The following is a 56,723-nucleotide window of genomic DNA, read 5'->3' as shown; positions in this document are numbered from 1 at the left end:
CAGGTCGGCGGAACGCACATCGCCCGAGAACGAGAAGCCGTTGGCCGCCACCGCGCCGATGGCCGCGGCGCTCGTGCCGCTGGTGGCGCCGTTGACCGCCGGGCCGTTCGGCGCCGTAGCCGACGCCGTGATCGCGCGCAGCGGGTACAGCGCGAGCGGGCCCGAGACGGTGGAGTGGCCGTGGTCGGACACCACCACGATGTTGGTGTCGTCCATGTGGTTGGCGTGCAGCGCCACGATCAGCTCGCCGAGGCGCTCGTCCTGCGAGCGCAGGCCGGCGATGGCGTTGGCGCTGCCCGGGCCGTAGCCGTGTTCGACGTTGTCGGGCGTGCGGAACCAGATCAGCGACAGCATCGGCTTCTTCACCGGCAGGATGTACTGCAGGAAGGCGGCCAGCATGTTGCGGTTCGCCGCGTTCTCCGGCGCGCCCTGCGTCTTGTCGGCGGAGTCGCGGGCGCTGACCGTCAGCTGCCCGGCCGGGTCGTAGGCCGTGGTGTTGAAGGTGATGTAGCCCGCGCGCGCCGTCGGGTCGCCGTTGTTGGCGGACAGCGTCACGGCATCGGCGCCGGAGTAGGTCTTGGTGGTGTTCACCGGCAGCGGAATGCCGGCGGCCTGCAGTTCGCCCACCAGGCTGCGCGGCATCACGGTGTTCTCGTCCAGGAAGTAGCCGCCGCGGCCCAGGTCCTGGATGTAGGCGGCGCCGGACTTGCCGATGGTGGCGGTGCTCAGGCCCGCGGCCTGCGCGGTGGCGAACAGCGTCTTCACCAGCAGCAACTGGCCGCCGTAGTAGTCGTTCAAGGTGCTGAGGACCTGGTAGTCCTCGGTGAACACCGGGTCCGCGTAACCCTGCGCCGCGCCGCTGGCGCCCTGGCCCGCCGGGATGGTGTTGCCGCTGCCCTGCGGCGGCGTCCAGAAGGTGTTGCCGTAGAAGCCGCTCGTCTTCGGGAAGGAACCCGTCGCGAACGCCGAGCCGTTCATCATCGTGAACGTCGGGTAGGTGGAATGGTTGTCCGTGAAGTTGACGCCCGTCTGCCGCAGCGCGTACAGGTTGGGCGTGTCGGTCGGGTTCACGGAATCGGGCCGCAGTCCGTCCCACACCATGATGATGGTGCGGGTGGGCTGCACGGTGGCCGCCGGCGCGAGGGTGTAGTCCCTCCCGCCGCAGGCGGCCAGAGCCAAGAGAGTCAATGCTCCCGCGGCCAGCTGGAAATGGCGCTTCATCTACCCTTCTCCTGTTGTCACTGCGTTGTGCGCGCAGGCTAGCCGCGGCATGTGACAGGCTCGTTACGGCCACGGACGCGAAAACGCCCCAGGCGCGGGGCGCGCTGGGGCGTGCGGGAAGAAGGACGGAAGACGCTCAGGCCTGGGTCGTCGCTGGCCGCAGGTCGGCGGTCAGGTAACCCACGGCGGCGCTGAACTTGCCGTTGTACGTGTTGTTGATGATCACGTTCAGCTTGTCCTTCAGCGCGGCATCCAGCGCCGGGAAGCGGTTCCACTCGTCGCCCGGGTGCTGGAAGTTGCTCATGACGTAGGTCCAGCCGTTGACTTCGTCGACCGCATGCAGGCCGGTCGACTCGGCGCCCGCCGGGCACGACAGCACGCGCGCCAACTTCTTCGTGTCGATGTTGTAGGCCCACAGGAAGTTGTTCAGGTGGTTGCCGCTGTCCTCGCCGATGAACAGCGTGCGCAGCTTCTCCGAGAACTTCAGGTTGTCCGGGCTCGCGATCTTCTCCGGGTTGGCGGTGTTGCCCAGCGCGTCGCCGGCGGCGAGGTCCTCGCCCGCGATCAGCAGGCTGGATTCGGCCGGCACCCATTCGCTGGCTATCGCCTTGCCGCCGTTGTCCACCTGGCCGGCCGCCAGCTTCTGCGCGACCACGGCGCCGGCCACCAGCTTCTTGAACTTGACGTTGTTGGCGGCGACGTAGCCCGAGCCGCCTTCGACCATCGAGTCCTGGATGTTCGCGTAGGCCGAGTAGGCGACCTTGTCCTTGCTGTTCAGCGTGGTGCCTTCGTTCTTGGTGAAGGCCATGCTGGCGCCCTTCAGCGCGGCGTAGCGGTGCGTCTCCAGGAAGGCGGCGGCCTTCTCCTGGCCGGCCTTCACGCGCACCCAGGCGGTCTTCTTGTTCAGGACGATCTTGGTGTAGCTCGCGTCGGCCGGGTCGGTCAGCGTCGAATCCATGATGTCGGCCGCCTTGATGCCGCCGTCCACCAGCGCCTGGATCTCGGCGCTGGTCGCGTGGCCCAGGTTGATCCACTGGATCTTGCCGGTGGTGGTCTCGGTCAGCTGCGTCGTGTACTTGGCCACGTACAGCGTGCCGGCCGACAGGTCGCCGGCCTTGTCGGCCACGAACATGAACAGGCCGCCGTTGGTGTAGTCGTCGCCGCCGATCACGGTGCGCTGGTCGGGCATGACTTGCACCAGCTCGCGCGAGTAGCGGCCCAGGCAGTAGTGCTTCCTGATCGAAGCGGTGCCGTCGGTCTTGACCGTCACTTCCGGCAGGTGGCCGTAGTTGTACGGGTTGGCCGTGGTCTCGTCGCCGAAGGTGTTCTTGCTGTAGGCCTTCAGCGTGGCCAGCGACTGGCCGCCGAGGCCCTGGTCGAACGCGTCCGGCTCGTACTCTTCGCTGGACAGGTGCGTGCCCCAGGGCGACAGGCTGGCACCGCAGGTGATCCACAGGCCCTTCACGCCCGAGGTGTCGACGTTGTGGTACTTCACCAGCGTGAGCTTGCCGGTGGCGGGATCCTGGTCCAGCGTCAGCACGGCGATCGGCGAGGGCAGCGTGCCGTAGGTGCTGGCGCCGGCCTGGTTGGCCGTGTTGTATTCGAACTGCACCACGGCGAACACCGCGTTGCCCTTGACGCCGGCGACCTTGGCGCCAGCCACGGTCAGCAGCGAGGTGCCGTCCGGCGAATCGGAGAAGTACTGGCGCTCGCGGCCGGCCACCGAGGTGTCGATGATCGGCTGGTTGTTGATGTTGTAGTAGCCGCCGGCGATGACGGTGCCGCCGTTGCCGTCCGGCACCTGCTCGCCGGTGAGGAAGAAGGGCTGGTAGGCGAGGTCGAAGGTCTGGCTGCTGTTGTCGCTGAAATTGACCTTCAGCTTGGAGCCCACGGTGGTGGTGGCCAGCGCGGTGGGCTGGGCGGCGGTGGGCGCCGCCATGCCGACGAACTCGGCGGAGGTGAACTCGCGCGCCTGCGCGGCGGGCGGGGTGGCGACGGCATCGTCACCGCCGCCGCAGGCGGCCAGCGGCACGACCGCGCCGAGCGTGGTGGCGATGGGGAGGAGGGGCGCGCCGGAGAAGGCCTTGAGGACGGCGCGGCGCGAAAGCGGGCTGGCTTGGGTCATGATCTGCTTGCCTGTTCTTGGTTGGTGTCTGCAGCGCGGCAGTCTGAGTCAGGTGCAAGTCAGCTCTGTGACAGAGCCTCCTTTTTTTCTGACGTTTTGTTGCAGCGGACTCTGCAGCGCTCGAGCGGCACCTAAGCTACGCAGGCATGCCCTGGCGGGCGAGGAGCAAAGCTTGGCGAAACGATCCGGCGGTCGGGCACTGCGCGGCCTGGTTGCGGTGCTGGTGGTGGTGGCGCTGGCAGCCTTCGCGCTGGCGTGGAAGCCGGCCATCGACCCCATCCAGCCGCCGGCGCGCGGCACCTTCGATCCCGCGCTCATCAAGGCCGGCGCGCGCGTCGCGACCTTGGGCAATTGCATCAGCTGCCACACGGGCGCGGACGGCCCGCCCTTCGCCGGCAGCCGCGCCGTGCCCACGCCCTTCGGCACCATCTTCTCGACCAACATCTCGCCCGACGCGGAGACCGGCATCGGCCAGTGGAGCGAAGCCGCCTTCCTGCGGGCGCTGCGCGAAGGCGTGGCGCGCGACGGCCACCTGCTCTACCCGGCCTTCCCCTACGACCACTTCACGCGCATGCGCGACGGCGACATCCATTCGCTTTATGCGTACCTGATGACGCGCGAGCCGGTGCGCAGGAACGCGCCGGCCAACCAGCTGGTGTTCCCGCTGCAGTTCCGCCCGCTCATCGCCGGCTGGAACCTGCTGTTCCTGGAGGTCGGGCCGCAGAAGGACCTGCCGACGCAAAGCCCGGAGTGGAACCGCGGCGCCTACGTGGTGGACGCTCTCGCGCACTGCTCCGCCTGCCATTCGCCACGCAATCGCCTCGGTGCCGAGGACCTCGCGCGCCGCTTCGACGGCGGCGAAGCCGAAGGCTGGCATGCGGCCGCCCTGAACCAGCGCTCGCCCTCGCCGGTGGTGTGGACGGCAGAAACGCTCGCGGCCTACCTGCGCACGGGCCTCGCCCCCGAACACGGAATGGCCGCAGGCCCGATGCAGGACGTGGTGCGCAGCGTCGCGCAGGCCGACCCTGCCGATGCACAGGCCATCGCCACCTACATCGCCGCCGGCATGCAGCCCGTGGACCCCGAACGCCGGGCGCGCGAACAGGCGGTGCGGCAGAAGGCGCAGGCGCCGCTCGCGCTGGACGACAGCCCGGGCGCGCGCCTCTACGCCGACAACTGCGCGAGCTGCCACGACGCCGGCCGCGGCCTGTCGTCCAACGCCGCTCTGCGGCTGCCCCTGGCGGTGGCGCTGTACCTGCCCGATGCGCGCAACCTGCTGCGCATCATGCGGCAGGGCATCCAGCCCACGCCCGGCAAGCCGGGCCGCTGGATGCCGCCGTTCGAAGGCAACTTGAGCGAAGATGAACTCTCCACGCTGGCCCGCTGGCTGCGGCAGAACGTGGCCGGCCAGCCGGCGTGGGCGGACCTGCCTCAATCCATCGCGGCCACGCGGCCGCCGAAGCCATGACGATCCAGATCCAGGTGAACGGCCGCGCCCAGGCGGTCGATGCGGAGCCGGCGACGCCGCTGCTGTACGTGCTGCGCGACGACCTGCAAATGAACGGCGCGAAATTCGGCTGCGGCCTTGGGCAGTGCGGCGCCTGCACCGTGATGGTGGGCGGCGAAGCAGTGCTGTCCTGCATCACGCCGCTGTCCGCCGTCGGCACGCGGCCGGTGAAGACCATCGAAGGCCTGGGCACCGTGGACAAGCCCGGCGCCTTGCAGCGCGCCTTCCTGCAGGAGCAGGCGGCGCAATGCGGCTACTGCATCGCCGGCATGGTGATGCGCGCGCAGGCGCTGCTGGAGAAGAACCCGGCGCCCAGCGATGAACAGATCCGCGAGCACATGGCCATCAACCTGTGCCGCTGCGGCACGCACATGCGCATCCTGCGGGCGGTGCGGCGCGCGGCCGACGGCCTGCAGGCGAACGGCGGCAAGGGAGGCACGCTATGAGCCTGCAGGGCCGCCCCAAGGGCGAACACCGGAGTGCGGAGCGCGCAGGTTCTCCATCCCCGACCCTCACGCGGCGCCAGGTGCTGGCCGGCGGTGGCGCGCTGGTGGTCGCTTTCGGCCTGCGGCCCGCGGGCTGGGCCGCGGAGGCGGAACCGCCGAAGCTTCCGGGCAGCCTGGCCAAGCTGCCCTTCCTCGATGGCTGGATCCGCATCGCCGCCGACGGCAAGGTCACCATCTTCAGCGGCAAGGCCGAACTGGGCCAGGGCATCAAGACGGCGCTGGTGCAAGTGGCGGCGGAAGAACTCGTCGTCGAGCCGGCGCGCATCACGATCGTCACCGCCGACACTGCGCAGACGGCAGACGAGGGTTACACCGCCGGCAGCCACTCGATGCAGGACAGCGGCACGGCCATCCGCAACGCCGCGGCGCAGGTGCGCGCCATCGTCCTGGGCCTCGCCGCGCAACGCCTCGGCACGCCGGCGGAGCAGTTGGAAATCCGCGACGGCACCGTCATCGCCGCCGACGGCCGCAAGGTCGGCTACGGTGAGCTGGTGTCCGGCCAGGAGCTGCACGTGCAGGCGCAGCCGCAAAGCCCGCTGCGGTCCCCGGCGAAGTTCAACGTGATGGGCCACAACCTGCCGCGGCTGGACATCCCGGCCAAGGTGACCGGCGGCGTGGCCTATGTGCAGGACCTGCGCCTGCCCGGCATGGTGCACGCGCGCGTGCTGCGGCCGCCCAGCCCCGGAGCGCAGCTGAAGGCGCTGGACACGGCCGCGATCGAGAAGCGGCCGGGCGTGCTGAAGGTGGTGCGCGACGGCCGCTTCGTCGCCGTGATCGCGCAGAAGGAATGGCAGGCCGTGACGGCCTGGAAGGCGCTGGCCGCGGCCGCGCAATGGGACGAGAGCGAGACGCTGCCACCACAGGCCACGCTGTACCGCGACCTGCTCGCGGCGAACAAGCAGGACATCGTGATCGCGCAGCAGGGCACGCCCTTCGCCGACGGCGGCAAGCAGGTCGTCTCCGGCTACGTGCGGCCGTTCCAGCTGCACGGGTCCATCGGGCCTTCCTGCGCGGTGGCGCAGGTGAACGACGGCATGACGACGGTGTGGACGCATTCGCAGGGCGTGTTCCCGCTGCGCAAGGCGCTCGCGGAGCTGCTGGCGCAGCCGCCGGAGAAGATCCGCTGCATCCACGTGGAAGGTTCGGGCTGCTACGGCCACAACGCGGCCGACGACGTCGCCGGCGACGCCGCGCTGCTGGCGCAGCAAGTGCCCGGCAAGCCGGTGCGCGTGCAGTGGATGCGCGAAGACGAGCACATGTGGGAACCGTACGGGCCCGCGATGGTGACGGGCGCGCGCGCCGCGCTGGATGCCAGCGGCGCCATCAGCTCCTGGGAATACGAGGTCTGGAGCCAGACGCACAACGCGCGGCCGGGCGCCGCCGGCGACCTGCTGGCGGGCCAGCACATCGAGAAGGCTTTCCCGCCGTCGCCGCCGAAGCCGGGCCAGCAGCCCGAAGGCGCCGGCGACCGCAACGCGATCCCGCTGTATCGCATCCCCAACCTGAAGGTGACGCACCACTTCCTGCCGCAGTACGGGCCGATCCGCACATCGGCGCTGCGCGGGCTGGGCGCGTACATGAACGTCTTCTCCACCGAGAGCTTCATGGACGAACTGGCGCGCGCTGCCGGCACCGACCCGGTCGCCTTCCGCCTCAAGCACCTGGACGACCCGCGGGCGCAGGACGTCGTCAAGCTCGCCGCGCAGCAGTTCGGCTGGGACCGCTTTCAACGCACCGCGGGCCGCGGCCGCGGCTTCGCCTTCGCGCGCTACAAGAACCTGGCCGCCTATGCGGCCATTGCCTGCGAAGTGGAGCTGCGGCGCGACACCGGCGAGCTGCGCATCCTGCGCGTGGTGGCCGCCGTCGACAGCGGCGAGGTCACCAGCCCGGACGGCATCCGGAACCAGATGGAAGGCGGCATCGTGCAGTCCTGCAGCTGGACGCTGGGCGAGGAAGTGCAGTTCGACCGCACGCGCATCCTGTCGCGCGACTGGGGCGGCTACCCGATCCTGCGCTTCCCGCGCGTGCCGCAGTCGGTGCAGGTCCACATCATCCCGCGCCCGGGCACGCCTTTCCTGGGGACCGGCGAGGCGGCGCAAGGGCCGATGGGGGCGGCGCTGGGGAATGCGCTCGCGGATGCGGGCGGGGTGCGGGTCAGGCAGCTGCCGCTGTCGAATGAGCGGATTCGCACGGCGCTGGTGGCCTGAGCCTCAGCGCGGCCACAACACCCACAGAGCCAGCGGCTGCTTCAAGCGGCCCGCGACCTCCCCCGCCTGGTCGCCCCAGCCGACGAAGTAGTCCGCCCGCAGCGGGCCCACGATCGCCGTGCCCGTGTCCTGCGCGAACACCAGCCGGTTCAGGTTCAGCAGCGGCCCCGGCGAGGACAGCCACAGCGGCGTGCCATAAGGCAGGCTGTCCTTCTCGATCGCGACGGAGCGCCCCGGCGTCAGCGCCACGCCCTGCGCGCCGCGCGGACCGAAGGCCGCATCGAACTCCGACAGCGGTTCCTCGCGGAAGAAGGTCACGCGCGGATTGCTCCACAGCAGCTCGTTCAAGCGCTGCGGATTGGCGCGGGCCCAGGCCTTGATGCCGGGCCAGGAGGCGTCGCGCGTCGCGCCCTGCTGGAGCAGCCAGCCGCCGACGCTGCGATAAGGCTGCTCGTTGCTGCCGGCGAAGGCGAGACGCACATTGCTGACGCGGCCATCGGCCTCGGTGATGCGCAGCCGCCCCGAGCCCTGGATCTGCAGCGCCAGCGCGTCCAGCGGGTCGGCGACGTAGGCGATCTCGCGCCCGCGCAGTGCCGCGCGCGCCTGCGGCGCGGTGTCGATGTCCTGCCGCGAATACCAGGGCCGGCGCGTCGCGAGGTCCGCGGGCGGGCGGTACAGCGGCACCTGCTGCGCCGCGGTCGGCATGCGGCTCGCATCCAGCTGCGGCTCGTAGTAACCAGTAAGCAGCGACTCGTTGCCGGCCAGCGGCTCGACGCGGTACGGCTGCAGCCGCTGCATCATCCAGGCGCGCTGTTCCTCGGGCGTGCCGATGGAAAGCTGGCGCACTTCGGGGCACAACCTGGCGAGCGCCGGCACCGGCCGCTCGCAGCCGCGAATCCAGGCGTTCCACGCTTCGTTGAGAGCGTCGTCGGTGAAGCCGGGCAGCTCGGCCCAGCGCACCGGCTGCCAGCGCGTGCGGCCCTGGATGCGCGCGGGCGGCAGCGGCGCGCCGTCTTCGGGCGTCGCCAGCGGCGGCGCGCCGCGCGGCGCGGACGGCGCAGTGGGAATAGGGGGTTCAGGCGGCAGCGGCACGCTGCCGCAGGCCGCCAGCATTCCTACAATGGCGGACAACCACAGGATTCGGAACATGCTGTTGATTCTGCTCGAAGCCTTCACCGCCATGGCGCTGCTGATCGGCATCGTCTGGTGGACGATGTTCTCGGGGCGCAAGGGCGGCGAGCCGCCGCGGGACGAGGATCCGGAACAGAAGGCGGACTTCCGAACGCAAAGGGCGCAAAAGGAAGCGAAGGGCGCAAAAAATCCGATGAAGATTTGACTTCCACCTTCTCCCGGCTGTCCTTTTGCGCCCTTTGCGCAACCTTTGCGCCCTTTGCGTTCGGAAGTCCAGCTATCCGCCTTCAAAGCGTCCGCAGGAGGTTCGCCAGTTCCACCGCGGACTTCACTTCCATCTTGTCGAACACCCGCGCGCGGTGCACTTCCACCGTGCGCACGCTGATCGCCAGCTGGTCGGCGATCAGCTTGTTCGGCAGGCCCTTGGCCACCAGTTCCATCACGTCGCGTTCGCGCTCGGTGAGATCGGCCAGGCGCGTCTGCAGCTCGCCCTTGGCGCGCTGCGCCGCCAGCACTTCGCCCGACTTGCGCAGCGCCTCCTCGATGCGGTCCACCAGCGCGTTGTCCGAGAACGGCTTTTCGCAGAAGTCGAAGGCGCCGCGCTTGACCATGTCCACCGCCGTCGGCACGTCGGCATGGCCGGTGAGGAAGATGACCGGCATCGCCTGCACCAGGTTGCGCTCGGCCAGGCGCTCGAACAGCGCCAGCCCGCTCATGCCCGGCATGCGCACGTCCAGCAGCAGGCAGCAGGCCTGCGAGGGACGGAAACCGGTGGCCAGCATGGCATCGAACTCCTCCGCGCTCGCATAGGCGGCCGACAGCAGGCGGCGCGAGCGCAGCAGCCAGGCGAGCGCCTCGCGCACGCCGGCGTCGTCGTCGACGATGAATACGGTGGCATCGGCAGCGGGTTGCATCAGGTTCGGGCAGGGAAGGCCGGCTGCGCCGGCAGGGTGAAGCGGAAGATCGTACCTTGCGGCAGGTTCGGCTCGAACACGAGGTAGCCACCGTGCTGTTCGACCACCGTACGGCAGAGGCTGAGGCCCAGCCCCATGCCCTCGGCCTTGGTGGTGAAGAAGGGCGTGAACAGCTGCGTCTTCACTTCCTCCGGGATGCCCGGGCCGACGTCGGCCACCGAGAACTCCAGCCAGCGCTTGCCGATTTCGGAGGTGCCGGCGATGCGCGCCTGCAACAGCAGCGAAGGCTGGGCCACGCGCGCTTCGTCCATCGCCTGCATCGCGTTGCGCGCCAGGTTCAGCAGCACCTGCTCCACCATCGTGCGGTCGCACAGCACGCGCGGCAGGTCCTCGGGCACGCGGCTTTCCACCCGCACGCCCAGCTTGCGCGCCTGCAGGTTCACCAGCGGCAGGATGGCGTCGACCAGCAAGGCCGGCGCCACCGGTTCGCGGGCCTGGTCGCGCCGCCGCACGAAGTCGTGCACGCTCTTGATGACGCGGCCGGCGCGCTCGGCCTGCTGCGCGATGCGCTTCAGCGCCAGCTGCAGGTCGTCCGAATGCGCGGGCGATTCCGCCAACAGGTTGATGGAGCCGGTGGCGTAGCTGGAGATCGCGGCCAGCGGCTGGTTCAGCTCGTGGCTCAGCAAGGAAGCCATTTCGCCGACGGTGGCCAGGCGGGCCGTCGCCTGCAGCCTTTCCTGGCTGGCGCGCGACAGCTCCTCGACGCGGCGCTGCTCGCTGATGTCCAGCACCGCGCTCATCCAGCCGGTCTGCAGACCATGCGCGTTGATCAACGGCGCTTCGATGATCAGCACAGGGATGCGGGTGCCGTCCTTGCGCATGAAGACCGACTCGAAGCCTTCGCGCGGCGGCCGGTTGCCGCCGGTCAGGCGCACCTGCTGGCGCCGGCGGTATTCCTCGGCACGCTCCGGCGGCCAGTAGGGCGCGGGCGCCTCCAGTCCCAGCAATTCGTCCTGCGAGAAGCCCACCATCTGGCAGAAGGCCGGGTTCACGTAGGTCGTGCGGCCCTCCAGGTCGCGCGCGCGCAGGCCGGTGACCAGCGAGTCTTCCATCGCCTTGCGGAAGGCCAGCGCGTCGGCCAGGTCCTGCTCCACGCGCAGGCGGCGGCGCGTGTCGTGTCCCAGCATGAACAACACGGTCACCAGCGCGATCGACATCACCGTGACCAGCGCCGTCAGCACGTTGGGGAACACGTCCGGGTTGGCGCGCCAGCTGTCCATGCGCAACACCATCGTGCTGCCCGGCAGGTCCAGCAGCTGCTGCGCGGTGAAAACGCGGCTGCCGCGCCGCGCGAGGCCGTGCATCGCCAGGCGCGTGCCGTCGGCCTCGGTGAAGGAGATCTCCTGGCTGCGTCCCAGCTGCGGGCCGATGCGGCTGGCCAGCAGCTCGCCGAGCGAATAGGTCGCCACCAGGTAGCCGGTGACGCGGCCGCCGCTCACCTCCGGCAGGCACAGCTCCAGCAGCTCCAGGCCGGTGCCGTCGGCCTGCGGCACGAAGTGGCTGCGCGCGTAGGCGGGGCTGCTGATGTGGCGGGCGGTGGTGCAGGCCTGCTGCACTTCGGGCAGCGAGTTGTCGCGCTCGAAGCGCGCGAACACCGGAGGCCGGTAAGGCGTGTCGGCCGCGCTGAGCACGGCGAGCTGCGGGCTGCGCCATTCGATGCGCACCCATTCGCGGTTGTCGCGCAGCAGCTTGTTCGCCTCCTGCTGCCACTCCTCGCGGTTGAACTGGCCGGCCTGCAGGGCCTGCAGCGTCTGGACGTTGCGCGTCAGCGCCGAGCGGATGTCGCTCAGCGCATCGGCGACGTCGCGCTCCACCGCGCTCTGCGCCTGGCTCGCCTCGTAACGCGAGGCCAGGTACACCAGCGTGACCAGCAGGCCCACGACCAGCACGCCCAGCAGCGCCCACAGCGACCAGCGCCGCCAGCTGGTGAGCCGGCGGCGGCCGAAGGGCGTGGCGGGGACGAAATGGCTGGTCACCAGGCGCTCACAGGACGCGGTGCTCCAGGGCAGGCAACTGCTGCCGCACCTGCGCGATGCGCGCGACGTCGATGTCCGCCAACACCACGCCGGCGCCTTCGGCCTCGCGCTGCGCCAGCACGGCGCCCCAGGGATCGACGATCATCGAGTGGCCCCAGGTGCGGCGGCCGTTCTCGTGCTTGCCGCCTTGCGCCGGCGCACAGACGTAGGCCAGGTTCTCCACGGCGCGCGCGCGCAGCAGCAGCTCCCAGTGGGCCTGGCCGGTGGTGAAGGTGAAGGCGCTCGGCACCAGCAGCAGGTCCGCGCCCAGCGTCCGGTACAGCTCGGGGAAGCGCAGGTCGTAGCAGACCGTCAGGCCGATGTTCCAGGCATGGCCGTCGCGCGAGGGCAGCGTGAAGGACCGCGGCGTCTGGCCGGCCTCGATGACGCGGGACTCGTCATACTGCTCGCGCCCGTTGTCGAACTTGAACAGGTGGATCTTGTCGTAGCGCGCCACGCATTCGCCCTGCGGCGAGAAGGCCAGGCTGGTGTTGCGCACGTGGCTGCTGTCGCCCGCGGCGAGCGGCAAAGTGCCGCCGACGATCCACAGCCCCAGCTCGCGCGCCGTGCGGGCCAGGAAGCCCTGCACCTCGCCCTCGCCGAAGGCTTCGCGCACGGCGAGCTTGTCGGTGTCGCGGTGGCCCATGAGGCAGAAGTATTCCGGCAGCACGGCGAGCTCGGCGCCTTGTGCGGCAGCGTCGGCCAGGAGCTGGCGCGCGGTGTCGAGATTGGCGGCCAGATTGGCGCTGGAGACGGTTTGCAGGGCGGCGATTTTCATGGCAGATCCTTCCATGCCAGTGTGGCACGACGGCCAATCACCGCGCCGTGGGTGACGTATTGGCGTCGGCCTGGGCTGGCGATGCGGGCTGGCGGCCGACGCGCGTGACGCGCGGGTCGGTCCAGGTGCCGTCAATGTGAAACTCCTGGGTCGCGGCCCGCATCAGCGGCTGCCGCAGGAACATCTGCGCCAGGAAGGTGCCGAGCCCGATCGCCGGGTTGATGACGCCGGCGACCAGCGATGCGGTGCCGGCATTGATCTCGGGGATCACCAGCACCTTCAGGTCCTGCGTCTCGCGCGCGATGTCGGCTTTGCCTTCCATCAGCACGGCGGCGTTCACGCCCTTCATCTGCAGGTTGTTGGTCGCCGCGATGCCCTGGTCGATGGTCAGGTCGCCGCGCACGAAGTCGAACTGGAAGCCGGCGCTGAACACGTCGCGGAAATCCAGCGTCAGCCGGCGCGGCAGGGTCTGCAGGCTCAGCACACCCAGCAGCTTGGCCAGCCCCGGGTCGGCCTTGAGGAACTGGCCGTTCTCGACGTTGATGTTGAAGCCGCCGGTGAGCGTGGGAATCTCCAGCGCCAGCGGCGAGCCGGCCCAGGAGACGTTGCCGTCCATCGTGCCGCGGCCGCCGCGGATGACGCCGGGCATGCCGAAGCGGTTCAGCAATTCGCCGGCATCGGCGATGTCCAGCTTGAACTTCATCACCGTGCGTCGCGGGTCGGCAGGACGCATGGCTGCCCAGGCGCCCGAGGCGGTGAACTGCGCGTCGGGCGTGTTGAGCGCCAGCTTGTTGAGACGCCAATCGCGCGGGCCGCGATTGGCGGCGTCGATTTCGAGCCGGCCCAGCTTGCGGCCCTTCAACTCGAACTCATCGACCACCACGTCCAGCGCCGGGATGCTGCTGTCCGGTTGCTTGTCCAGCAGGGACTCGACCTGGCTGGCCTGCGAGGCGGCGATGTTCAGGCGCGCCAGCCGCGCCATGACGCGGCCGCCGTTCTGGCCCGGACGCCATTCGACATAGCCATTGAGTTCGTCGGCGGTGACGTTGCCGCGCCAGGCGCTGCCGTCGCGCGACGCGCCTGCCACCAGGTTGTGCAGCGTGCGCCCTTGCACCACCAGTTGGCGCGCGCGCAGGGCCGCCACCGTGGGCAGGTAACCGCTGGAGCTGGAGGACGCGCCGTCGGTGGCCGCGACCGCGTTGGGCGTCGTGGTCTCGGCGCCGAACACGCGCGTCAGCGCCCGTTGCCACGCGCCCACGTCGAAATTCCCGAGCTGCACATTGGCCGTGACGCCCTGGTCCGGCAGCACCACGGTCTCGCCCGGCCCCAGCCCCAGCGCGATGGCGCCGCGCAGCACCTGCGGGTCGCCCGGGCCCAGTTCGCGCAGGTAGCTCACGCCGCCCAGGCGGCCCAGTTCCAAGGTCAGCAACTCCTGCAGCTTCTGGCCTGGCGGCGCGGCCAGCGACTCGCGCGTCAGCGCGGTCTCGTACTTCAGCGGCAACACCGCTTCGGCGGTCTTGCCCAGGGGTGCCGGCAGGTCCAGCGCCATGCCTTGCAGGTTGCTGGTGACCAGCACCTCGGGCTGGCCGCGGCGGAAGCCCAGCGTGAGCTGGTAGCCGGCCGACCCTTGCATGCCCTGCGCGAGCCGCGCGACGAAGCCCAGCTCGCGCGCCTGGCGCAGGCCTTCGGCGGTGGCCGTGCCCTGCGCGCGCAACTGCACCACCATGGCTTCGCCGTTGTTGCCGTTGCGGCTGCCGCCCTCCAGCTTCAGGTCGCCGCCCAGGGCACGGGCCGTCGCGCCCACCACCTGGAAGCCCTTGTCCGAGAACAGCACGGTGCCGCGCGTGCGCGCCAGCGCGGGGCTGTCCGGCGACAGCTGGATGTCGTTGCCGGCCAGCGTGACCGTGCCCTGCACCTGGCTGCGCGCGATCTGGTCCACCGGCAGGTCCAGGTGCAGGCCGACGACGGCGTCGCCATTGCCGGTGCTGTGCGCCAGCGCCTGGTTGACGAAACCGTTGATGGGCGAGTTGTTGACGACGCCCAGCGCCTCGGACAGCGGGCCGCGGATGTCGCCGTGCACGTCCACCCGGGTCTGGCGGAAGTCGGGAATCTGCGCGTTCGCCTTGAACGCGAGCCGCTGCGTGCCGGCCAGCCGCCCGCTCGCGCCCTTGACCGCCATGCCGTCGCCCTGGAACACCAGCTCGCCGGCCAGCTGCGTCAGCGCCGGCCAGGCCACCGGCCCTTGCTGCAGGCGGCGCGGCACATAGGCGAACTGCACGTCCTTCACCTGCGCCGAGATCAGGAACTCGCCGTCGCGGTTGTCCGGCCAGGGGAACTTGCGCAGGTCGCCCTTCACCTTGAACTTGGTGCTGGTGGCCAGGCCGCTGGCCACGCTGTCCTGCACGTAGTCGCGCGCTTCCTTCGGCACGCCCAGCGGCAGGTAACGCCAGACCCGCGCACCGTCGGCGCGGCCCAGGTTGCCCTGCAGGTCCAGCGTGCCGGGAAAGCGCGGCTGCCCCTTCGCCGTGTCACCGGTGCGCCAGCTGGCCTGGGCCTCGCCTTCCGCATCGGCGTTGGCGAACTTCAGGTTGTTGACGCTCAGGTTGATGCTGGGGCCATTCACCTGCCACTGCAGCTCGCCGGCCAGCCGGTCCACCGGGATCACGGCCTGCTCGAACACGCCGGGGAAATCGAGTGCGCCCCGGGCGATGTTGAGCTTGGCGTGGCCACCGGCCTGCGTCAGCTCGAAGTCCATGCTGGCGCCGCGCACGCCGGGGATGCCGGTGTGGCCGGCGTGGTCCGCCTGCGCCGCCACTTCCAGGCGGCTCGCGCGGCCACGCACTTCATACGACTGCAGCGCGCCGACCGGGCCCTGCCAGCGCGCCTGCAGCGTGTCCACCAAGCCCTGCGGCTTGTAGGCCTGCAGCGCCGCGTGCGTCGGCGTGCCGAGCGGCAGGCGGCTGGCCACCTGGCTCAGCGCGCCGAGATCGAGCCGGTCGGCCTTCAGTTCGCCGCGCTCCGCCTGCTGGCCCTGGGCCGGGGTCCAGTTCAGCGCGAAGTTGCCGCCCGGCCAGCGCAGGCCGTCCTGCGTGACGAACTCCAGGTCGTGCGTCTCCAGCTGGAAACCCTGGGCCAGGCGCTTGCCGCCGACGCGGCCCGAGACCGATTGCAAGGCGAGCGGTTCGAGGTCGGGCGCGAGCCGCGCGTTCACGTCCGCCAGCACCACGTCCGCCGTGCCGCCCACCAGTTGCCCGCGGACCACGTCGGCCCAGGCCCGCACCCGGCCATGGCCTTGCGTGATGTCGACGCCGAGGTCCGCGTGGTGGCGCAGCTGCGACAGATCGACGGCGGAGAAATCCGCATGCATCTCGCCGCTCCACTGCTGCCACTGGCCAGGATGCGCCGACAGCAGCGGCTGGCGGAACTGCGCGGCCAGCGTGAAGCGCGAGCCCCAGCCGGCAGGCGGCGTCGCGTCCAGGCGGATCGCGTGGCCGCGGCCCTGGTTGCGCACGACGAAATCCACTTCCTGCAGCGCCAGGGTCGGAGCGCGCCGCATTTCATCGGTCCAGGAAATCGTCCCGCCCTGGATCACGAATTCGCCCTGGCGGAAGAACCAGTCGGCGGCGCGGCCGGCGTTGTCGCTGCTGCGCGCGAAATCCAGGCCGCCGACGAAGAAATGGCCGTCCGCGGTGCGCCGAATGTCCAAGCGCGGCGCGTGGATATAGAGCTGTTCGAAACCCAGGTTCCACACCGACCGGGGCGACAGCGCGCCCACCACCAGCGGCAGGCGCAAGGCCTCGCGCCCCTTGGGATCCAGCAGCACGACGTCCTGCAATTCGAAGGAGGGAATGAGGCCTTCGCTGCGGGCGCTCATGCCCCCGATGCGAACGGGTACCCCCAGGACCTGGCTGGCCCGCAATTCCAGCGCGGGGCGGAATTCGCCGATTCGCGGCACAATCCACGCGTGGAGCGCGCCCCATGCCGCTGCCAGCAGGAGCGAAGCGGCCAGCAGCAGCCAAAGCGACCACTTCACGGCCGCGGCAAACAGCTTGAGCGACCGTGAAGGACGAGTCGGTGTGGCGTTCATCGAATAAGGGACTTGCAGGATTATGAGCCTCGGCGCTGCGCTGGGATCAGGCCACGAAGGCGAAGTTTCATCGGCCGCGGGCGCGCAGGCGCAGCCGCCGCTTTCCTCCTATTCGCGTTTCGCCCAGCGGCTGCGGCGCCGCTACGCGGGCGAACTGGCGCTGCTGCCGCCGGGGCCGCCCACGCGGTCCACCATGGCGCAGGCCTACGAAGCGTTACGCGGTTCACGCGGATTTGACGTGCCCTCGTCGCTGCGCGTGTTGCGCCAGTTGGTCATGGAGCGGCTGATCGTGCTCGATTGCGACCAGCGCTCGCCGCTGGCCACCATCACCTGCGCGGTGACGGAGCTCGCCGAGTTCGCGCTCGACACGGCCTGCATCCAAGCCTTCGCCGACCTCGACCTGGTGCATGGCGCGCCGCGCACGGCCGACGGCCGGCGCTCGCAGCTGTGGGTGGTGGGCATGGGCAAGCTGGGCGCGCGCGAGCTGAACGTGTCCAGCGACATCGACCTGGTCTACGTCTACGAAGAGGACGGCGAGACCGAAGGCAGCACCGACGGCCGCGGGCGCATCAGCAACCACGAGTATTTCGCCAAGGCGGTGAAGGCCATCTACGGCCTGATCGGCGACGTGACCGAGCATGGCTTCGTGTTCCGCGTCGACCTCGCGCTGCGTCCCAACGGCAACTCCGGCCCATCGGCCGTGTCGCTGGGCGCGCTGGAGGATTACTTCCAGGTGCAGGGCCGCGAGTGGGAGCGCTTCGCCTGGATGAAGAGCCGCGTGGTGGCGCCGCGCTCCGCCATCGAGGACGGCTCCGCGCAGGGCATGCGCCAGGTGATCCTGCCCTTCGTGTTCCGCCGCTACCTCGATTACGCGGTGTTCGACGCGCTGCGGGTGCTGCACCGCCAGATCCGGGAACACGCGTCCAAGCGCGCCGCCGGCCGGCCCGAGCGCGCCAATGACGTCAAGCTGTCGCGCGGCGGCATCCGCGAGATCGAGTTCACCGTGCAATTGCTGCAGGTGGTGCGCGGCGGCCAGTTCCCGGAGCTGCGCACGCGGCCCACGCTGCAGGCGCTGCAGCGGCTGTCGGTGGCGGGCCTGATGTCCGAAGCCACCGCGCAGGCGCTGGCCGCGGCCTATACCTTCCTGCGCCGCGTCGAACACCGCATCCAGTACCTGGACGACCAGCAGACGCACGTGCTGCCCAATGGCTGCCGCGACGACGACGATGGCGACCTCGCCTGGATCGCGCACACCATGGGCTATGCCGAGCCCTGCCCCTTCCTGCACGAACTGGATGGCCACCGCGAACTGGTGGCCGAGGAGTTCGACAAGCTGCTGGGTGGCAGCACCGAGTGCAAGTCCTGCAGCGGGCCGCGCAACGGCAACGGCCGCCAGCCGCCGCCGGACCTCGACCAGCTGCTGGAGCAATTGCCGGCGCAGCTGCGCTACCGCGTCGAACACTGGCGCCAGCATCCGCGCGTAGTGGCCCTGCGAGACGACGCGCGCGCCCGCCTCACGCGCCTGCTCGCGCGCACCGCGCAATGGCTGGAAGAGCGGCGTGTCACCGACGACGCCGCGCTGCGCATGGCCGACTGGATCGAGCCGCTGCTGCGGCGCGAAAGCTATCTCGCCCTGCTGGTGGAGCGGCCCGCGGTGCACGAGCGCCTGCTGCGCGTGCTGGGCGCGGCGCGCTGGCCGGCGCGCTACCTGATGCAGCACCCGGGCGTCATCGACGAACTGGCCAGCGACGGCCTGCTCACCGACCGCTTCAGCGCCGCCGATTTCGAGCGCGAGCTGGAACACCGCTTCCGCTCGGTCCAGATCACCGGCGAGGACGACGACGAGACCTTGCTGAACCTGCTGCGCCGCGCGCACCATGCGGAGTTGTTCCGCACGTTGGCGCGCGACGTCGAGGGCGTGCTGACGGTGGAACAGGTGGCCGACGAACTGAGCGCGCTGGCCGACGCCACGCTGCGGGTCACGGCGAAATGGTGCTGGCAGCGGCTGAAGCAGCGGCACCGCGACGAGCCGCTGTTCGCGATCATCGGCTACGGCAAACTGGGCGGCAAGGAACTGGGCTACGGCAGCGACCTGGACATCGTGTTCGTCTACGAGGACGAGGACGAGCGCGCGCCCGATGCGTATGCGGCGTTCGTCCGCAAGCTGATCAACTGGCTGTCGACCAAGACCGCCGAAGGCGACCTGTTCGAGATCGACACCGCGCTGCGCCCCAATGGCAGTTCGGGCCTGCTGATCACCACCTTCCACGCCTTCGAGAACTACCAGCAGGGCCGCGGCAGCAACACCGCCTGGACCTGGGAACACCAGGCCATGACGCGCGCGCGTTTCGTGCTGGGGCTGGAGACCTTGCGTCCGCGTTTCGAAGGCGTGCGCGAAGCCGTGATCACCGCGCCGCGCGACGTGAAGGCGCTGCACGACGAGATCACCGCCATGCGCGACAAGGTGCGCAGCGCGCACCCGGTGAAGGCCGGCCGCTTCGACCTGAAGCACAGCCCGGGGGGCATGGTGGACGCCGAGTTCGCCGTGCAGTTCCTGGTGCTGTCGCAGTCCGGCCCGCATCCCGAGCTGCGTCCCAATGTCGGCAACATCGCGCTGCTGCAGCGCGCCGAACAGGTCGGGCTGCTGCCGGCCGGCGTCGGCCAGGCGGCGGCGTCCGCCTACCGCGAGCTGCGCCGCTGCCAGCACCACGCGCGCCTGAACGAAGAATCGACCCAGGTGGCGGAGGAACTGCTGCAGCCGGAGCGCAAGGCGATCCAGGCCCTCTGGCAGCACGTCTTCGGCTGACGGCCTTGGCCGGTAGGGTGCGCAGCAAGCTGCGCACCCTACATGCCGTTACGCGTCCGCGGCCGTGCCGCAAACCGATGGTAGGCTGACGGGTTCGCCAGGGGAAGAAACCCATGAAGTTATCGCGCCTTGCGGCGCTGCTGGCCGGCGTGCTCTGGCTGGCCGGCTGCAGCGTCACCCGTCCGCCCGCCGAAGTCGCCGCGCCCACGCCGCCCCAGTGGTACGCACCGCTGCCGCATGGCGGCAAGATGGCGGACCTGCGCCAGTGGTGGCTGCAGTTCAGTGATTCGCTGCTGGTCGAGCTGATCGATGCCGCGGAAGCGGCGAGTCCCACCGTCGCCAGCGCCGGCGCTCGCATCGCGGAAGCCCGCGCCAACCGCACCCGCGCCAACGCGAGCCTGCTGCCCACGCTGGACGACACCCTCTCGGTCTCGCGCGGCAACACCACGCCGCCGCTCCCCACGTCCACCGTGCTGCAGAACAGCCTGCAGGCCAGTTGGGAGATCGACCTGTTCGGCGGCAACCGCGCCACGCTCGACGCCTCCTCGGCGCGGCTGGCCGGCAGCGAAGCCGGCTGGCACGATGCCCGCGTGTCGGTCGCGGCCGAGACGGCCACCAGCTACCTGGACCTGCGCACCTGCGAGCGCTTGATGGTGGTCACGCGCAACGACGCCAGTTCGCGCGCCGAGACGGCGCGCCTCACGCAGCTGAGCGCCGACGCCGGCTTCACCGCGCCCGCCGTCGCCGCGCAGGCGCGCGCCAGCGCCAGCGAAGGCTCCGCGCGCAACACGCAGCAGATCGCGCGCTGCGACGTCGATGTGAAGGCGCTGGTCGCGCTCACCGGCATCGAGGAGCCGCGCCTGCGCGCGCGCCTGCAGGAAGCCTGGCGCGAGCCGGCGCAGTTCGCGTTGCCCGCGGTGCCGTCGGTGCCGGCCGCGCTGCTGGAGCAGCGGCCGGACGTCTACCAGGCGGAGACCGCGGTCGCGGCCGCCAGCGCCGACGTCGGCAGTGCGCGCGCCGCGCAGTACCCGCGCCTGTCGCTCAGCGGCCAGCTCAATGCCGGTTTCATCCGCGCCGGCGGCGACACCGCCAGCGCCAGGACCTGGTCGATCGGGCCGCTGGCGCTGTCCCTGCCGCTCTTCGACGCCGGCCGCCGCGCCGCCGGCGTCGACGAGGCGCAGGGCCGCTACCAGGAAGCCGTCGCGCTCTACACCGCGAAGGTGCGGCAGGCCGTGCGCGAAGTGGAGGAGGCGCTGGTCAACCTGCAAAGCGCCGCCGCCCGCAACGACGACCAGCGCAACGCGGTGGCCGGCTACCAGGCCTCCTTCATTGCCACCGAATCGCGCTATCGCAGCGGCCTCGCCAGCCTGATCGAACTGGAAGACCAGCGCCGCACGCTGCTCGCGTCGCAGATCTCGCTGGTGGGCCTGGAACAGGAAAGGCTCGCCGCCTGGATCGCGCTGTACCGCGCGCTGGGCGGCGGCTGGCAGCGCGAGCAAGGCGTCGCCAGCCAGCCCTGAACAAGAAACGCGAACAAGAAGAGGATACGCATGACGCTCCCGACCGCCCGGCGCCTGCGCTGGACCCATGCCGCCGCCCTGGCCCTGCTCGTGGCCGCCTGCGGCGACAAGAAGCCCGCCGAAGCGCCCAAGGCCGCCGTCTCCGCCCGGCCGGCCCTCACCGTCTCCGTCACCAAGCCGGAGCAGACCCTGCTGCCGGTGACGCTGTCGGCGAACGGCAACCTCGCCGCCTGGCAGGAAGCCAGCATCGGCTCGGACACCAACGGCCTGCGCATCGCCGAGGTGCTGGTCAACGTCGGCGACCGCGTCAAGCGCGGCCAGGTGCTGGCGCGCTTTGCCACCGACACGGTGCGCGCCGACCTGGCCCAGGCCGAAGCCTCGCTGGCCGAGGCCGAGGCGAACGCCGCCAACGCCGCCAACGACGCGGCCCGCGCGCGCACCCTGCAGGAAACCGGCGCGATGGCCGCATCGCAGATCAACCAGTACCTGACCGCGGAGAAGACCGCGCAAGCGCGCGTCGCCGCCGCCCGCGCGGCGCTGCAGACCCAGCGCGTGCACCTGGCGCAGACTTCGGTGGAAGCGCCCGATGACGGCGTGATTTCCGCGCGCACCGCCACCGTCGGCGCGGTGGTGAACGGCGGCACCGAGCTGTTCCGCCTGATCCGCAAGGGCCGCCTCGAATGGCGCGCGGAGGTGACCTCCAGCGAGCTGGCCAGGATCACGCCCGGCACCACGGCGATCGTCACGGCCGCCAGCGGCGCGCGGCTGGAAGGCCGCGTGCGCACCATCGGCCCGACGGTCGACCCGCAGAACCGCATCGCGCTGGTCTACGTGGACGTCAGCCCGCTGCCCGGCGGCGCGGCCGGCAGCGCGCGCGCCGGCATGTTCGCGCGCGGCGATTTCGACCTGGGCGCCGTGCCGACGCTGACCGTGCCGCAGGCGGCGGTGGTGGTCCGCGAAGGCTTCAGCTACGTATTCCGCGTGAATCCGGACAACCGCGTCACGCAGGTGAAGATCCAGGTCGGCCGCATCGCCGCCGACCGGCTGCAAGTCGTCTCCGGCCTCGCGGCGGGCACGCCCATCGTCGCCAGCGGCGGCGGCTTCCTGAACGAAGGCGACCTGGTGCGCGTGGCGAACGCGCCCGCACCTGCGCCCGCGCCGGCCGCTTCGGCGCCGCAGGCCCAGCGCTGAGGACCGCCGCATGCTGAACGTCTCGGCCTCGTCGATCCGCAACCCCATCCCGGCGGTGATGCTGTTCGTCATGCTCACCTTCGGGGGCCTGCTCGCCTTCAAGTGGACGAAGGTGCAGAACTTCCCGGACATCGACCTGCCCACCGTCAACGTGACGGCCTCGCTGCCCGGCGCCTCGCCCTCGCAGCTGGAGACCGACGTCGCCCGCAAGCTGGAGAACTCCATCGCCACGGTGCAGGGGCTCAAGCACATCTACACCACCGTGCAGGACGGCGTGGTCACCGTCATGGCCGAATTCCGGCTGGAAAAGCCGGTGCAGGAAGCGGTGGACGACGTGCGCTCCGCGGTGTCGCGCGTGCGCGCCGACATGCCGGCGGACCTGCGCGACCCGATCGTGAGCAAGCTGGACCTGGCCGGGCAGCCGGTGCTGGCCTTCACCATTGCCTCGCCCAGCATGGACGCCGAGGCGCTGTCCTGGTTCGTCGACAACGAGCTCTCGCGCAAGCTGCTGGCGGTGCCCGGCGTCGGCGCGGTCAACCGAGTCGGCGGCGTCGATCGCGAGGTGCGCGTGGCCGTGGATCCGCTGAAGCTGCAGGGGCTGGGCGTGACGGCGGCCGACATCTCGCGCCAGCTGCGCGAGATGCAGGTGGAAAGCGCGGGCGGCAAGACCGACCTGGGCAACGGCGAGCAGCCGGTGCGCACGCTGGCCACCGTGAAGAGCGCGGCCGAAATCGGCGAGATCCGGGTGCCGGTGAGCGGCGGCCGCAGCGTGAAGCTGAGCGACGTGGCGACGGTCACCGACACCTACACCGACCCGCCGCGCTCGGCGGCGCTGCTCGATGGCAAGCCGGTGGTGGGCTTCGAAGTGGCGCGCAGCCGCGGCGAAAGCGAAGTGACCGTCGGCGAGCTGGTGCGCAAGGCGCTGGACGAACTGAAGGCGCAGCGGCCCGACATCCATCTCACCGAGGCCTTCGACTTCGTGACGCCGGTGCAGGAGGAGTACGACGGCTCCCTGCACCTGCTGTTCGAAGGCGCGGCGCTGGCGGTGCTGGTGGTGTGGCTGTTCCTGCGCGACTTCCGCGCCACCTTCGTCTCCGCCGTGGCCTTGCCGATGTCGGTGATCCCCACCTTCATCGGCATGTACCTGCTGGGCTTTTCCATCAACGTGGTGACCCTGCTGGCGCTGTCGCTGGTGATCGGCATCCTGGTGGACGACGCCATCGTGGAGGTGGAGAACATCGTGCGCCACCTGCGCATGGGCAAGACGCCTTACGAAGCGGCGATGGAGGCGGCCGACGAGATCGGGCTGGCGGTGATCGCCACCACCTTCACGCTGATCGCGGTGTTCCTGCCCACCGCCTTCATGAGCGGCGTGGCCGGCAAGTTCTTCAAGCAGTTCGGCTGGACCGCGGCGCTGGCCGTGTTCGCTTCGCTGGTCGTCGCGCGGATGCTGACGCCGATGATGGCGGCTTACCTGATGAAGGCCGACGTCAAGGAGCATGAGGAACCCGCCTGGCTGCGCCACTACATGCGCTGGGTGCGCTGGAGCATGACCAACCGCTGGAAGACGCTGGGGCTGGCGACGCTGTTCTTCATCGCCTCGGTGGCCTTGATCCCGCTGCTGCCTACCGGCTTCATCCCGCCCGACGACAACTCGCAGACGCAGGTCTACCTGGAACTGCCGCCCGGCTCGACGCTGGAACAGACCAAGGCCGCGGCGGAACAGGCCCGCCAGGCCGTGATGAAGGTGAAGCACGTGGCGAGTGTCTACACCGCCATCGGCGGCGGTTCGGCCGGCGGCGACGCCTTCGCCAACACCGGCGCGGCGGAGTCGCGCAAGGCCACGCTCACCATCCTGCTGGACCCACGCAAGGACCGCCCGCGCAAGCAGGGCATCGAGAACGACATCCGGGCGGCGCTGGAACCCATCCCCGGCGTGCGCAGCAAGGTGGGCCTGGGCGGCTCCGGCGAGAAGTACATCCTGGTGCTGACCGGCGAAGACCCGCAGGCGCTGGCCACCGCGGCGCTCGCCGTGGAGAAGGACCTGCGCACCATTCCCGGCCTCGGCCAGATCGCCTCCACCGCCAGCTTGATCCGGCCCGAGATCGCCGTGCGGCCGGACTTCGCCAAGGCCGCCGACCTCGGCGTCACCAGCCAGTCGATCGCCGACACCTTGCGCATCGCGACGGCCGGCGACTACGACGTCGCCCTGCCCAAGCTGAACCTCGCGCAGCGGCAGGTGCCCATCGTCGTCAAGCTGCAGGAGTCCGCCCGCAAGGACCTGGGCGTGCTGGAGCGCCTGACGGTGCCGGGCGCGCACGGGCCGGTGCTGCTGGGCGAGGTGGCTTCGCTGGAGCTGACGGGCGGGCCGGCGGTGATCAACCGCTACGACCGCTCGCGCAACATCAACTTCGAGATCGAGCTCTCCGGCCAGCCGCTGGGCGACGTCAAGGCCAAGGTGCAGGAGCTGCCCTCGATCAAGCACCTTCCGCCGGGCGTGCGGGTGGTGGAGATCGGCGACGCCGAGGTGATGGGCGAGCTGTTCGCGAGCTTCGGCCTGGCCATGCTCACGGGCGTGCTGTGCATCTACATCGTGCTGGTGCTGCTGTTCAAGGACTTCCTGCACCCGGTCACGATCCTCAGCGCGCTGCCGCTGGCGCTGGGCGGCGCCTTCGTCGGCCTGCTGATCGCGCACAAGAGCTTCTCGATGCCATCGCTGATCGGCCTGATCATGCTGATGGGGATCGCGACCAAGAACTCGATCCTGCTGGTGGAGTACGCCATCGTGGCGCGGCGCGACCAGGGCATGAGCCGCTTCGACGCGCTGCTGGACGCCTGCCACAAGCGGGCCCGGCCGATCATCATGACCACGATCGCGATGGGCGCCGGCATGCTGCCGATCGCCATCGGGCTGGGCGCGGCCGACCCGAGCTTCCGCTCGCCGATGGCGATCGCGGTGATCGGCGGCCTGTTCACCTCGACCATCCTCAGCCTGCTGGTGGTGCCGGTGGTGTTCGAGCTGATCGACGATGTCGAGCACTGGCTGCGGCGGACCGTGAAAAAATTGCGGCACAGGGGACACCGTCCGCGCAGCGCAGAGGCCCGCTGATCCGCCCAAGCTAGTGCTGGCTCAGCAGGCTCGGGTATACCCCCAGGCATGCGAGCCCCCCTGCGTCCCGTGCTGCTGCGCCTGGCCGCCTACCAGCTGGCCTTCTCCGGCATCGGCCTGGCCGGCTGGATCCACCGCTCCTTCGGCGACACCAGCCTCGACCAGATCCTCTGGCACCTGCAGTACACCGAAGGCGCGGCCGTCCACATGGGCAGCCTGTTCCTGTTCGAGTTCATCTTCGACGTGCTCGTCTTTCCGCTGGCCTATGCGCTGATCGCGGCGCTGGTGCACACCGCGGCCGTGCAGTACTTCACCGGCTGGAAACAGCGCGCCGTGCGCTTCGCGCCGTCGCTGGCGGGCGCCACCGCGCTGGTGCTGCTGTTGGCGCAGTTCTCCGTGTTCGAATACGTGCGCGCACAGTTCGAACCCGACCACTTCGCCCTGTCCTATGTGAACCCGCGGGCCGTGTCGCTGAAACAGGAGCAACCCCGCAACCTGATCCTGGTCTATGTGGAAAGCCTGGAGCAGACCTACGGCAACAAGACGCTCTTCGGCAGCGACCTGCTGGCGTCCAGCGAGCGCGTGGGCGGTTACAGCTTCCCTTCCTATGAGCCGGCCGCGGGCGCCGGCTGGACCATCGCCGCGATGGTTGCCACCCAGTGCGGCGTGCCGCTGAAGGTCTACACGGAAGCGGACGTGCGCCGCTCGCGCGCCGGCAAGTCCTTCCTGCCGGGAGCGACCTGCCTGGGAGACGTGCTGCAGGCCCGCGGCTACCGCAACGTCTTCATGGGCGGCGCCCCGCTGTCCTTCGCCGGCAAGGGCGCCTTCCTGCAGGACCACGGCTACACCGAGACCTGGGGCCGCGAGGAATGGGAAAAGGCCGGCGCCGGTCCGAAGGACTTCAACGAATGGGGCTTGTGGGACAACGTGCTGTACGCGCGGGCGCGCAAGCGGGTGGAAGAACTGCATGCGGCCGGCAAGCCGTTCAACCTGACCCTGCTGACGATGGAGACGCACAACCCGATCGGCTTCACCTCCCCCTATTGCCGCAAGCGCGGCGCGCGCGATTTCGCGGGCGTCGTGGCCTGTGCCGATGACCAGCTCTCGGCTTTCGTGAAGGACCTGGAGGCCAGAGGCTACCTGCGGGACACCGCCGTCGTCGTGCTCGGCGACCACCTCGCCATGCCGAACCCGGTGTACGAGAAGCTGGCCAAGGTGCAGGACGAGCGGCGCATCTTCAACCTGTTCGTGGCCGACAAGCTGCCCCCGCCCAACCGGCAGGAGATCCTGCCTTTCGACCTGTTCCCCACGCTGGTGGAACTGGCGGGACTGGACGTGCAGGGGGATCGGCTGGGCCTGGGCTATTCCGCCTTTGGCGAGGCCGAAGCGACACCGCCGCCGGACCGGGCACAGCTCTGGTCGATGGCCGGGCTGCGCGGCTCGCCGGCCTACGACAGCCTGTGGGAGCAGGAGGAGCCGGCGGCCCCGGCAGCCTCAGCGGCCAGCGCGGATGCGCCCGACTAAGGCGGTCGTCGAATAACCCTCGACGAAGGGGATCGCCAGCGAGCGGCCGCCATAGCCTTCCACCAGCGCGGTCTCGGCGAGCTTGCGCATGTCGTAGTCGCCGCCCTTCACGTAGACCTGCGGCTTCAGCTCCGACAGCAGCTGCACCGGCGTGTCCTCATCGAAGAAGGTCACGAGGCTCACGGCTTCCAGGGCGGCGATGACGATGGCGCGATCGAGCTCGCCATTGAGCGGGCGGTCCGGCCCCTTGCCCAGGCGCTTCGCGGAGGCGTCGGTGTTCAGCGCCACCACCAGGCTGCCGCCCAGGGCGCGGGCTTGCGCGAGATAGCTGACGTGGCCTCGATGCAGCACGTCGAACACGCCGTTGGTGAAGACGACGGGGCCGGACAGCGCCGCCATCGCCGCCGGGGCATCGGCCCGGCCAACGATCTTCTTCAGGAAAGCTGGTTCGCTCACGCCGTCTCGGGAATGACCAAGCTGGACTGCAGTTCCTTGCGGTAGCGATTGAGCTCCTGCACGGTCTTGAAGCTGCGGTCCATCAGCAGGCTGAGGTTGTGCAGGATGCGGTCGACCACCTTGCTTTCCCACAGCGCGTCGAAGTGGATCTGCTTGTCCAGCCAGTGCTCCAGCCACTCGGGGTTGGGCAGGCGCGACTGGATCGTGTCGCGCGGGAACAGGGCCTTGTTCACGTGCAGGTTGGTCGGATGCAACGCCTGCGCCGTGCGGCGCGCGCTGGCCATCAGCACGCCCACCTTGGCGAACGCCGCCTTGGCTTCGGTGCCGAAGTTGCCGATGGCGCGCTTCATGTAGCGAAGGTAGGCGCCGCCGTGGCGCGCCTCGTCCTGCGACAGCGTCTGGTAGATGTGCTTGATGACCGGCTCGGTGTGCCATTCGGCGGCGCGCCGGTACCAGTGGTTCAGGCGGATCTCGCCGCAGAAGTGCAGCATCAGCGTTTCCAGCGCCGGCGCCGGCTCGAACTCGAAGCGCACTTCGTGCAGCTCCTGCTCGGTGGGCGCCAGGTCGGGCCGGAAGCGGCGCAGGTACTCCATCAGCACCAGCGAATGCTTCTGCTCCTCGAAGAACCAGATCGACATGAACGCCGAGAAGTCGCTGTCGTTGCGGTTGTCCCGCAGGAACATCTCCGTGGCCGGCAGCGCCGACCATTCGGTGATGGCATTCATCTTGATTGTCTGAGCCTGTTCGTCGGACAGCTGCGAGGCGTCGAACTTCGCCCAGGGGATATCCTTGTCCATGTCCCAGCGGACGGACTCCAATTGCTTGAACAATTCGGGGTATAGCATGACGTGAACGCGGCCTTTCGACGGACGCGGGATTTTAGCGGGTGGGGTGTGACCGACCGATGACTTGGTCCAGAATGCCCCCGTTTCACGGGGATGTCCCAATGAAGAGCTTGACTGCCTGGGTCCTGGTCGCCGCAGCCGCGCTTGCCGGCCCCGTGCCCGCAGCTCCGCCCGCCGCGCCAGCCGCCACGGCCTGCCCCGTGCTGCTGCAGCACACCTTCCCGCGGCTGCAGGACGAGGCACCGCAGAACCTGTGCCAGTACTCGGGCAAGGTGTTGCTGGTGGTGAACACGGCCAGCTTCTGCGGCTTCACGCCGCAGTACGAAGCATTGGAGAAGCTGCACGCCCAATACCACGACGCGGGGCTGGTGGTGCTGGGCTTCCCCTCGAACGACTTCGCCCAGGAGACCGGCAGCAACAAGGACATCGCGGATTTCTGCGAGAACACCTTCGGGGTCAAGTTCCCCATGTTCTCCAAGTCCGCAGTGCGGGGCGACGACGCCAATCCGTTGTTCAAGGAACTGGCGGCGCAGACCGGGCGGGCGCCGCTGTGGAATTTCCACAAGTACCTGATTTCCCGCGACGGCAAGGTGGTCGACAACTACAGCAGCCTGACGCGGCCGGACGACCCGGCGCTGGTGCTGGCGTTGCAGCGTGAACTGGCGCGCCGCTGAACGGCTGAGCCACGCTTCACAAAAATTTACTACGCGCTGCGTTTCCATTGGGAACCTCCAGCCCGACGCTGGACTCAGATAAAGCAAGAGAGGGAGGCAAATTCCCGTTTTTGCTGCTGCGAAGCCGTCCGGGCCCCTGTGCGCCGGATGCAAACCCCGAGGCGACTCTTCTCCTCCTCCCTCCCTCCCTCCTTCGTCTAGGGGCGCTTCGCGGCACTTTTCTCCAGTCAAAACGGCGGCCAAAGGGCCGCCGTTTTGCTTTTGAGGGAACGCTTTACTTAGGAAGCGTGTCCGCGAAACTCGGGCGCGCAGCCAGCTTCTCGTAGAGCCTGGCCAGGTTCGGGTAAGGAGTACGCCAGTCGATCTCCGGAAAGCGGAAGTCTGCGTAGCCCAGGGCGCAACCGATGGCGATATCGGCCAGGCTCAGGTAGATGCCGGCGCAGAAGGGCTTGTCGCCCAGGCCCTGGCTCATGGCCTTGAAGCTCGCATTGGACTTGGCCAGCTGGCGGTCGATCCAGGCCTGGCTGCGCTCGGCCTTCTGGCGGCCGGACCAGTGGCCCTCCAGCCGCGCCAGCACCAGGGCGTCCAGCACGCCGTCGGCCAGAGCCTCCCAGGTCTTCACCTCGGCGCGCTCGCGGCCCACCACGGGAATCAGCTTGCCCACCGGCGACAGCGTGTCCAGGTACTCGACGATCACGCGCGAGTCGAACAGCGCCTCGCCGCCCTCCATCACCAGGCAGGGCACCTTGCCCAGCGGGTTGGAGTTCATGATGGACGTGTCCGCCGCCCAGACGTCCTCCTCGACGAACTGGTAGTCCAGCTTCTTCTCGGCCATCACCACACGTACCTTCCGTACGTACGGACTGCTCATGGATCCGATCAATTTCATGGGGCGCACTCTAGCCGTCTTGGAGTTCTGTTGTGGACACGGGGGATTGATTTCATTCTAGGGGAAGCGCCTCCGGCGGCTGTCGTGCACCTGCGACAAGACCCTCGCCCGGATGGCGCAAGCCCCGGGACCTACAATTCCGGAATGGCACTTTCCCCGATCTCGGCCCTCTCGCCGCTCGATGGCCGCTACGCCGGCCGCCTGGCCGCGCTGCGTCCGCTGATGAGCGAGCAGGGCTACATGCACCGCCGGGTGCAGGTGGAAGTCTGTTGGTTCATCGCGCTCAGCGATGCGGGCTTCGCCGAATTCAAGCCGCTCTCCCCCGGAGCGCGCACCTACCTCCTCGGTCTCGTCAAGAACTTCTCGGAGGCCGATGCGGCCGCCATCAAGGAGATCGAGAAGACCACCAACCACGACGTCAAGGCCGTCGAATACTGGATCAAGTCCAAGTTCGAGGCGCGGCCCGAGCTGCGCGCAGCCAGCGAGTTCGTGCACTTCGCCTGCACCAGCGAGGACATCAACAACACCAGCCACGCGCTACAACTGAAGTACGCACGCGAGCAGGTGCTGCTGCCCGGGCTGGACGGCGTCATCGCCAAGCTGCGCGAAATGGCGCATGCCTACGCGGACGTCCCGATGCTCAGCCGCACCCACGGCCAGACCGCCAGCCCGACCACGGTGGGCAAGGAACTGGCCAACGTGGTGGTGCGCCTGGCCGGCGCGCGCGAGCGCATCGCCGGCGTCAAGCTGCTGGGCAAGATGAACGGCGCGGTGGGCAACTACAACGCCCACCTGGCCGCCTGGCCGGACTTCGACTGGGAAGCCTTCTCGCGCAAGGTCGTGGAAACGGCCGAGCCGCTGGGCCTGGGGCTGACCTTCCAGCCTTACAGCATCCAGATCGAGCCGCACGACTACATGGCGGAGCTGTTCGACGCGGTCGCCCGCGCCAACACCATCCTGGTCGACTGGTGCCGCGACGCCTGGGGCTACATCAGCCTGGGCTATTTCAAGCAGCGGCTGCGCGAAGGCGAGATCGGCTCGTCGACGATGCCGCACAAGGTCAACCCGATCGACTTCGAAAACGCCGAGGGCAACCTGGGCCTGGCCAACGCGCTGCTGAAGCACCTGTCGGAGAAGCTGCCCATCTCGCGCTGGCAGCGTGACCTGACGGACTCCACGGTGCTGCGCAACATGGGCGTCGCCCTGGGCTACACCGCGCTGGCCTACCACGCGCTGGGCGCGGGCCTGGGCAAGCTGGAACTGAACGAGGACGCGCTGCGCGAGGACCTGGACCAGGCCTGGGAAGTGCTGGCCGAACCGATCCAGACCGTGATGCGCCGCTACGGCGTGCAGGGCGCCTACGAGAAGCTGAAGGAAGTGACGCGCGGCAAGACGGTGCAGGCCGATGCCCTGCACAAGCTGATCCGCTCGCTGGAGATTCCGGAGCCCGAGAAGGAACGCCTGCTCGCCATGACGCCGGCGTCGTACATCGGCAAGGCCGCCGAACTCGCGCGCCGAGCCTAGCGCGTGGCCCTCAAGTCCACCATCTTCAAGGCGAACCTCGCCGTGGCCGACATCGACCACGGCTACTACGCCGACCACGCGCTCACGCTGGCGCGCCACCCGAGCGAAACCGACGAGCGCATGATGGTGCGCCTCGTCGCGCTCGCCTTCCACGCGCACACCTTGCAGACCGTGCTGGGCGGCGACGGCACGCTTGCCTTCGGCGCGGGCCTGAGCGACCCGGAAAATCCGGACGTATGGTTGCGCGATTTCACCGGCCAGACCCGCCTGTGGATCGAAGTCGGCCAGCCCGACGAAGTGGCGATCACCAAGGCCAGCCGCAAGTCGGACCAGGCGGCTGTCTATTGCTTCCATCACGCGGCCGAAGTGTGGTGGCGCGGGATCGAGACCAAGCTGACGCGGCTGGAGAACCTGTCGGTCTTCCGCATTCCCACGATCGCCTCGCAGGAGCTCGCGCAACTCGCCCAGCGCAGCATGCAGCTGCAGGCGACGATCCAGGAAGGCGTGCTGATGCTGGGAGATGGATCCCGGCACGTCGACATCGAGCCGGTTCGCTGGAAATAGCCCCTAGGGCATCGGCCGGCCGCAATTCCAGCACGACTCGAACCCACCCTCCACCAGCTCGCCGCAGGCGCAGCGCCAGCGCCGTTGCGGCAGGTGCGTCAAGTCCCGCAGCAGCGCGCGCGCCGCGGCTTCCTGCTCGTCGTGCAGCACCCAGATCTCCGGCAGGCACTGGTCCGGCGGGATCTCGCCGGCCACGCTGGAGAGGAATTGCCGCTGCACGCTGGCTGCGATGCCGGCCTGCGTCAAGGTGTCGGCCCAGAGCGTGGCGATCGCGATGTTGGGAGCTTTCGTCACGCGCCGCATGGAGGATCAGTCCTTCGGCGCCGGTGTGGGCGTGGGTGCCGGCGCAGGCCCTTCGGCCGCCCGCTCGGCGTAGCGGTTGAAGCGCCAGGAGCTGCCTTCCAGCGTGATGCGGCGCCAGACCTGGCGCTTCTCGGAGGGGCTCATCTCGGTCCAGCGCTGCACTTCCTCGAAGCTGCGCCCGCAGCCCTTGCAGGAATCGTCGCCCTGGCTGGTGGAGCAGATGGCGATGCAGGGCGTGTCCGGCAGCGTGTCGAACCAGGTCTTCCAGGCGGCGTAGGCGGCAGCCGGGAAGCCGCGCTCATCCGCCTCGTCCTCGTGGTGGAAGACCATCAGCGCATACACCTCCGCCAGCGCCCGCAGCTCGGGCGCCAAGGTCACGCCGTCCGGCGACGGCTTGCGCTCGCGCCAGAAATTGATGGCGGCTTCGATGTCGGTGATGTGGATTCCGGCCATAAGGGGACGCGCATGATAGCGCCGCGCTGTCCAGTGGGCCGGGCCTGTGTGATAATTCGCCGCAGAAGGGGAGTAGCTCCCAGTCGACGGGTCGTCAGGACGAAGCTTTCAGCTTCCGGCCCGCCGGGCGCGCGCATAGCGCGCCGAGCAAGACCTTCGTGACCGGACCCGGCAGCGGGACCGGAACGAAGCACTTTGCCCCTTCGGCCCCCTGCCTCGTTCCAGCCCCGCCCGGGATGTCTTGCATCTCTCGGAGCCTCGTGCATGGAATTTCTCTCCGCCGACTGGTGGTCTGCCCTCGCCGCCATCGTCCTCATCGACCTCGTGCTGGCGGGCGACAACGCCATCGTCATCGCGCTGGCCGCGCGCAACCTGCCCAAGGACTTGCAGAAGAAGGCCATCGTCTGGGGCACGATGGGCGCCATCGTCGTCCGCACGCTGATGACGGTGGGCGTGGTCTGGCTGCTGCAGGTGCCCGGCCTGATGCTGGTGGGCGGCCTCGGCCTGCTGTGGATCGCCTACCGCCTGCTCGCCGACGACGCCGGCGGCGAAGACCACGGCCCCATGGCCAGCACCTTCTGGGGCGCCATGAAGACCATCGTCATCGCCGACGCCCTCATGGGCATCGACAACGTGCTCGGCGTGGCCGGCGCGGCGCACGGGGCCATCGACCTGGTGGTGGTCGGGCTGCTGATCAGCGTGCCTATCGTGGTGTTCGGCAGCCGCGTCGTCCTGCGGCTGGTGGAGCGCTTCCCCATGATCATCCAGGCGGGCGCCGCGGTGCTGGCCTATACGGCCGCCAGGATGATCGTCGGCGAGCCGCTGCTGGACGCCGTGTTCGATCCCCATGCAGCCGCGCGCTGGAGCACGTATGCTCTGTGCATCGCGGGCGTCCTGGGCGCCGGATGGTGGGCGGCACGTACTGCCCGCCGCCGCGCTGCCGCGAGTTGAGCCGTGCAAGGAGCTCCCATGAACAAGATCATCGTGTATGTCGACGACGCCGCCTGGCTGCGGCAGCAGTTGCCGCCGCCCGAGGCCGTGACGCATTGGGTGGTGGTGGCCTGCGCGCCGCGCATGACCCACCGCATCAGCAAGTGGGTCAGCCATTCGGCCCGCGAGAACTGGCGCTCGAAATGGGCCGACAAGCTGTTCGACCAGGTCATCCCCGACCTGCAGGCGCGCGGCGACGTGGTCACGCCGGTGCTGGCCCGCGGACCGCTGCCGGAACTGACGCGCCTGCTGATGGCGGAACACAGCACCGAGCAGGTGCTGGACGTGCGCCGGCCGAAGACGCAGGACAGCCCCTCGGCCGGGCGCTGGCAGCCGGGCGCCATCATGGGCCTGGCAGCCATGCTGCTGTTCGGGCCGGACGGCGAGCCGCGCTTCAGCTTCGCCCTCACGACGGCCAACCTGATCGGCTGATCCCGGGCGCCGGGGCGTGTATCCTCTGCGCCCATGCTGAAGCTCATCTCCAAGTGGCTGCTCAGCGCGTCGGCCCTGCTGTTCGTCGCCTACATGTACAGCGGCGTGCAGGTGTCCAGCTACAGCAGCGCGCTGATCGCGGTGGTCGTCATCGGCCTGCTGAATGCCGTGGTGCGTCCGGTCCTGGTGGTCCTGACGCTGCCGGTGACCGTGGTGACGCTGGGCCTGTTCCTGTTCGTCATCAACGCCTTGCTGTTCTGGGCGGCGGCCACCGTGCTGGACGGCTTCCACGTGCGCGGCTTCGTCGGCGCGCTCGTCGGCTCGCTGCTCTATTCGGCGCTGGGCATCGTGATCGAGTCAGCGCTCGAGCGCCTGTTCGCGCACAAGTGACTGCATCTCGCGCGCGCGGGTGTCGATGATCGAAGCCTCGATGTAATCGCTGCGCGCCGCGCCCTTGCGCGCGAGGTCCTGCGCCGCCTTCAGGCGGTCCAGCGCCGCCGTGTAGTCCAGGTGGGCGGCCTGCGCTTCGGCATCGGCCCGCACCGCGCGCAGCTGCTCGCCCTGGGCCTGGTAGGCCGCCGACAGGTCCTCCCAGGCCGTGGAGTCGCGCGGGTGCAGGCTGACCCAGGTCTGCAGCCGCTCCGACGCTTCCTTGGCCTGGCCCGAACGCACCTGCGCCTGCGCGCCGAACAGCAGGTCCGGACGGTGGTCGGACTTCGGGTCCACCAGCTTCAGCACCCGGGCGTTGTCGCCAGTGGCCAGCGCGATTTCGGCTTCCAGCAGCCGCGCCTGGCGCTCGCCGGCGGCATCGCCGGCCACGGACGCATGCAGGCGCGGCAGCAGGCGCGCGACCGCCGCGCGGTCATGCAGGCGGAAGGCGGCATAGGTCGCCGCGTACAGCACCGCGGACTGGCGCATGCGCGGCTGGCTGGCCAGCCCGGCGGAGTCGGCATCGGCGAGGAAGGAGCGCTGCGCGTCGACCCCCGGATTGGAGATCACGCGCGAGCGCGCCGCCATCAGCGCGTGTTCGAGCGTGGGAACCGGCGGCGCGGCGCCGGCCAGCTCCTGGCGCGACTGCATTTCCGCGATCCGCTCGGTGGTCAGCGGGTGGGTGCGCAGGTAGGGGAAGGCGCCGAAGTCGTTCAGGCGCGACGACTGCTGCAGCTTCTCGAACATGTTCACGAAGCCCTTGGGCGAGTAGCCCGCCTGGGTCGCCACGCCCAGGCCGACGCGGTCGGCCTCGCGCTCCATGTCGCGCGAGAAGTTCAGCTGCTGCTGCGCCGCCAGCGCCTGGCTGCCGGTGAGGAGGGCGCCGGCTGCATCCGGGCTGCGGCTTGCGGCCAGCGCGCCGAGGATCATGCCGGCGATCATCAGCGGCGTCTGCTTGTTCTGCTGCTCCATCATCCGCGAGATGTGGCGCTGCGTGACGTGGCTCAGTTCGTGCGCCAGCACCGAAGCCAGTTCGTCCGCGGTGGTGGTGATGGCGATCAGGCCGAGTTGCAGACCGAGGTAGCCACCCGGCACGGCAAAGGCGTTGATCTCGCGGTCCTTGCCCAGCAGCACCTGCCAGGCGAAACGCTCGTCGATCTCGCTGGTGAGCTCGCCGCGCGCGCGCGCGCCGGCCAGCAGCTTCTGCCAGATGTCCTGGACGTATTCGACCAGCACCGGGTCGTCGATGTAGTCCGGGTCGCGGTACATCTCGCGCGCCACCTTCTCGCCCAGCTTGCGCTCGGCGCCGGTGCTCAGGTCACCCGGCTGGCCCATGCCGGGCAGCTGCGCGTGCGACGGCAGGCCCGCGAGCGCCAGCGCCACCGCGGCGGCCGCGGCGCTGCGACGCAGGAAGGAGGCGGGTGCTCTCAAAATGAATCCAGGGGCAGGTAGCCGATCACCTCCGCGGTACTGGAATCCAGCAGCACGGTCCAGGCCTGGGCCTTGCGGGCGACCACGGGCAAGTATGACGCGTGCGCGGCGTCATGGCCGGATTTTTCCAGGGCGGCCTCGATCTCCGGCGCGCGGGCGGCGAAGCGGCTGCGCAACTCGCTGACCGGGCGGGCGGCCGCCAGCACGCGGGCCTTCGCGGCCTCGTAGGGCTGCCAAAGATCGGGACGGGCCGACAGCGAGATGCCGTTCAGGGCCACCATGGTGGCTTCGTACTTTTCCTTCTCGCTGGCGAACGGCCGCACCGCCAGCAGGGTGGGCCCGCCGAAGGGAGCGACTTCGACGCCGGCGGGCGCACGATTTTCCAGGTCCACCGGGATGTCGGACTGGTGCACGACGCGGAAGCGATCGACCTCGAACACCATGTGCACCGGCCGGGCCATGTGGACCGACCAGATGCCATAGCTCAGGCCCACCAGCTGCAGGAAAGCCACGCAGGCGAGGTCGCGCACCAGCGAAGCCCGCGGCTTGGCGCGATCGAAGATGGCGAAGGTGATCAGCGGGCCCAGCACGACGTCGACGCCGACCACCAGCATGAACAGCTCGCGGCCGCTCGAGAGTTCGCGGTACGGGTAGGGATACCAGAGCTCGAACACCAGCAGCGCGGCCATCAGCGCCACCACGACGCTGGCCCCCAGGTGCACGCCGGCGGCCCGGGCGCGGTCACGCCAATCGAAGGTGGCCGTATGATGATCCAGGAAAGCGGATGGCAGTGGCATGAGCGGATTGACCCATTTCGACGCACAAGGACAGGCCCACATGGTAGACGTGGCGGCGAAGGCTGCCACGCACCGCATTGCGGTAGCGCGCGGGCGCATCGAGATGCTACCGGCCACCTTCGAGCTGATCCAGCAAGGCAACGTAAAGAAAGGCGACGTGCTGGGGATCGCCCGCATCGCCGGCATTCAGGGCTGCAAGCGCACCAGCGAGCTGATCCCGCTGTGCCATCCGCTGGCCCTGACACGCGCCGCGGTGGACTTCGAGTTGCGCTCGCCCAACGCCGTCGTCTGCACGGCGACAGTGGAAACCGTGGGGCCCACCGGCGTGGAGATGGAGGCCCTGACCGCGGTGCAGGTGGCCTTGCTGACGATCTACGACATGTGCAAGGCTGTCGATCGCGCGATGACGATCAACGACGTGCGGGTGGTTGAAAAGCACGGCGGCAAGTCGGGAAGTTTCGTCAATCCCTGACGCGGCCTTTCACCGCCCCTCCCTCAAGACCCCGGCGCCCCCAACAGCGGCGAGGGCTTCTTCTGCGCCTCCCGCCACGCCTCGTAGTCCTTCGGGAACGCCGCCCGATAGCGCGCCAGATCCAGCACCGCCTCGTCGTCCCGCCCCAGCAGCACCAGACTCTCGATCGCCCGCTCGATCACGCGCGGCTCCGGCGAGTAGTGCAGCATCTGTTCCGACAGCGTGAACACCTCCGGCGCATTGGCGCGCGTGGCGCCGAGCAGCGTGAGTTCCGCGAAACGGGCCTGCGAGCGGAACAGCCAGGACTTGCGCACGTGGTCCAGCGTGTCCTCGCGCCACATGGCGCGCCGCTGCTCCGGCTCCAGGTAGATCTGGCTCACGCGCTGGTAGTCCCAGGCCGCATAAGCGGTCACCCCGAACAGCACGCACACCACGGCGATGAAGCCCGGCGAGCGACCCGCGGCCTCGTCACGTGGCGCGATGAGCCAGCCCAGCGCGGCGCCGACCACGATCTGGAAGGGCCCGTACCAGAGCGGGTACTCCAGCAGGCTGTGCAGCAGCACCAGCGCCAGCAGCGCCCAGGCCAGGCGCCGCAGCGGGGCCTGCTCGTGGCGGGGCTGCTGGCGCCAGGCCCAGAGCAGCGCGATCGCGCACAGCACCAGCGCCGCCGGCACGCCCAGTTCCACCGCCAGGTGCAGCGGCAGGTTGTGCGCGTTGTCCAGGATGTCGCAGAAGCGAGCGCCCGGGTACAGCGTCATGAAGTGCGCGTAATCGAGGTCGCCCCAGCCCCAGCCCGTGAGCGGCCGCAGCGCGATCAGCCGCAGCACGTTGGACCACAGCACCAGCCGGCTGGTGCAGGGGTCGCCGCCCTCGATGCGGCCCCATAGCGTGCGCGCGGGCAGCACGCCGGTGATGGCGCGCAGCAACTCCGGCAGCATCCAGGTGGCGGCGAAATAGGCGATGCCCGCGGCCAGGCAAAGCTGCAGGCGGTCGCGCCGCTGCGGCCCCTGCCACACGGCAGCCAGCAAGGTGAGCATGAATCCCTGCACGATGCCGGTCCGCGACACCGAGGCCGCGCTCGCCACCGCCAGCAGCACCATCAGCGCGAAGGCCGCCGCGCGCGGCAGCCGCAGCGTCCCGAACAGCAGCACCGCCGCGCCGATCCAGCACAGGCTGCCGAAGTGGTTCGGCTGCCGCAGGTTGGCGTAGGCCTCGCCGACCTGCGCCCCGTTCACCCAGGGCCGCAGCGGCTCGGCCAAGCCGAAGTATTGGAGCAGCGCGATGACGGCGCTGGCGCTGGCGGCCAGCAGCAGCCCCAGTTGCAAGGCCTGCCCGATGTCCGGGTCGTCGACGATGCCGGCCGCCAGCACGACCAGCGCCAGCCCCGCCGCCAGAAAGACGGTCTCGGGCTGCACCTTCGCATGCGACACCACGGCCCACAGCACCGTCCCGACCGCGATGGCCAGCAACCCGGGCCGCGCCAGCGGCCCCGGCGCGCGCGCGAGCAGGCACAGCGCGAGCAGGCAGGCGCAACTCGTGAGCCATGGGTCCACCGCCGGCGATGGGCCGGCGGAGAAGGGGTTGAGCCAGGGGAGCGCGGCCAGCAGGGTGCCGGCGACGAGGCGCGGCATGACGGGACGAGGCATGGACAAATCGCTAACGCTGTTCCATCGGCTGCGCGACGCCGGCCAGCGCGAACAGGGCTTCACTGACCGCGTTGACGGAAATGCGCTCCATGCAGTCGACCGGCCCTGGCGGATATTCGAAGCCGAGGTTGAGGAATTCGCAGCCGGCCGGATCGTCCGGAGCCAGCGCGATGCTGCGACCACCAACCGGCCCCCAGCGGCGGCGGCTGGTCGGGCCGTGCAGCGCCACCAGCGGCGCACCGAGGACGCCCGCGAGATGCATCACCCCGGTATTGACGGCAACGACTGCGGCGGCGCCTTGCAAAGCGGCGGCCAGCTGCGGCAGCGACAATTCGCCCGCGAGCGACCGCACCGGCAAGCCAGGGGCGCAGGCGGCGACGAGCCGGGCCGCCTTGTCGCGATCGGCCGGCGCGCCCGAAACGAACACCGACATTCCAGCGCCGGCAGCGCGCTGCGCGATCTCGGCCCACCGCGCCAGCGGCCACTCCCGCGAGGGATAGCGGAAGCCGCTGGCCCATGGATGGAGGATCACGTAGGGCGCATGCTGCGCCAGGGCGGCAGGCGCCAGGCCAACTGGCTTCAGCGCCCGGGCCGGAGGCGCGGGATGCACATCGCACAAGGGCGCCAGCAGGCGCTGGAAGTTTTCCAGTTCATGCACGTCGCTGCCGTGGGGAACCGTGCTGTCGTAGGCGTAGTGGCGGCCCTGGCCCGGCGTGGCGAAACCGATGGTGAAGCGGCTGCGCGAGAGGGCACACAGCAGCGCGTACCAGCGGGGCCACTGGCCGATGTCGATCATCACGTCCACCGGCACACTGCGGATCGCGGCGATGGCGGCGGCCGGCTGCGTGAGCGGCACCTCCACCACTTGCGCGATCCCGTCGAACAGTTCGACGGCGCCCCGGTTGCCGCGCGATGCAAAAACCACGATCTCCGCGCCCGGGATGGCCGCTCGCAGGCTGGCCGGCAAGGTGCCTGCCAGCAGCGTGTCGCCAATGGTCTCGAACATCATCAGGCCGAAACGCCGGGGCGCCTGCGGCAATGCGCGCCGGCGCCGCAGCAGGCCCAGCGTCCAGAGCAATGGCGTACCGGCCACGCGGTCGACGAGCCGCGGCAAGGCGCCTTCTCGGATGCGGGACAGGGCGGACGGCATGGCTGGTGCGGGATTGTGCCAGCCCACCCGGTATAGTCCCCGGCGGGGGACGCAACAAGCGATGAAGGTGCTGCTGTGGAAGATAGGCGCGCTGGGCGACGTGGTGATGACCACGCCGCTCCTGCGCCAGCTGCGCGCGCGCCTGCCGGATGCGCAGATCGACTACCTGGTGGGCCGCGGCGTCCGCGTGGTGCTCGATGGCAACCCGCACCTGAGCCGCGTGCTGGAGTTCGACGAGCGCATCCTTTTTGGCGGCCAGGTGTCGCGCCTTGGCGAAATCCTGGAAAAGCTGCGCGGCTACGACGCCGTGTACGTCCTCGACAAGCACTGGGTGTTCACCCTGCTGGCGTGGCTCGCACGAGTGCCGCGGCGAATCGGTTTTCGCCGCCGCGCCGCGGAGGGCCTGTTCCTCACGCACACCGTGCGGTATGGCGAGGTTGCCCACGAGGTCGATTACTACCTGCGGTTGCTCGCGGCGAGCGGCCTGGAGGTGGATGCGTCGGACCGGCGGCTCGAACTTCCTCCCGCCACCGCCTACCCGCTGGCCCGGCCTTACACGGTGCTCGTGAACTCGGGCGGCCGCAATGCGAACGAGCAATCGAGCGTGCGGCAGTTGCCCGTGGATCTGTTCCGCGCGCTCGCCCTGCGCGTCGCGCGCGAGCAGCAGGTGGTGTTCGTCGGGTCCGCGCCGGAGCGCGCCTACTACGACGCGCTCCGCGTGCCGGACGCTATCAACCTGTGCGGCAGCATCAGCCTGCCACAGGTGTGGGGCGTGCTGCAAGGGGCAACGCGCGTTTACAGCACCGATTGCGGCTTGATGCACATGGCCGGCGCGCTGAACGCCAACGTCACGGGGATCTTCGGGCCCACGCACCCGCGGCGCAAGTGCCCGCCGGGTGCGCGCTCCGTGTGGAGCGACGAGGCACGCTACGACGCCGCCTACGAGTTGTTCGGCCGCATTCCGCGGGGGCACCACTACTTCGGCGAGCTGACCGTCGACGCGCTGTCCGAGAATGCCTGCCATGAATGACAAGCAGATCACGATGATCTCCGTGATGCCGGACGTGCACGGCGGTATCGGCCATCACGTCGGTTACCACCAAAGCGTGGGCAACGCGGCGCGAGCCTGCGGCTGGCGACATGTCGCGCTGGTCTCCACCAGTCATGGGCTGGCCCGCTTGCCGGAGAGCTGGCGCGCGGTCCTGGATACCGGCCTGCTCACGACCGGGCTCCCGCAGGTCCTGGCACGCGGCAAGGCGTTCGCGCTGCTGGGTGACATGCGCCGCTTCACCGATACGCTGGTGCAGGCGGTCCAGGAAGAACTGCGCCTTGGCGCCGCGGGCGAATGCATCGTCTTCCTCGACGACTTCAATGGTCCGCAACTGCTGGCGATCCGCCAGGCCATGCGCCGGCTGCCGAAGGAGCGCCTGCATTTCTGGTTCCTGTACCGCTACGACCCCGCTGCGCGCGGAATAGCCGGCAAGCTGTACCAGCGCGCCGTCGCTTCGTTGATCCGGCTGTTCCCGAACGGGCGCTTCCGCATGCTGACCGACAGCGTTCCGCTTGCGACGGAGCTGAAGTCCACCTTCGGCATGCCAGCCCACGTAATGCCGATCCCGCACACCAGTGCGCAGGCGTCACGCACGCTCGCGCGCGACCCGGACGAAATCATCTGCTGGTGGCCCGGCGCGCCGCGCCCGGACAAAGGCCTGGATGTGATGCAGCGACTTGCACAGGCGCCGGCCCCCGTTCCTGCCGGCCGGCGCATCCGGCTCGCGCTGTCCGAAGCCGCCAACATCGCCAGCGGCGTCGGCGTGACGGTGCAGGCTCTGCCGCGTCACTTGAGCAGCGGCGACTACGATGCCTGGCTGCATACCGCCGATGTCTTGCTGATGCCCTACGACCGGCAGCGCTATCGGCTCGCAACCTCGGGCATCTTCGCGGAGTGCGTGGCCGCCGGGAAAATCCCGCTCGTGACGGATGGCACGTGGATGGCGTTCGAACTGGATCGCCACGATCTGCGGGAGCTGGTGTGCGACTGGTCGGACCCGGCAGGAACCTTGGCAACCATCCGGCGGGCTGCCGAAGACCCTGAATTGCGCCAGAAGCTTTCACGCATGCGCGAGAGCTTCCTCGAGTTCCACAGCGAGGGAGCGTACGCGCGCGAGTTGCGGGGCCTGGCGAGCAACCCGTGAATGCGCGAATCCTTAGGCTCGCCCGGGCTGCACGCATAATGACGCAAGCTCGACCTTACCCGCGTCCTTAGGCTCTCCAAGTCACAGCAGGCAGATTTTGCTTCCTCGCGCCAAGCAGACCCTCTTCGAACAGTTGCCAGCGAGCGGCTCGCTGCTGGATATCGGCTGCCTGGGTTTTGCCCAGATCGAGGCGGCCAGGCGCGCCGGGCGATCAGACCTGCGCCATTTCGGCGTCGACTATGCGCCCGCCGCGCCTACCGACGTGCCGGAGGGCTTCGTCTTTCGAGAGGCGGACTTGCGCACCGACGCGCTACCGTTCGAGGACGACCAGTTCGATGCCGTTGTCGCGAACCACGTGATGGAACACGTTCCCGACCCGATCGCCCTGGTCATGGAATGCGTGCGCGTTTGCCGACCGGGCGGTCGGGTCTATCTGGAAGCACCGTCCGAGCGATCGCTCTGGTTGCCCGGCGTGCCGTTTCGGCACGACCTCTTCTGCAGCTTCTCCTACTACGATGACCCGACCCACAATTCGCGGCCGTGGACACCGCAAAGCCTCTACCGCCTGGCGCGCTACCTGGGCTGCGATACGCTGGCAACCGGCCATGTGACATCGGCGAAATATCGGCTCGCCTTTCCGGTCCTGCTGCCGTGGTACTTCCTGACCCGCAACGTGCTGGGCCTGGAGCAGCTGCTGTGGCACACGATCGGGTGGGCTGCTTATGCGCTGATCGAGAAACCTGCGTCGCTCGCAGGCAAGCCGCAGTTCAAGTATTACATTCCGAGTCGCCGCGGCTAGCGCGCGGCGCGAACGGCGTGCCACTGCATCAGCCAAGCGAGCGTGACCAGGATGGTCTCGGCAGCGAGCGCTGACAAGGCCGTGCCCAGGATGGACAGGGATGGCACCAATGCGACGTTGAGCAGCAGGCTGGCTGCAGCGGCACAAGCCGTGGCGAGCACGATCTGCCGGTCCAGGCGGAGCGCGACCACGCCCCAGGAATAGATCTGGCCGACGAACACCACGAGGCGGCCCGCTGCGAAGACGAAAAACGGCACCAGCCCTGGCAGATAGCGCTCGCCGAGGAGGTGCGTGAAGATCCAGGGCGAGAGCCCGAGAAGCGCCAAGCCAACGAGGACGGCAAAAGCGAGATAGGCCTTGAGCAGCTCCTTCTGGTGTGCCCACAAGGCGTCCAGTCCCTCTTCATGCAGCCAGCGAACGAGCCGCGGAAGCAGCAGGCTGTTGATGCTTGCAAACACGACCTCCAGGCCGCTGGCGAAGAGCAGGCAGACCCGCAGGATGCCGGCGGCGGAGTCGCCCTGCAGCCAGGCAAGCAGCGAGACCGGCAGCACCGTGTACACCAGGGTCAGCGCTGCGAGCAGCCAGTAGCGCCAACTCTGCGCGAGCAGGCGCACAAGCAGGACGCGGATTTCCGCCCAGTGCGTGAAGAAAGTAGCCGGGTTGAGATGGACGAGCCGGCAGGCGAGCATGCAAGCGCTGACGGCTGCCACGCTGCCGACGACCGCTGCCACCAGCAGGTCGGAGCCCACAGGCATCTCGGGATGGAAAGCTACCGCGTAGGTAAGGGCAACCAGCAGGGATGTCCCCGCCGTGATGGCCGCAAAGCGTGGCATCTGTTCGATGGACTGGAACAGGAAAGGCAGCTGAAGCGCGAGTACGACGAGAAGCAGGGCGCCCAGCATCCATGCCATCCGCACTGGGCCTGCCGGCACCAGCAGGAAAACGCCGACGATCCAGCCGACAGCCAGCAAGAGCGCAATTCCAGTCCGAAAAACCAGCACTGAACGCAGCACGTTGGCCGGCTTTTCCTGGCCAGCTGCCACCAGGCGCACGCTTACGGCGTCAAAACCTCCGTTGAACGAAAGCGCCAGCTGCTGCACCAGAGCCTGTACCTGTGCGCTGACGCCCAGGTTGGCAGGCCCGAGGCACCGCGCCGCGTAGGTGTTGGCGAACAACATCAGCACGTTGGACGCCATGTTGAGGCCGGTAACCCACAAGGCGCTGACCGCGAAACGCGAACGAAACGCCTGTCTCCAGCGCGGCGCTGTGTCCTGGCTCACCGCAGGTAAGCCTGCTCCTGGAAGAACCAGGCGATCGTGCGGTCGAGACCCTCAGCCAGGCTGGTTTTAAGGTAGCCCGGCACCAGCCGCTGCGCCTTGGCTACGTCCAGGCACTTGGAACGCGCGCCCACATAGCGAGCCGTGTCGTACTGCACCCGCGCCGGGTCGTAGCCCACGATCTCGCAGATCGCGTCGACAAAGCTGCGGATCGACGTTTCCTCGCCGGCCCCCAGGTTCACCAGCTCGTTGTCAACGCCAGGCACCAGCGCCAGCATCGCGTCGACGAAGTCGTCCACGTACACGATCTCGCGCTTCTGATGGCCGTCGCCCCACAGCACCACCGGGTCGCCCAGCTCCTTGCCCCGGATGATCTTGCGCACCAGGTCGAAGATGAAGTGCATCTGGCGGCCATCCGTGTGGTAGCCGGGCCCGTACAGCGTGGAAGGCACCACGCTCAGCCAGCGCAGGTCGTACTGCTTGGCGAGCGCCCGAGCCCCCTGGTACAGCATGCGCTTTGTCATCGCATAGGTGTACAGGCTGTCGATCGGCTCGCCGTCCATGTAGTTCTCTTCCACCAGCGGCGCGTCGGGCGCGTAGGCGCAGCTGGTTCCGATGAAGACCAGTTTGGCCTGCGGCTGCACCGCGGACCACCAGGCCAGGACGTTGGTGTTGATCTGCTGGTTGATGACCCACTGCTCGCCAGGATGGTGCAGGCAGAAGTCACCGGCCTGCGTCCAGGCCGCGAGGTGGAACACCAGGTCGTAGCGGCGCGGCTGCAGCGCCTCGAGGCTGCCCTGCTTCGTAAGGTCGCAGTTGCGCGAGTTGAGCACCACGAGTTCGTGGCCCTGGTCGCGCAGCTTGCGGCACAGGTGCGTGCCGAGGAAGCCCGTGCCGCCGGTGACGAGGACCTGGCTCATTGCGGGTCCACCGGGAAGTAGAACTCCACGCCCTGCTCAATCAGCGCGCGGTTGTTGGCGAGGATCTCCTTCTTGAAGTTCCAGGCCAGCACGTAGTAGATGTCCGGCGGCGCCGGCAGCTCGGACTCGATGCGGATCGGAATGTGCATGCCGGGCGAATAGAGGTCCCGCCGCAGTTCGTTCTTTTCCACCAGGCACTCGATGGTTTCGGTGCCGATGCCGAAGTAGTTCAGCAGCGTGTTGCCCTTCACCGGCGCGCCCATGCCGAAGATGCGCTTGCCGCTGGCGCGCGCGGCGTGCAGGTAGGCGCGATCACGTTCCCTGACTTGCGCGACACGTCTGGCAAAGTCGTGGTACGCCTCGATGGTGTTGCAGCCGCTCGCTGCCTCTTGCGCAAGCATGCGCTGCAGCCGCTCCGACACGGGCCGCTCGCCCGGATGACCGACGCTGGCAATGATGGAGCCGCCGTGGATTGGCGCGAGATAGGCGTCGAAGAGTTCCAGGCCATGCCGCTTCAACAACACCGAGATCGTCTCCAGCGTGTAGTACAGGAGGTGCTCGTGGTAGATCTGGTCGAAGGCAAGATTCTCCATGATGCTCTTCATGTAGAGGAACTGCACCACGAACACGCCGTTCGGCTGCAGGCCTTCGCGCACGGCCTCGGTCACCGAGTGCAGTTCCTCCAAGTGGAAGAAGACGCCGGAGGCATTGATCACGTCGAACCGACGTCCGATGTCGCGCAGGGTCTGCAGGTTGAAGAAGGCCTGGTGGGTCGGAACGCCAGCCTCGTTGGCGCGGCGCGCGGTGCCCGCGGACGATTCCACGCCCAGCACGTCCCAGCCCAGCGCCTGGAAGTGCTTCAGCTGGGTGCCGTCGTTGGAGCCAATGTCCAGAACGGACTTGAGCGGGCGATCGGCGAAGAAGCGCTGGTCCACTTCCTGCGCCACGTTCCGGAAATGCTCGGAGAGCGAACGGGTCACGCCGGAGAGGTAGGTGTGATCCCCGAACATGACCTCCTTCTTGACCGTGTAGTCCAGCTGCGAGGTATGGCAGGCGTTGCAATACAGCAGGTGCAGCGGGTAGTACGGCTCCTTGCCGACTTCTTCGGGGCGCAGGAAGTGGTTGCACCAGGGCTGCTGCCCCAGGTCGAGGACCGGTTGCAGGTCGGTGGAGTCGCAGACGCGGCAATGCATGGACGGCGCTTCAGGATTTGGGCTGGAACCAGGAGGGATTGTCACGGATGAAAGCATCGGCCTGCGCCAGCGACGCCTCCGTGCCGATGTCGAGGAAAGCGCCGCGCGAGCTCGCCACCCGCACGCGCTGGCCGCTCGCGACCAGGCCCGGGAACACTTCGGTCTCAAAACTGAGCGACGCGCTGGTAACCGGCAGACCCGTGACGGTGGCATGCGGAAGCAGGTATACCCCGGCATTGACCAGGCCGGGTACGGATTCGCCGCGCTTCTCGGCAAAGGCCCACAGGCTGGAATCGGTCGCCACGTCCAGGGTCCCGTAGCGGCCCGCGTCGTCCACCTGCACGGCCAGGATGGCCCCGGCGCACCCCGGGTCACGGGAAGCCGCGAACAGCGGCGCGAGCGGCACCAGCGCCAGCGAATCGCCATTGAGCACCAATGCATTGGCAGGCGCGGGCCGTTCCTGCCGCCATGCGTGCAGAAAGCCCCCCGCCGTGCCGCGCGGTTCCGGCTCGATCACCGTCCGCAGTTCCACGCCCGGGAGGTCCAGGGATTCGGCGAACGCCTGCACCTGGTCGCCGGCGTATCCGGCCGCCAGCACGATGCGCCGCACGCCCTGCCCCTGCAGGTAGCGGATCACCCATTCCAGAAACGGCTTGCCAGCCACCGGCGCCAGTGGCTTGGGCCGGCCCTGCAGCAGGTGGCGGATGCGCGTTCCCAGCCCGCCGACCAGGATGACCGCCAGCTCAGGCGCATCAGCGTGCATGTCAGACGTTACCGTAACGCGAGTCGCGCAGGATCACGTACCCCTTGAGCAGTTCGCGGATACCGCGGTCCAGGCTCCACTGCGTGACGAAACCGGTCGAAGCCAGCCGCGCGTTCGACACGATGTAGTCGCGCTTGTCCGGGTCCTCGCCGATCGGCGCTTCCAGGTAGGTGAAGCCGGGCACGTGCCGCTGGATCAGCGCGCACAGTTCCAGCTTGGAGAGGTTGGCGTCGTCGAGCCCCACGTTGTAGGGGCGGCCGCGCATCGCCTCGAAGTTTTCCAGCGCGTGCAGGAAAACGCGAGCGACGTCCTGGATGTGGATGTAGTTGCGCTTGAAGTGGCCTTCGAAGATCACGACGGCGCGGTCACGCAGGGCACGATAGGTGAAATCGTTGACCAGCAGGTCGAGACGCATGCGCGGCGACATGCCGAACACTGTCGCCAGCCGGAAGGTCGCGCTGTTCTCGCGCTGCAGCACTGCCGTCTCGGCATTCACCTTCGTCACGCCATACAGCGAGAGCGGCCGCAGCGGGCTTTCTTCCGTGCAGGCCTTGGCCTTCTCGCCGATGCCATAGCCGCTGTTGGACACGGGCATCAGGATGCGCTGGTCCTTGCTGGCGATGCGGCACAGCATCTCCACCGCGTCCTGGTTGATCGTCTGCGCACCGACCGGATCGATCTTGCACAGGGGCGCACCCACCAGCGCGGCGAGCGGGATGATGACGTCCGCCTTGGCGACGAGGCGCTCCATGGTCGCCTGGTCGCGGCAGTCGCCCCGCTCCACCTGGAAGGCGTCGTAGCTGCAGCATTCGGCCAGCGTCGGCTGGTTGAACATGAAGTTGTCCAGCACCGTCACGGCATGCCCCGCCTGGAGCAGCTTGGGCACGAGCACGGAGCCGATGTAGCCGGCCCCGCCGGTCACGAGGATGTTCATGGATGGTCCCTCTCTGGAGATGTCTTTATGCGTGGACGACCGTGCTGCCGGCCGCATTGATGCCGATCGGCACTTCGTGATAGCTCCGCAATGCCGCGCGCACCGCGGTCTGCCGCTCGGGCGGCACCAGCAGCAGCATGAAGCCGCCACCACCGGCGCCCAGCAGCTTGCCGCCGAGCGCGCCCGCCGTCATGCCGAGATCGTAGAGCTTGTCGATCTCGGGGTTGCTCACCGAGGCATCGAGCTTGCGCTTCTCGACCCAGCTGTCGTTCAGCAGTTGCGCGAACACCGCGAGACTGCCCGAACCGGTCAGCACGCCGTGCGCCTTGTCGACCAGGCCCAGCATCTTGCGCAGCGTCGGGCGATTGTCCGCCAGCTTGTCCAGTTTGGCCTTCTCCACCTCCTGCGCGTGCCGCGTGCGCCCGGTGAAGTACAGCAGCATGCTGTCGTTCAGCTCGCGCAGGCGCGTCTCGCCGATGGCGATGCGCTCCACGTTGAAGTCGCCGCGGCCGGAGAACTGCACGATGTTGAGGCCGCCGTAAGCGGCGAAGACCTGGTCCTGCAAACCCACTGTCTCCTGCAGTACCTCGCGCTCGATGTGGATCGCGCAGCGCGCCAGTTCCTCGTTGCCGACGCAGCGGCCCTGCAGGGCGTGCAGGCCCTTGATCAGGCCCACCGTGAAACTCGAGGAGGAGCCGAGGCCGCTGAAGGACGGCAGGTCGGACGCAAGATTGACTTCGACGTCCTGGTGGACGCCGCAATAGCGCAGGATCTCGCGGAACGGCCGGTGCTCGATGCTGTCCAGGTCGGGTGCCAGTTCGACCTTGCGGTAGGAGAAGCGAATCTTGTGGTCGAACAGCCAGGACGGCAGGTGCGAAACCGTGTGGTAAATGTACTTGTTGATCGCCGTGCCCAGCACCGCACCGCCGTTCTCGGCGAAGAACTCGGGGAAATCGGTGCCGCCGCCAAAGAAGCTGACCCTCAGGGGTGTGCGGATGATGATCATGGCGCGATGGACGATGTCCGTTGGGAAGTGATTGGCGCGCTGGCTGCCGGCCCAGGCGCCGCGCGGCCCAGGAGCTCCTGCACCCGCTCCAGGCTCTGCGCGGCGCATTCGCGCCAGCGCCACGCAGGCATGGCGCGCACCACGCCCGCTGCGCCGGAGTGGGCGTCCGTCATGAGCCGGTCGGACAGGTCCTTCTCCGAGCGGGGATCGAACAGTCGTACGCCGTCGTCCGCCAGTTCGCGGAACGCGGGGATGTCACTGGCCAGCACGCGGCAGCCGCGCGTGCGGGCCTCCACCAGTGGCAAGCCGAAGCCCTCGAACAGCGACGGCAACACCAGGGCGCGCGCATGCTGGTACGCGTAGGCGATCTCGGCATCATTTGCATCGTGCAAGGCGAGCACCGGACAGCCCCTCGCGGCCAGCGCAGCGAGCCGTTGCGCGACATCGGCGCACTCCGGCGTCCTGCGACCCAGGACCAGGAGGCCAAACGTTTCGCCTTGCGCCCAAAGTGCCTCGCATGACCGCAGCAGCAGGCGATGGTTCTTCTTCGGCTCCAGCGAGCCGACGGTCGCATAGGCCGGCGCCGGGCGGGCGAGGAAATCGCGCAAGGCAGGGCGGACTTCGCCCGCCAGTTGCGGTGCCGGATCGCTGCCCAGGCGAATATGCGCGGTAGGCGGAAGCCGCCAGCCCCTCTTTTGCGCATGGGCACGCAGCGCTTGCTCCGTGCTCGCAGAGTTGCACAGGAGCGCATCGCTCGTCCCGACCGCATCCTGGAGCCAGTAGTTGAAGGCGTTGCGCACCCAGGGCACGCAGAATTCGGGAGCCTCGATCGGCATCAGGTCGTGGATCAGCGGCACCACCACGGCGCCCTGGGCACGTGCCCGCCGCGCGGCGGGCCAGACGGGATAGTTCCAGCTGCCGTCGACCATCAGCAGCAGGTCGCCCGGCCGCGGATCCACGGCGGGCAAACCGGCCGCTGCAGCATCGAATGCGCGGCCAGCAGCCGCTTGCCAGATCGGCCGGACCAGGGGCCAGGGCAGGCGCAAGACCTGCTCGATGGCCGGCTTGGCGATCCCCGTGGCAAAACGCAGCAGCGCGCTGGTGGACGCGGCGTTCCGCACAGACGGGGCCAGGGGCGCCCGCCGCAAGCCAGTGGCAGCGCAGGCGACTGTCTCGAAGCCCAGGCCCGCGTCAGCCGCAACGCCCGGAAATTCCTCCGCCAGCCGCCGTACCGTGCGCGAAATGCCGGCTGTATCGGCCTGCGTGCGAGTATGCGTGACGTCGAACAGGACGCGGCGCAGGCGCATTCAGATTTCCCGCTCCCAAGGCAGGCCGGCGCGCCCCTTGATGTTGCAGTCCATATGGAAGCCCGGTGCGACGACGCTGGCCTTGGTTCCAACTTGCACCATGTTCAGGGCACGGATGTACTTGAACATCACGCGGCCGTCGTCCATGGCGTAGAGGCGCATGTCGGACTCACTGTAGAAGCGGCGATAGCCGACCGGCAGGACCGTGGTGGTCGCGTTTCCGGGCGGGAACAGCCGAGGGCACTGTTTCTCCACTGCGTCCAGCGCGGCCTCGACCTCGGCCGGAATCTGCGGCTTTGCCGGTGCAGCCTTCCCCGCGAGGCGATCGAGGCGGCACACGAGGAACCCGCGCGGGTCCTTGTCCGAAATCTGCTGGTCGGGCGCTGCGCCCACCGCCGTCAGGCCCACGGACGCAACGACGCGGCAGGAAGAGCGGCGGATCCGCAGGCCGAAGTCGGCAATGCCCAGGTCGAGAGCGTCGGCCTGGTCGTCCGGCATGTCGCGCTCGTTCGCGTTCCGGTTCGCCGACGGGACGACGCCGTAGATGACCGGCGAGGCGTCCAGCAGTCTGTGCACGCGCCGCAGGTCATCTGCCTGGTCGGGTCTACCTGCCTGGGAGGACAGGTTCATCCAGCGCGAATCCGGATGGAACGAGGGCGCGATCAGCGAATACGAGATGCCGCTCAGGGAGATATAGGTTGCGGGCGTCTCGCGCAGATCCTTCGGCACGTCGATGCCGAACGCAGGGCCGTCGCGCCAGGGTGCCAAGCCCCATGAGCGCCAGGGCTGTACTTCATGGAGCAGGCCCACCTGCGCCAGCAGCATGAAGGCCGCCGCGCCCAGCCGCGCGCCCTGGCGCACGGGTAGGTGATGCAGCATTGCGATGCACAGCGGCCCGACGATGAGGAGCATCGGCATGAAGTAGCGGCCGTTGCCGCTGGTAACCAGCCACGGAACGAAGCTGAGTGCAACGCAGGCCAGCAGTGCGAGCGTTCGCGTGACCGCAGGCGCGCGCAGGCGCACGCGCCACGCAATCCAGGCGAGCACCAGCGCCAGGACGAAAACGAAGCGGAAATCGGGTGCCAGAATTTCGGCATAGACGCCGCCGGCCGGCACTGCCATGCCGATCGGACGCACCAGCGCATCCAGCAGGGTGTCAGGCTCGAAGCGGATCATGGCACCAGCCCCAGGGAAGCACGTAGCGCTGCGAACTGCGGTTCGAAGAAGGGGTAGAACGGATTGCCGAAAGCCTTCCACAGCTGGAAGCCCCAAGGTGCGAGCGCCAGGGCGAATCCGAACAAGGTCCAGATGCCACCATGTATGGCCTGAACGACCCGGCCGGGCCAGCGCGCACCGGCGAGCAGCCACAGCAATGGCAGCAGCAGGGCGAGGGGCCCGTTGCTCAGCTTGAATGCAACGGAGATGCCCGCCAGCAGACCGGAAAGCGCGACGGCTCTCGCTGCGGTCAACCAGCTTGGGCGCTCCTCTTGCGGCTGCGCAGCCAGCAGCGCTACCGCGACGGCCCACACGAACGGCACGGAAACGAGTCCGTCATTGGTCGTCGTGTCCAGCAGGGAGAGGAACAGCTCGCCCGAAAAGCCCAGGGCGACGGCCGTAATCCGCATCGCGGTGGCGTACCAGCTACGGCCCGGGATGCAGGAGCGCGCAATCAGCCACAAGGCCGGCAAGGCCACGAGGTGCAGCGTGACGATCACGACGCCGGCAATGCTGCCCGGCACGTTGTGTTGGAACAATTTCCAGGCCGGCCAGTACAGGTAGGGGTACTGGTAGCCTTGGTAGGACGCGGCCAGGAAGTCGCGATCGAAGCGCGGGTGTTCCGCGGTCCAGCCCAGGTAGATGTGGTGGTTCAGCGCATCCCAGCTCAGGCCAATGCCGCCCAGCGCGACCGGGATGCTCGCGAGCGCGATCCAGACGATGGCGAAGGTGAGCGCGAGTTCCGCGCCCGGCCCCGGGGCGCGCATTCCGCGCAGGACGGCCGCGTTCATGGCGCGCGGCGCGAACGCCAGGAAGACAGCAGGGCGCCGGCGAACAGCGAGCCCATGGCGACCTCGGAGCCGATCGCGATCAGCGTGACGGCCGGGATGACCGAGCGCATGGTCTCCAGCGGATTCAGGGCGCCGAAGCCAGCGCGTCCCCAGTCGAGGGTGATGGCCAGCGACCAGACCAGGCCCGCGAGGAACAGCGCCAGCCCGGACAGCAGGCCGTTCTCGATGGAGAACAGTGGCGACCCTCGTTCCATCCACTTCGGCTCCGCCACCATCCCGGCCAGCACGGCCAGCCATTTGGTGAGCAGGGCAAAGGCGAGCATCTGCACGCCGAGGATGACGGCCGCGCCGGCATACAGCATCGAGTGGATGCCGAGGTGGGTCGCGCCGGCGGACGTGAGGCCGGCGAGCATCGCGCCACCGCCGGCCAGCAGCAAGGCCAGGCCGGGATAGAGGAACAGCCAGCGCGGACAGAACAGGAACATGAAGCGCAGGTGGCGCCAGCCGTCGCGCCAGGTGCGCAGGTGCGGCGGCCGGCCCCGGCCGTCGGGCCGCAGCGTGGTGGGCACTTCCTCGATCCGCAGGCCGGCCAGCGCCGCCTTGGCCACCATCTCACTGGCGAACTCCATGCCGGGCGTCAGCAGCCCGAGCTTCTGGATGGCAGCGCGCGAGAAGCCGCGCAGGCCGCAATGGAAGTCGCCGATGTTGGTCCGGAAGAACAGGCGGCCCACGAAGCTGAGAACCGGGTTGCCCAGGTAGCGGTGCAGGAAGGGCATGGCGCCCTGCTCGATGCCACCGCGGAAGCGGTTGCCCATGACCAGGTCGGCACCCTCGCGCAGCTTGGCGACGAAAGCCTGCAGCCGGGAGAAGTCGTAGCTGTCGTCGGCGTCGCCCATGATTACGTAGCGGCCGCGTGCCTCGCTGATGCCGCCGATCAGGGCCGCGCCGTAGCCGCGCTCGGAGACGGGCACCACGCGCGCGCCGGCGGCCTCGGCCAGCGCCTGGGAGCCGTCGGTGGAGCCGTTGTCGGCCACCAGCACTTCGCCGTGGACGCCTGCTGCGCGCAGGAAGTTCCGCGCCGCCTCGACGCACTTCGCCACGGTCCTCGCCTCGTTCAGGCAAGGCATCAATACGGTCAGTTCCACTCCACCCTCTTCCATCTGTGCGCTCGCGCGGCCACCCGGTCTACCGGGATTCTTTCCGCAAGCGAGGACTCGCTGCAAGCGCCATGCCATCGCCGGCGTGAATCTGTCGGGCCAGCGTCGCGGGCGCACCATAAAAAAGAGCGGCCGAAGCCGCTCTGTCGCAATCTGCTGGCGCTGGATCAGCCGCGGCAGGAGCCGGGCAGGAACTTGGCCTGGATGCCGTTGGTGCCAGCGGGGCCGCAGACCCACTTGAACACCGGGGAGCCCATGTGGCCGTTGGAAGCCGGGTTCTTCGTGGTCGAGGCGTCCTGGTAGGGGACCAGCTGGACGATCTTGGAGTCGATGTTGTTGTCGCTGAAGCCGGTGGCCGTCACGCTGATCGTGCCGATCGAGTCGGTGTGCACAGCGGCGACGTACTTGCTGGTCTGCGAAGAAGATTCGCAGCCCCAGCCGTCGGCGGACGGCGTGCTCGAGCCGGACTGGTACACCTCGGTGATGGTCGTGCGGCAAGCGGAGGCGGCCAGGACCACTTCCGACATCTTGGCGCGCTTGGTGTAGTCCTGGTACGCGGGCAGGGCCACGGCAGCCAGGATACCGATGATCGCGACCACGATCATCAGTTCGATCAGGGTGAAGCCCTGTTGCAGTTGACGCTTCATGAGTAACCTCCGTTGTTGCGAAAAGCAGGTGGGTAGTGCAATCGCTGTGCCAGCGATAGGCGTGGATTTTTCGCAGACAAACGGCCGCCCACCGACCCGCTTCTGACGCTCAGCGCCTGGAGGTGACATCTTTGTCGACCAGATCGGGCTTGATAGTCAAAAAAAAGAGCGGCCGAAGCCGCTCTTTCGCTATTGCTGCGTGCTGGATCAGCCGCGGCAGGAGCCGGGCAGGAACTTGGCCTGGATGCCGTTGGTCGTAGCCGGGCCGCAGACCCACTTGAACACCGGGGAGCCCATGTGGCCGTTGGAAGCCGGGTTCTTGGTGGTCGAGGCGTCTTGGTAGGGGATCAGCTGGACGATCTTGGAGTCGATGTTGTTGTCGCTGAAACCGGTGGCCGTCACGCTGATCGTGCCGATCGAGTCGGTGTGCACAGCGGCGACGTACTTGCTGGTCTGCGAAGAAGATTCGCAGCCCCAGCCGTCGGCGGACGGCGTGCTCGAGCCGGACTGGTACACCTCGGTGATGGTCGTGCGGCAAGCGGAGGCGGCCAGGACCACTTCCGACATCTTGGCGCGCTTGGTGTAGTCCTGGTACGCGGGCAGGGCCACGGCAGCCAGGATACCGATGATCGCGACCACGATCATCAGTTCGATCAGGGTAAAGCCCTGTTGCAGTTGACGCTTCATGAATACCTCCAGAAATATGTGTGTGCGAAGCGGAGAAGATTCCGCAAGCGCCGTGCCATGTGTCTGAGCGTGAAGAAAGTCACGCTCGACCACCCCGGAGTGACACTTTCCGGCCGCGCTGCCGGACAAATCGTGTCCGAGGTGACTATTTGATGCAGACCGAACGGACCTGCTTCAGGTCGGTCAGGCCCATCATGATCTTTTCCATGCCGTCCATCTTCAGCGTGCGCATGCCGCTGGCGACGGACTGCTGGAACAGGTCGGCCACCCGGGCCCGCTCCTGGATCAATTTCTTGACGTCGTCGTCGGCGACCAGCAGTTCATGCAGGCCGACCCGGCCCTTGTAGCCGGTCTTGTTGCACTTCTCGCAGCCGACGGCGCGATAGAACTTCAGGTTGCCGTCCTGGCCGTAGTTCTCGACCCAGGTCTCGTAGAGCTTCTGCGACTCGCCGCCGAAATCGACCGTCCAGGGGCCCGTGTGCTGCAGGTCCTGCGCGTACTCCTTGATGAAGCTGCGCAGTTCCTCCTGCGAAGGCGTGTACGACTCCTTGCACTCGCACAGGCGCTTGGCCAGGCGCTGCGCCAGGATGCCGAGCAGGGCGTCGGCGAAGTTGAACGGGTCCATCCCCATGTCCAGCAGGCGGGTGATGGACTCCGGCGCGGAGTTGGTGTGCAGCGTGGAGAACACCAGGTGGCCGGTGAGCGAGGCTTCCACGCCCATGGACACGGTTTCCTTGTCGCGCGACTCGCCCACCATGATGATGTCCGGGTCGGCGCGCAGGAAGGCGCGCATCACCAGCGCGAAGTCGATGCCGGCCTTCTTGTTCACCTGCACCTGGCGCAGGCCCTTCTGCGTGATTTCCACCGGATCCTCCGCCGTCCAGATCTTGGTTTCCGGCGTGTTGAGGAACTTCAGGATGGAGTGCAGCGTGGTCGTCTTGCCCGAACCCGTGGGGCCACAGACATAGAACAGGCCATAGGGCTTGCTGACCGTCTGCTCCAGCCGCTCCTTGTTGTGCGTGGTGAGCCCCAGCTTCTCCAGCGGGATCGGCTCGCCGGCGGCCAGGATCCGCATCACGATGTCCTCGACGCCGCCGGCGGAAGGAATGGTCGCGACGCGCAGCTCGATGTCCAGCGGCCCGTACTTCTTGAACTTGATCTTGCCGTCCTGCGGCCTGCGGCGCTCGGAGATGTCGAGGTCGCACATGATCTTCAGGCGCGTCACCAGCGCCTGGCGGAAGTGCGCGGGCACTTCCACGTAAGGCATCAGCGTGCCGTCGATGCGCAGGCGGATGCCGGTCTTCTGCTTGCCCGGCAGCGGCTCGATGTGGATGTCCGAGGCGCGCTGGTTGTAGGCGTCGATGATGATCTTGTTGACGAACTTGACCAGCTCGTTGTCCGCCGCGGCGGACTCGAGCGCGCTGTCGTCGTCATCGTCGCCGCCGATCGGCGCGTTCAGGTCGGCCAGCAAGTCCTCGACCGATTCGCCCATGTCCGGCCCGCCCCAGAGCTGGGCCACCGTCTCCTCGAACTCGGCCTGCGTCGTGACGCGCCAGGCAAGCTTGTTCGCGCGCGGGAACACCTGCGGCACGATGCGCGAGCTGCGCACCGCTTCCGGATCCAGGCACATCAGCACCAGGCCTTCCGGCGTTTCCTCCAGCGGCACCCAGCCCTGCTCGGTGACGAACTCGCGTTTCAGCGCACCCTGCAACATCTCGGAACGGATGCGGCTGGCGTTGAAGGGCTCGTAGGGAAAGCCGAAGAACTTGGACAGCGAAGGCCCGATCTGCGCCGGGCGGATCGAGTAGTCCGCCATCAGCACCTTTTCGACCGGCTCCGACTCCTCGCGGGCCTTCTGCACTGCGTTCTGCAGTTCCTCGTGCGTGAGCACGCCGTCGGCGATCAGGCCATCATATTTCGTCGACTTGCGGCGCGCGCTGTCGGCGGCGCGCTGCATGCGCTGGCGGATCGCCGTGGCCAGCGTGTTGCAAAGCTGCGTGGCGCCTTCGACCTCGAGGTCGCCGAACGGCGCGTCGCTCTTGTTGTTGATCACCTGCAGCACGCCGTGCAGCGTGT

48 protein-coding genes (2 of these 48 cut by a window edge) are annotated in these 56,723 nt (G+C 68.7%); 19 read left to right on the top strand and 29 right to left on the bottom strand.

Annotation, left to right across the window (positions count from 1 at the left end; all coding sequences use genetic code 11):
- Together HHL11_RS03200 and HHL11_RS03195 are read right to left on the bottom strand one after the other, a co-directional pair.
- Positions 1-1,221, bottom strand: partial view of an alkaline phosphatase family protein gene (locus HHL11_RS03200; RefSeq protein ID WP_169416996.1) — the 5' portion only. The gene continues 924 nt to the left of window position 1, outside the view; the window shows 1,221 of its 2,145 coding nt (coding positions 1-1,221); the start codon lies at positions 1,219-1,221; its stop codon lies off the left edge, out of view.
- 136 nt (positions 1,222-1,357) lie between these two features.
- Complete coding sequence (locus HHL11_RS03195; protein WP_169416995.1) at positions 1,358-3,346, bottom strand: PhoX family protein; 1,989 nt, start codon at positions 3,344-3,346, stop codon at positions 1,358-1,360.
- A gap of 172 nt (positions 3,347-3,518) precedes the next feature.
- Between HHL11_RS03195 and HHL11_RS03190 the strand changes: the two genes are divergently transcribed.
- From HHL11_RS03190 to HHL11_RS03180, 3 genes are read left to right on the top strand one after another with little or no spacing between them, the layout of a single operon-like run.
- Positions 3,519-4,814, top strand: a complete 1,296-nt coding sequence (locus HHL11_RS03190) for a c-type cytochrome (protein WP_169416994.1) — start codon at positions 3,519-3,521, stop codon at positions 4,812-4,814.
- Positions 4,811-5,299 carry a (2Fe-2S)-binding protein gene (locus tag HHL11_RS03185; protein ID WP_169416993.1) on the top strand — a complete coding sequence of 163 codons (489 nt, stop codon included), beginning with the start codon at positions 4,811-4,813 and terminating at the stop codon, positions 5,297-5,299. Before HHL11_RS03190 ends, HHL11_RS03185 begins: the two co-directional genes overlap by 4 nt.
- The gene (locus HHL11_RS03180) at positions 5,296-7,566 is read left to right on the top strand and encodes a xanthine dehydrogenase family protein molybdopterin-binding subunit (RefSeq protein ID WP_169416992.1); all 2,271 of its coding nucleotides are present in this window, start codon (positions 5,296-5,298) and stop codon (positions 7,564-7,566) included. Before HHL11_RS03185 ends, HHL11_RS03180 begins: the two co-directional genes overlap by 4 nt.
- A gap of 3 nt (positions 7,567-7,569) precedes the next feature.
- On the opposite strand, the gene mltA is transcribed toward HHL11_RS03180, so the two are convergent.
- Positions 7,570-8,781: a murein transglycosylase A gene (mltA, locus tag HHL11_RS03175; protein ID WP_425355202.1), complete on the bottom strand. Its 1,212-nt coding sequence runs from the start codon at positions 8,779-8,781 to the stop codon at positions 7,570-7,572.
- Between mltA and HHL11_RS03170 the strand changes: the two genes are divergently transcribed.
- The gene (locus tag HHL11_RS03170; RefSeq protein WP_169416338.1) at positions 8,714-8,902 is read left to right on the top strand and encodes a hypothetical protein; all 189 of its coding nucleotides are present in this window, start codon (positions 8,714-8,716) and stop codon (positions 8,900-8,902) included. The genes mltA and HHL11_RS03170 overlap by 68 nt on opposite strands.
- Positions 8,903-8,984: 82 nt before the next feature.
- Here the strand turns inward: HHL11_RS03170 and HHL11_RS03165 are convergent, their stop codons facing one another.
- Genes HHL11_RS03165 through HHL11_RS03150 form a run of 4 tightly spaced genes read right to left on the bottom strand, consistent with a single transcriptional unit; the run spans position 8,985 to position 16,551 of the window.
- Entirely contained in the window at positions 8,985-9,611 is a 627-nt protein-coding gene (locus HHL11_RS03165) for a response regulator transcription factor (RefSeq protein WP_169416990.1), read from the bottom strand.
- Positions 9,611-11,647 carry a two-component system sensor histidine kinase NtrB gene (locus HHL11_RS03160; RefSeq protein WP_342593167.1) on the bottom strand — a complete coding sequence of 679 codons (2,037 nt, stop codon included), beginning with the start codon at positions 11,645-11,647 and terminating at the stop codon, positions 9,611-9,613. The genes HHL11_RS03165 and HHL11_RS03160 overlap by 1 nt, the downstream gene beginning before the upstream one ends.
- 7 nt (positions 11,648-11,654) lie before the next feature.
- Entirely contained in the window at positions 11,655-12,464 is an 810-nt protein-coding gene (locus HHL11_RS03155; RefSeq protein WP_169416989.1) for a carbon-nitrogen hydrolase family protein, read from the bottom strand.
- 37 nt (positions 12,465-12,501) lie between these two features.
- A complete protein-coding gene (locus HHL11_RS03150; protein WP_169416988.1) occupies positions 12,502-16,551 on the bottom strand; it encodes a YhdP family protein in 4,050 nt (1,349 codons plus the stop codon).
- Positions 16,552-16,573: 22 nt separating this feature from the next.
- On the opposite strand from HHL11_RS03150, the gene glnE reads away from it, so the two are divergent.
- The 5 genes from glnE to HHL11_RS03125 all read left to right on the top strand — a co-directional run bounded on the left by glnE (position 16,574) and on the right by HHL11_RS03125 (position 26,701).
- Complete coding sequence (gene glnE / locus HHL11_RS03145; RefSeq protein ID WP_169416987.1) at positions 16,574-19,357, top strand: bifunctional [glutamate--ammonia ligase]-adenylyl-L-tyrosine phosphorylase/[glutamate--ammonia-ligase] adenylyltransferase; 2,784 nt, start codon at positions 16,574-16,576, stop codon at positions 19,355-19,357.
- Between the two features lie 113 nt (positions 19,358-19,470).
- A complete protein-coding gene (locus tag HHL11_RS03140) occupies positions 19,471-20,877 on the top strand; it encodes an efflux transporter outer membrane subunit (RefSeq protein WP_169416986.1) in 1,407 nt (468 codons plus the stop codon).
- Between the two features lie 30 nt (positions 20,878-20,907).
- Positions 20,908-22,068, top strand: a complete 1,161-nt coding sequence (locus tag HHL11_RS03135; protein WP_169416985.1) for an efflux RND transporter periplasmic adaptor subunit — start codon at positions 20,908-20,910, stop codon at positions 22,066-22,068.
- Between the two features lie 13 nt (positions 22,069-22,081).
- Positions 22,082-25,177: an efflux RND transporter permease subunit gene (locus HHL11_RS03130; protein WP_169419895.1), complete on the top strand. Its 3,096-nt coding sequence runs from the start codon at positions 22,082-22,084 to the stop codon at positions 25,175-25,177.
- 48 nt (positions 25,178-25,225) lie between these two features.
- Positions 25,226-26,701 carry a sulfatase-like hydrolase/transferase gene (locus tag HHL11_RS03125; protein WP_169416984.1) on the top strand — a complete coding sequence of 492 codons (1,476 nt, stop codon included), beginning with the start codon at positions 25,226-25,228 and terminating at the stop codon, positions 26,699-26,701.
- On the opposite strand, the gene HHL11_RS03120 is transcribed toward HHL11_RS03125, so the two are convergent.
- Together HHL11_RS03120 and HHL11_RS03115 are read right to left on the bottom strand one after the other, a co-directional pair.
- Entirely contained in the window at positions 26,672-27,100 is a 429-nt protein-coding gene (locus HHL11_RS03120) for an adenylyltransferase/cytidyltransferase family protein (RefSeq protein WP_169419894.1), read from the bottom strand. The genes HHL11_RS03125 and HHL11_RS03120 overlap by 30 nt on opposite strands.
- Positions 27,101-27,153: 53 nt before the next feature.
- Positions 27,154-28,002: a ferritin family protein gene (locus tag HHL11_RS03115; RefSeq protein WP_169416983.1), complete on the bottom strand. Its 849-nt coding sequence runs from the start codon at positions 28,000-28,002 to the stop codon at positions 27,154-27,156.
- A 101-nt stretch (positions 28,003-28,103) separates the two neighbouring features.
- On the opposite strand from HHL11_RS03115, the gene HHL11_RS03110 reads away from it, so the two are divergent.
- Entirely contained in the window at positions 28,104-28,676 is a 573-nt protein-coding gene (locus HHL11_RS03110; RefSeq protein WP_169416982.1) for a glutathione peroxidase, read from the top strand.
- Between the two features lie 274 nt (positions 28,677-28,950).
- Here the strand turns inward: HHL11_RS03110 and HHL11_RS03105 are convergent, their stop codons facing one another.
- A complete protein-coding gene (locus HHL11_RS03105; protein WP_169416981.1) occupies positions 28,951-29,565 on the bottom strand; it encodes a glutathione S-transferase family protein in 615 nt (204 codons plus the stop codon).
- A gap of 144 nt (positions 29,566-29,709) precedes the next feature.
- Between HHL11_RS03105 and purB the strand changes: the two genes are divergently transcribed.
- Entirely contained in the window at positions 29,710-31,089 is a 1,380-nt protein-coding gene (gene purB, locus HHL11_RS03100) for an adenylosuccinate lyase (protein WP_169416980.1), read from the top strand.
- Between the two features lie 3 nt (positions 31,090-31,092).
- Positions 31,093-31,653, top strand: coding sequence for a YaeQ family protein (locus HHL11_RS03095; protein WP_169416979.1), 561 nt, complete (start codon positions 31,093-31,095; stop codon positions 31,651-31,653).
- Between the two features lie 3 nt (positions 31,654-31,656).
- Here the strand turns inward: HHL11_RS03095 and HHL11_RS03090 are convergent, their stop codons facing one another.
- Both HHL11_RS03090 and HHL11_RS03085 read right to left on the bottom strand, forming a co-directional pair.
- Positions 31,657-31,956 (bottom strand): putative signal transducing protein, encoded by a 300-nt coding sequence (locus tag HHL11_RS03090; RefSeq protein WP_169416978.1) that lies wholly within the window; start codon positions 31,954-31,956, stop codon positions 31,657-31,659.
- 6 nt (positions 31,957-31,962) lie between these two features.
- Complete coding sequence (locus tag HHL11_RS03085) at positions 31,963-32,409, bottom strand: DUF3717 domain-containing protein (RefSeq protein WP_169416977.1); 447 nt, start codon at positions 32,407-32,409, stop codon at positions 31,963-31,965.
- A 264-nt stretch (positions 32,410-32,673) separates the two neighbouring features.
- Here HHL11_RS03085 and HHL11_RS03080 point away from each other — a divergent pair, with 264 nt between their 5' ends.
- Genes HHL11_RS03080 through HHL11_RS03070 form a run of 3 tightly spaced genes read left to right on the top strand, consistent with a single transcriptional unit; the run spans position 32,674 to position 34,221 of the window.
- Positions 32,674-33,360, top strand: a complete 687-nt coding sequence (locus HHL11_RS03080) for a TerC family protein (RefSeq protein ID WP_169416976.1) — start codon at positions 32,674-32,676, stop codon at positions 33,358-33,360.
- A gap of 18 nt (positions 33,361-33,378) precedes the next feature.
- Positions 33,379-33,831, top strand: coding sequence for a hypothetical protein (locus HHL11_RS03075; protein WP_169416975.1), 453 nt, complete (start codon positions 33,379-33,381; stop codon positions 33,829-33,831).
- A gap of 36 nt (positions 33,832-33,867) precedes the next feature.
- Positions 33,868-34,221, top strand: coding sequence for a phage holin family protein (locus HHL11_RS03070; RefSeq protein WP_169419892.1), 354 nt, complete (start codon positions 33,868-33,870; stop codon positions 34,219-34,221).
- Here the strand turns inward: HHL11_RS03070 and HHL11_RS03065 are convergent.
- Positions 34,189-35,691, bottom strand: coding sequence for a M48 family metalloprotease (locus HHL11_RS03065; RefSeq protein WP_342593166.1), 1,503 nt, complete (start codon positions 35,689-35,691; stop codon positions 34,189-34,191). The genes HHL11_RS03070 and HHL11_RS03065 overlap by 33 nt on opposite strands.
- A complete protein-coding gene (tfpZ, locus tag HHL11_RS03060) occupies positions 35,688-36,488 on the bottom strand; it encodes a TfpX/TfpZ family type IV pilin accessory protein (RefSeq protein WP_169416974.1) in 801 nt (266 codons plus the stop codon). Before tfpZ ends, HHL11_RS03065 begins: the two co-directional genes overlap by 4 nt.
- Here tfpZ and moaC point away from each other — a divergent pair.
- Positions 36,487-36,960: a cyclic pyranopterin monophosphate synthase MoaC gene (gene moaC, locus HHL11_RS03055; RefSeq protein WP_169416973.1), complete on the top strand. Its 474-nt coding sequence runs from the start codon at positions 36,487-36,489 to the stop codon at positions 36,958-36,960. The genes tfpZ and moaC overlap by 2 nt on opposite strands.
- A 23-nt stretch (positions 36,961-36,983) precedes the next feature.
- Here moaC and HHL11_RS03050 read toward each other — a convergent pair whose 3' ends face one another.
- Together HHL11_RS03050 and HHL11_RS03045 are read right to left on the bottom strand one after the other, a co-directional pair.
- Positions 36,984-38,606 (bottom strand): PglL family O-oligosaccharyltransferase, encoded by a 1,623-nt coding sequence (locus HHL11_RS03050; protein ID WP_169416972.1) that lies wholly within the window; start codon positions 38,604-38,606, stop codon positions 36,984-36,986.
- Positions 38,607-38,616: 10 nt separating this feature from the next.
- Entirely contained in the window at positions 38,617-39,756 is a 1,140-nt protein-coding gene (locus HHL11_RS03045; RefSeq protein WP_169416971.1) for a glycosyltransferase family 9 protein, read from the bottom strand.
- A gap of 61 nt (positions 39,757-39,817) precedes the next feature.
- On the opposite strand from HHL11_RS03045, the gene HHL11_RS03040 reads away from it, so the two are divergent.
- The 3 genes from HHL11_RS03040 (at position 39,818) to HHL11_RS03030 (ending at position 42,750) form a co-directional block, all read left to right on the top strand.
- A complete protein-coding gene (locus tag HHL11_RS03040; RefSeq protein ID WP_169416970.1) occupies positions 39,818-40,786 on the top strand; it encodes a glycosyltransferase family 9 protein in 969 nt (322 codons plus the stop codon).
- The gene (locus tag HHL11_RS03035; RefSeq protein WP_169416969.1) at positions 40,779-41,951 is read left to right on the top strand and encodes a glycosyltransferase family protein; all 1,173 of its coding nucleotides are present in this window, start codon (positions 40,779-40,781) and stop codon (positions 41,949-41,951) included. The genes HHL11_RS03040 and HHL11_RS03035 overlap by 8 nt, the downstream gene beginning before the upstream one ends.
- A 97-nt stretch (positions 41,952-42,048) precedes the next feature.
- On the top strand, positions 42,049-42,750 hold the full coding sequence (locus tag HHL11_RS03030) for a class I SAM-dependent methyltransferase (protein WP_169416968.1): 702 nt from the start codon (positions 42,049-42,051) through the stop codon (positions 42,748-42,750).
- Here HHL11_RS03030 and HHL11_RS03025 read toward each other — a convergent pair.
- The 13 genes from HHL11_RS03025 to HHL11_RS02965 all read right to left on the bottom strand — a co-directional run.
- The gene (locus HHL11_RS03025) at positions 42,747-44,030 is read right to left on the bottom strand and encodes an oligosaccharide flippase family protein (RefSeq protein WP_169416967.1); all 1,284 of its coding nucleotides are present in this window, start codon (positions 44,028-44,030) and stop codon (positions 42,747-42,749) included. The genes HHL11_RS03030 and HHL11_RS03025 overlap by 4 nt on opposite strands.
- The gene (locus HHL11_RS03020; RefSeq protein WP_169416966.1) at positions 44,027-44,947 is read right to left on the bottom strand and encodes an NAD-dependent epimerase/dehydratase family protein; all 921 of its coding nucleotides are present in this window, start codon (positions 44,945-44,947) and stop codon (positions 44,027-44,029) included. Before HHL11_RS03020 ends, HHL11_RS03025 begins: the two co-directional genes overlap by 4 nt.
- A complete protein-coding gene (locus HHL11_RS03015) occupies positions 44,944-46,140 on the bottom strand; it encodes a class I SAM-dependent methyltransferase (protein WP_169416965.1) in 1,197 nt (398 codons plus the stop codon). The genes HHL11_RS03020 and HHL11_RS03015 overlap by 4 nt, the downstream gene beginning before the upstream one ends.
- 10 nt (positions 46,141-46,150) lie before the next feature.
- On the bottom strand, positions 46,151-46,903 hold the full coding sequence (locus tag HHL11_RS03010; RefSeq protein WP_169416964.1) for a sugar phosphate nucleotidyltransferase: 753 nt from the start codon (positions 46,901-46,903) through the stop codon (positions 46,151-46,153).
- A gap of 1 nt (position 46,904) precedes the next feature.
- Positions 46,905-47,837, bottom strand: a complete 933-nt coding sequence (locus HHL11_RS03005; RefSeq protein WP_169416963.1) for an NAD-dependent epimerase/dehydratase family protein — start codon at positions 47,835-47,837, stop codon at positions 46,905-46,907.
- A gap of 25 nt (positions 47,838-47,862) precedes the next feature.
- Positions 47,863-48,843 (bottom strand): GHMP family kinase ATP-binding protein, encoded by a 981-nt coding sequence (locus HHL11_RS03000; RefSeq protein WP_169416962.1) that lies wholly within the window; start codon positions 48,841-48,843, stop codon positions 47,863-47,865.
- Positions 48,840-50,150, bottom strand: a complete 1,311-nt coding sequence (locus HHL11_RS02995) for a glycosyltransferase (RefSeq protein ID WP_169416961.1) — start codon at positions 50,148-50,150, stop codon at positions 48,840-48,842. Before HHL11_RS02995 ends, HHL11_RS03000 begins: the two co-directional genes overlap by 4 nt.
- Positions 50,151-51,326 (bottom strand): hypothetical protein, encoded by a 1,176-nt coding sequence (locus HHL11_RS02990; protein ID WP_169416960.1) that lies wholly within the window; start codon positions 51,324-51,326, stop codon positions 50,151-50,153. It abuts the gene before it with no gap.
- On the bottom strand, positions 51,323-52,156 hold the full coding sequence (locus HHL11_RS02985) for a hypothetical protein (protein WP_169416959.1): 834 nt from the start codon (positions 52,154-52,156) through the stop codon (positions 51,323-51,325). The genes HHL11_RS02990 and HHL11_RS02985 overlap by 4 nt, the downstream gene beginning before the upstream one ends.
- Entirely contained in the window at positions 52,153-53,301 is a 1,149-nt protein-coding gene (locus HHL11_RS02980) for a glycosyltransferase family 2 protein (RefSeq protein ID WP_342593165.1), read from the bottom strand. The genes HHL11_RS02985 and HHL11_RS02980 overlap by 4 nt, the downstream gene beginning before the upstream one ends.
- A gap of 179 nt (positions 53,302-53,480) precedes the next feature.
- Positions 53,481-53,960, bottom strand: coding sequence for a pilin (locus HHL11_RS02975; protein WP_169416957.1), 480 nt, complete (start codon positions 53,958-53,960; stop codon positions 53,481-53,483).
- A gap of 207 nt (positions 53,961-54,167) precedes the next feature.
- Positions 54,168-54,647: a pilin gene (locus HHL11_RS02970; RefSeq protein ID WP_169416956.1), complete on the bottom strand. Its 480-nt coding sequence runs from the start codon at positions 54,645-54,647 to the stop codon at positions 54,168-54,170.
- Between the two features lie 145 nt (positions 54,648-54,792).
- Positions 54,793-56,723 carry the 3' portion of a GspE/PulE family protein gene (locus tag HHL11_RS02965; RefSeq protein WP_169416955.1) on the bottom strand. The gene runs 478 nt beyond the window's last position, so the window shows 1,931 of its 2,409 coding nt (coding positions 479-2,409); its start codon lies beyond the right edge, outside the window; its stop codon occupies positions 54,793-54,795.

This window comes from Ramlibacter agri (genome assembly GCF_012927085.1).
Taxonomy (GTDB): domain Bacteria; phylum Pseudomonadota; class Gammaproteobacteria; order Burkholderiales; family Burkholderiaceae_C; genus Ramlibacter; species Ramlibacter agri.
This window is presented reverse-complemented; position numbering and strand designations above follow the sequence as displayed.

What these genes read in the sequence shown, in the direction of transcription:
- HHL11_RS03195 (WP_169416995.1), bottom strand. Translation starts at nt 3,346, where the DNA reads ATGACCCAAGCCAGCCCGCTTTCGCGCCGCGCCGTCCTCAAGGCCTTC.
- HHL11_RS03185 (WP_169416993.1), top strand. Translation starts at nt 4,811, where the DNA reads ATGACGATCCAGATCCAGGTGAACGGCCGCGCCCAGGCGGTCGATGCG.
- HHL11_RS03180 (WP_169416992.1), top strand. Translation starts at nt 5,296, where the DNA reads ATGAGCCTGCAGGGCCGCCCCAAGGGCGAACACCGGAGTGCGGAGCGC.
- HHL11_RS03170 (WP_169416338.1), top strand. Translation starts at nt 8,714, where the DNA reads ATGCTGTTGATTCTGCTCGAAGCCTTCACCGCCATGGCGCTGCTGATC.
- HHL11_RS03165 (WP_169416990.1), bottom strand. Translation starts at nt 9,611, where the DNA reads ATGCAACCCGCTGCCGATGCCACCGTATTCATCGTCGACGACGACGCC.
- HHL11_RS03155 (WP_169416989.1), bottom strand. Translation starts at nt 12,464, where the DNA reads ATGAAAATCGCCGCCCTGCAAACCGTCTCCAGCGCCAATCTGGCCGCC.
- HHL11_RS03150 (WP_169416988.1), bottom strand. Translation starts at nt 16,551, where the DNA reads ATGAACGCCACACCGACTCGTCCTTCACGGTCGCTCAAGCTGTTTGCC.
- glnE (WP_169416987.1), top strand. Translation starts at nt 16,574, where the DNA reads ATGAGCCTCGGCGCTGCGCTGGGATCAGGCCACGAAGGCGAAGTTTCA.
- HHL11_RS03140 (WP_169416986.1), top strand. Translation starts at nt 19,471, where the DNA reads ATGAAGTTATCGCGCCTTGCGGCGCTGCTGGCCGGCGTGCTCTGGCTG.
- HHL11_RS03135 (WP_169416985.1), top strand. Translation starts at nt 20,908, where the DNA reads ATGACGCTCCCGACCGCCCGGCGCCTGCGCTGGACCCATGCCGCCGCC.
- HHL11_RS03125 (WP_169416984.1), top strand. Translation starts at nt 25,226, where the DNA reads ATGCGAGCCCCCCTGCGTCCCGTGCTGCTGCGCCTGGCCGCCTACCAG.
- HHL11_RS03120 (WP_169419894.1), bottom strand. Translation starts at nt 27,100, where the DNA reads ATGGCGGCGCTGTCCGGCCCCGTCGTCTTCACCAACGGCGTGTTCGAC.
- HHL11_RS03115 (WP_169416983.1), bottom strand. Translation starts at nt 28,002, where the DNA reads ATGCTATACCCCGAATTGTTCAAGCAATTGGAGTCCGTCCGCTGGGAC.
- HHL11_RS03110 (WP_169416982.1), top strand. Translation starts at nt 28,104, where the DNA reads ATGAAGAGCTTGACTGCCTGGGTCCTGGTCGCCGCAGCCGCGCTTGCC.
- HHL11_RS03105 (WP_169416981.1), bottom strand. Translation starts at nt 29,565, where the DNA reads ATGAAATTGATCGGATCCATGAGCAGTCCGTACGTACGGAAGGTACGT.
- purB (WP_169416980.1), top strand. Translation starts at nt 29,710, where the DNA reads ATGGCACTTTCCCCGATCTCGGCCCTCTCGCCGCTCGATGGCCGCTAC.
- HHL11_RS03090 (WP_169416978.1), bottom strand. Translation starts at nt 31,956, where the DNA reads ATGCGGCGCGTGACGAAAGCTCCCAACATCGCGATCGCCACGCTCTGG.
- HHL11_RS03085 (WP_169416977.1), bottom strand. Translation starts at nt 32,409, where the DNA reads ATGGCCGGAATCCACATCACCGACATCGAAGCCGCCATCAATTTCTGG.
- HHL11_RS03080 (WP_169416976.1), top strand. Translation starts at nt 32,674, where the DNA reads ATGGAATTTCTCTCCGCCGACTGGTGGTCTGCCCTCGCCGCCATCGTC.
- HHL11_RS03075 (WP_169416975.1), top strand. Translation starts at nt 33,379, where the DNA reads ATGAACAAGATCATCGTGTATGTCGACGACGCCGCCTGGCTGCGGCAG.
- moaC (WP_169416973.1), top strand. Translation starts at nt 36,487, where the DNA reads ATGAGCGGATTGACCCATTTCGACGCACAAGGACAGGCCCACATGGTA.
- tfpZ (WP_169416974.1), bottom strand. Translation starts at nt 36,488, where the DNA reads ATGCCACTGCCATCCGCTTTCCTGGATCATCATACGGCCACCTTCGAT.
- HHL11_RS03050 (WP_169416972.1), bottom strand. Translation starts at nt 38,606, where the DNA reads ATGCCTCGTCCCGTCATGCCGCGCCTCGTCGCCGGCACCCTGCTGGCC.
- HHL11_RS03045 (WP_169416971.1), bottom strand. Translation starts at nt 39,756, where the DNA reads ATGCCGTCCGCCCTGTCCCGCATCCGAGAAGGCGCCTTGCCGCGGCTC.
- HHL11_RS03040 (WP_169416970.1), top strand. Translation starts at nt 39,818, where the DNA reads ATGAAGGTGCTGCTGTGGAAGATAGGCGCGCTGGGCGACGTGGTGATG.
- HHL11_RS03035 (WP_169416969.1), top strand. Translation starts at nt 40,779, where the DNA reads ATGAATGACAAGCAGATCACGATGATCTCCGTGATGCCGGACGTGCAC.
- HHL11_RS03020 (WP_169416966.1), bottom strand. Translation starts at nt 44,947, where the DNA reads ATGAGCCAGGTCCTCGTCACCGGCGGCACGGGCTTCCTCGGCACGCAC.
- HHL11_RS03015 (WP_169416965.1), bottom strand. Translation starts at nt 46,140, where the DNA reads ATGCATTGCCGCGTCTGCGACTCCACCGACCTGCAACCGGTCCTCGAC.
- HHL11_RS03010 (WP_169416964.1), bottom strand. Translation starts at nt 46,903, where the DNA reads ATGCACGCTGATGCGCCTGAGCTGGCGGTCATCCTGGTCGGCGGGCTG.
- HHL11_RS03005 (WP_169416963.1), bottom strand. Translation starts at nt 47,837, where the DNA reads ATGAACATCCTCGTGACCGGCGGGGCCGGCTACATCGGCTCCGTGCTC.
- HHL11_RS03000 (WP_169416962.1), bottom strand. Translation starts at nt 48,843, where the DNA reads ATGATCATCATCCGCACACCCCTGAGGGTCAGCTTCTTTGGCGGCGGC.
- HHL11_RS02995 (WP_169416961.1), bottom strand. Translation starts at nt 50,150, where the DNA reads ATGCGCCTGCGCCGCGTCCTGTTCGACGTCACGCATACTCGCACGCAG.
- HHL11_RS02990 (WP_169416960.1), bottom strand. Translation starts at nt 51,326, where the DNA reads ATGATCCGCTTCGAGCCTGACACCCTGCTGGATGCGCTGGTGCGTCCG.
- HHL11_RS02985 (WP_169416959.1), bottom strand. Translation starts at nt 52,156, where the DNA reads ATGAACGCGGCCGTCCTGCGCGGAATGCGCGCCCCGGGGCCGGGCGCG.
- HHL11_RS02975 (WP_169416957.1), bottom strand. Translation starts at nt 53,960, where the DNA reads ATGAAGCGTCAACTGCAACAGGGCTTCACCCTGATCGAACTGATGATC.
- HHL11_RS02970 (WP_169416956.1), bottom strand. Translation starts at nt 54,647, where the DNA reads ATGAAGCGTCAACTGCAACAGGGCTTTACCCTGATCGAACTGATGATC.